Genomic DNA, 53,725 nt, shown 5'->3' with positions numbered 1-53,725 from the left:
GGCGCCAGCGCCGTGCAAATCGGCACGGCCTACCTGTTCTGCCCCCAAGCCAAGGTGGCTGCGGCCCATCGACGCGCGCTGGACAGTGCACCGGCCAGCGACACGGCCCTGACCAACCTGTTCACCGGGCGCCCGGCGCGCGGCATCAACAACCGCGTCATGCGCGAGCTGGGGCCGATGAGTGAACTGGCGCCACGCTTCCCCCTGGCAGGCGGCGCGCTGATGCCGTTGCGGGCAATCACCGACCCGCAAGGCAACAGCGACTTCAGCAACTTGTGGGCGGGGCAAGCGTTGCGGCTGGGCAAGGCAATGCCGGCTGAACAGTTGACCCGGGAGATTGCAGAGAGGGCGTTGGCGCTGGTTGGGCGTTAGGAATTTATCTGGGGTGCCGGCTTGCAGGGGCTGCGGGGCATGGCACCGGCTGTGCTGGTGATTACCGGCAAGCCGGCTCCTGCAAGGATTGCAAGCCAGACAGCACCTTCCGGCTTGGGGCCTATCGCTATATAGTTACCGCTATAACGATAACCTGCACTCCTAGGGAGCTGTTTTCATGCGTATCCGCCTGCCCCACCTCACCGCCACTGCCCTCGCCTGCCTGCTATCACTCAACAGCGCCTGGGCCGACGAGGTGCAGGTTGCGGTCGCGGCAAACTTCACCGCGCCGATCCAGGCCATCGCCAAGGACTTCGAGAAAGACACCGGCCACAAGCTGATCGCCGCCTATGGCGCCACGGGGCAGTTCTACGCACAGATCAAGAACGGCGCACCGTTCGAAGTGTTCCTCGCCGCCGATGACAGCACCCCGGCCAAGCTAGAGCTGGAAAAGGACATCGTCCCCGGCTCGCGCTTCACCTACGCCATCGGCACCCTTGCGCTGTGGTCGGCCAAGGAAGGCTATGTTGACGCCCAAGGTGAGGTACTGAAGAAAAACCAGTACAAGCACCTGTCCATCGCCAACCCGAAGACGGCACCCTACGGCCTGGCCGCCACTCAGGTGCTGGCCAAGCTTGGCCTGGCCGAAGCCACCCAGGGCAAGATCGTCGAAGGCCAGAACATCACCCAGGCCTTCCAGTTCGTCTCCACCGGCAATGCCGAGCTGGGCTTCGTCGCCCTGTCGCAGATCTACAAAGACGGCAAAGTCACCAGTGGTTCGGCCTGGGTCGTACCGCCCGAACTGCACGACCCTATCCGCCAGGACGCCGTCATTCTCAACAAGGGCAAAGACAACCCGGCGGCCAAGGCACTGGTTGAATACCTCAAAGGCCCAAAAGCTGCTGCGCTGATCAAATCCTATGGTTATGAACGCTGATGCCGCTGGACGCCAGTGACCTGGGTGCCATCTGGCTGACGGTGAAACTGGCCAGCCTGACCACCCTGATCTTGCTGCTCATCGGCACGCCCATAGCCTGGTGGCTGGCGCGCACGCGCTCTTGGCTGCGCGGGCCGGTGGGTGCGGTGGTGGCGCTACCACTGGTGCTGCCGCCGACGGTGATCGGTTTTTACCTGCTGATCGCCCTCGGCCCGCAGGGTTGGATAGGCCAGGCCACCGAGGCGCTGGGCCTGGGAAGCGTGGTGTTCAGTTTCACTGGCCTGGTGATCGGCTCGACGGTGTACTCCCTGCCGTTCGTGGTGCAACCGCTGCAGAACGCCTTCGCAGCAATCGGCCAGCGCCCGCTGGAAGTTGCCGCCACCTTGCGCGCCAGCCCGTGGGACACCTTCGTGCATGTGGTACTGCCACTGGCGCGGCCTGGCTTCATCACCGCCAGCATCCTTGGCTTTGCCCACACCGTAGGCGAGTTTGGCGTGGTGCTGATGATTGGCGGCAACATCCCCGACAAGACCCGCGTGGTCTCGGTGCAGATCTTCGATCACGTCGAAGCCATGGAGTATACGCAAGCCCACTGGCTGGCAGGTGCCATGCTGGTGTTCTCGTTCCTGGTGCTGCTCCTGCTGTACGCGGGGCGCCGTGGCAAGCCTGGCTGGAGCTGAAATGACCGGATCGATTGTGGCGCGCCTCAAGCTTGCGCGTGACGACTTCACCCTGGATGTCGACCTGCAACTGCCAGGGCGCGGCATCAGCGCGCTGTTCGGCCATTCCGGCTCGGGCAAAACCTCGTGCCTGCGCTGCCTGGCCGGGCTGGAACGGGCTGCGAGCGCGTACATCGAGGTCAACGGTGAAGTCTGGGAAGACAGCACACGTGGCCACTTCCTGGCGCCGCACCTGCGCCCGGTCGGCTACGTATTCCAGGAGGCCAGCCTGTTCCCGCACTTGTCGGTGCGCGGCAACCTGGAATTCGGCTGGCGGCGAATTGCACCAGGCCAGCGCAAGGTCAGCCTCGACCAGGCCTGCCAGCTGCTGGGCATCGGCCACCTGCTCGAGCGCAGGCCCGCGACCCTGTCCGGCGGCGAGGCCCAGCGTGTGGGTATCGCCCGGGCGCTGCTCAGCAGCCCGCGCCTGTTATTGATGGATGAGCCCCTGGCCGCACTGGACGGGCCGCGCAAGCGCGAGATCCTGCCCTACCTGGAGCGCCTGCACGAGGAACTGGACATCCCGCTGGTGTACGTCAGCCATGCCCAGGATGAAGTGGCGCGGTTGGCCGATCACCTGGTGCTGCTGGAGCAAGGCAAGGCCACGGCCAGTGGCCCGATTGGCCAGACGCTCGCGCGCCTGGACCTGTCGCTGGCCCAGGGCGACGATGCCGGCGTGGTGTTCGAGGGCCTTGTGGTTGGCCACGACCCGCAGTACGGCCTGCTGGACCTGCGCCTGGCTGGCCACGAAGCGCCTTTACTACGCATTGCCCACCCGGCACACAGCATGGGCAGCGCCTTGCGCGTGAAGGTTCAGGCCCGCGACGTCAGCCTCACGCTAACGGCAGATGGTACCTCCAGCATCCTCAACCGGCTGGCGGTGCGCGTACGCGAAGTGCACCCGGCGGATAACCCGGCGCATGTGCTGGTAAGCCTGGATGCCGGCGGCAATGCCCTGCTGGCGCGCATCACCCGCTTCTCGGCGGACCAGCTCGGCCTGCACCCGGGGCAGGCTTTGTTTGCGCAAATAAAGTCGGTAGCGCTATTGGGCTGAGCATCGCTCGCACGGCCGCTGTCCATTGATCAGTGACCTGAACGAGGCCTGCCGCCCATGCCTGACTGCAACTTGCCCGCCAGCCTGCATTACGTTGACGATAGCCAGCCCGGCCTGAGCCGGCGCCGCTGGCGTGACCGTTTCATCTATTTGGATGCCCAAGGCCAACGTGTGCGCGACAGTGAAACGCTGGCGCGCATCGCCGCCCTGGTGATCCCGCCGGCCTACACCGACGTGTGGATCTGCGCCGACCCGCAAGGCCACCTGCAAGCCACAGGGCGCGATGCGCGTGGCCGCAAGCAGTACCGCTACCACGCCCAGTGGCGCGAGCTGCGCGATCAACACAAATATGGGCGCATGCTGGCCTTTGCCCAGGCATTGCCCAAGCTTCGCGCACAGCTGGAGACACACCTGGCGCGCCCGGGGCTGGACCGGGAAAAGGTAATGGCACTGGTGGTCAGCCTGCTGGACCACACACTGATCCGCATCGGCAACGAGCGCTACCTGCGCGACAACAAATCCTACGGCCTGACCACGCTGCGCAACCGCCACGTCAAGGTCGAGGGCAGCACCATCCGCTTCCAGTTCCGCGGCAAGCGCGGCGTGGAACACAATGTCACCCTGCGCGACCGACGCCTGGCCAACCTGCTCAAACGCTGCATGGAGCTGCCGGGGCAGGCGCTGTTCCAGTATCTGGACGAAGAAGGCCAGCGGCACAGCATTGGGTCCAGTGAGATCAACCAGTTCCTGCAACAACTGACCGGGGCCGATTTCACTGCCAAGGATTACCGCACCTGGGCAGGTAGCAGCCTGGCGCTGAGCCTGCTCAGGCCGCTGGCCTGGGAGCCCGAGAGCGAGGCAAAGCGCCAGGTTGCGAGTATCGTCAAGCAGGTGGCCGCGCGCCTGGGCAATACCCCTGCCGTGTGCAGGCGCTGCTACATCCACCCTGCAGTGCTGGAGCATTACGCCTTGGGGCGCCTGGCAGAGCTGCCAGGCAGCCGTGTGCGCAAAGGCCTTGATCCCGAAGAGGTAGCGTTGCTGTTGTTTCTGCAGGCACTGGAGCAAGCGCAAGCCAATTGAGCGAACCTATGCCTGCAATCATGCAGAGAAATTTCCCATTAAGGCCGAAGCCCCCTATCCTTGCCACCGAGCACCTTCGCCGGGACGCTTACCGCGTTTTACAACGGCACCTGCAACTAAAGACACACAACAGAATTTGTCTGACGGGGAATTAATATCCGCCGAAAGCGTCTTTAATGAGAAGGAAGAGGGACAGGCTCCCACCACTGCGGCACTTGCCGGGTGGATTTTGATATCACCAAGGAGAACTACATGCTGATACTCACCCGTAAGGTTGGCGAAAGCATCGTCATCAACGATGACATCAAAGTCACCATTCTGGGCGTGAAGGGGATGCAGGTGAGGATTGGCATCGATGCACCAAAGGATGTCCAGGTGCACCGGGAAGAAATCTTCAAGCGTATCCAGGCCGGCAGCCCGGCCCCGGAAAAGCACGACGACCAACACTGATTGCGACACTTCAAGCCGCACGGACGCGCTTGATCGATTGGGTACACACACCGCAGCCCGAGCCTCAGGCGCCAAGCAGCTCGCGCACTTTGGCGATCAACTTGTCCACGTCGAACGGTTTGTCGAACGCCGCAGCGAACAGCTCCGGGCGTCCCTGGCTGGCCTGCGCGCCGCTCATGAGGATCACGGGCAGGTCGGGCAACTGCAACTCTTTGCGGATCGCCAGCACCAGCTCTTCGCCGTTGAGCACCGGCATCATGTAATCGGTGATCACCAGATCCACGCGTTTTTCCTGTAACGCTTCCAGGGCCTTGCGCCCATTGCTCGCCTTTTCCACCAAAAAGCCTTCGTCCTCCAGGGCAAAGCCCAGGATATCGGCGATCAGGTATTCGTCATCGACGATCAGGATAGTGTTCATCAGCAGGCCCTTCACCCGCTGCCTTGGGGCACCGGAGTACCCGAGAGCACACCGGATGAGCCCTCGAAAGTCTTGTCCAGGTGGATGCCCTGCGGCCCGATACGCAACTCATGCAGCGCGGGGTCGTGATGGCTGTCACGCACCTTGAGCACAGACAACATGCGCCGCAGTTGCGAATCCAGTTCGACAAAACGCATCAGCAAGAGGTTATCGACGATGCTCGACAGGTCGGGGGCCGGGGCGGTGATTTCCGAGCCGAAGAGGTCGCGCATCTCCCAGGTGAGCATGACGCTGATATCGCGTGCGCGCAGCTCGCCAGTCAAGGCGCGGAAGAACGCGTTGAGCCGTGCAGGATCAGTTGCCAGGCGGCTGAATGCGCCCAGGCTGTCTATCAGGACACGCTTGCTGCCCTGCTGCTGAACTTGTTCCAGCAGGCGCGCACCAACCTGGTCGAGCAAACCCTCGGTAGTCGGCTGCCAGCTCAGTTGCAAAGCACCTTGCCGTTCCAGCGCGGCGAAATCGTAACCCAAGGAGGTGGCCTTCAGGCGTAACCTTGCAGGTGTTTCATAGAAGCCAAAATGCAGCGCGGGGCTCTGGGCAGTTGCTGCGCCAAGAAAGGCCAGGCCCAGTGACGTCTTGCCAACGCCCGAGGGGCCCATCAACAAACTGACCGAGCCACTGGCCAGCCCGCCCCCCAGCATTTCATCCAGCGTGGATACGCCCGTGGTCACCTGGCTCAGCGTGGCCGAGCCCAGCTGGCTGGGGTGGCTGTACAGCGCCTCCAGGCGCGGATACACATGGATCCCGGCCTCGTCGATCAGGCATTCATGGCGCCCGGACAGCGCCCCACTACCCCGCGTTTTGCGCAGTTGCACATGGCGCACGGCGCGGCTGCCCAGCAGTTGTTCGCCCAGTTCGATCACGCCATCGACCATGGTGTGCTCGGGGCTGCCTTCATCGAGCCGGGCACTGGTCAGCAGCAGCACGGTACAGCCGGCAAAAGCGGCATGCCCCTGCAATTCGGAAACGAACTTCTTGGTGTCCAGTGCCGTTTCCGCGCGGACCCGGGCGTTGAGCACGCCGTCAACGATCAGCAGGCTGGCTTGCTGCCGGCCGATTTCCTGGCGGAGCAATTTGACCACCGCATCGAGCCCCTCTTGTTCAAGGGTATCGAAGGCGCTGACGAATTGGACCTGGTCACCGATCAGCGTCGAGTCGAAGAACCTCAAGGTCGCCAGGTACTGAAAAAGCCGTTCATGGGACTCGCTGAGCAAGGTGGCAACCAATACTCGGCCGCCGTTGCGCACATGACCACAGGCCAATTGGTTGGCGAGAATGGTCTTGCCGGCGCCAGGCGGCCCCTGAACGATATATGAGCCACCTGCGACCAGGCCGCCCTTGAGTAGGGCATCGAGCCCTTCGATCCCCGTCAACAGCCGCTTGAGTGCCTGAACCATGAGGATTACCTGTGGAGTTGAGGGGCCGCAGCGCGCTCCGACGTCGGCAGGTAAAGGCGTATGCAGGTGCCTTTGCCGACCGTGCTCTGCACAGTGATTGCGCCGTTGCTTTGCTTGGCAAAGCCGTAGGCCTGACTGAGCCCAAGGCCTGTACCCTTGCCAAAAGGCTTGGTGGTGAAAAATGGCTCGAAGATGCGTGGCAGCACTTGGGGGTCGATGCCAGCACCGGTGTCGCGCACTTCAAAGCACACGAACGGGCCGTGCAGCCCGTCCACTTCGCCCGTCAGCACCACAGCATCAAGCGCAATGCAGATCGCGCCCCGCTCGCCAATTGCATCGCGGGCATTGAACAGCAAATTGAGCAATACCATCTGTAACTGCCCGGCATCCACTTCGATCACGGGCAAGTCAGGTTGCAGGTGCTCCTGCAACTCGACATCGCTCGGCAAGGCGTGCTCCAGCAAACTGCGCGTCGAAGCCAGCACAGTGGCGGGTGCGACCATCGTGACATCCATCTGCCGATGCCGAGCGAACGTCAGCAGTTGCTGAGTCAGCTGGGTACCACGCCGGCCGGCATCCACGATGTGCTCCAGCATACGCTGCACACGCGCCGGGTCCTGGCTATTGAGTGCCAACTTGGCCGAACTCATGATGATAGTGAGCAGGTTGTTGAAATCATGCGCCAACCCACCGGTCAACTGGCCCAGCGCCTCGAGCTTTTGCGCCTGGAACAGTTGGGCGCGGATGGCGTCCAGTTGCAGTGCCGATTCGCGCCGGTCTGTAATATCGCGCGTGACCTTGGCCAGGCCAATGATGTGCCCCAGATCATCGCGGATCACATCGAGGGCGGCCAAGGCCCAGAATTGCGTACCGTCCTTGCGTACCCGCCAGCCCTCATCCTGCGCCACGCCAAGTTCAAGGGCTTGCTTGAGCAAATAGTCAGGACGCCCTTCGGCACAGTCCTGGGGGGTGAAGAACAGCGAGAAATGCCGGCCTATAACTTCGTCAGCACGGTAACCCTTGATCCGCTCGGCGCCTGCATTCCACGACACCACATTGCCAGAAGGGTCGAGCATGTAGATGGCATAGTCCACCACAGCCTGCACCAACTGCTCGTAGCGGTTGGCGGTCATAACAGGCGAGGCGATGCAGTCGGCTGAAACCATGCAAACTCCACAGGCACAGCGGTTGGGCGGCAATGAGTTCGGCCAGAGTAGCCCCCAAGCATGGGCGGACGATGCACCCGTCAGCACGGTGAGGACAGGCTTGGGGCATGGATGCAGCACTCATTGGATCCAGTCAGGAACGGCACAGTGGCCTAATGACAGTAAGGTGTCAATCGCCTGTGCCAAAGCCACCCCACTTCTTAGATCATAGGCGCTATAGTTGACTCAACTATAACAATGGGTTATAAAGCGCGCTTGATTGCCAGGGCCTTCTGCTTAGAAGCGTGCCGGCATCACGCGTGCGAGTGTGGTGGAATTGGTATACACAGCAGACTTAAAATCTGTCGGCGTGAGCCTTGCGGGTTCGAGTCCCGCCACTCGCACCATACTTCCAGGAAAGGCGCCCTTGCGGCGCCTTTTTGCTGCCCGGCGGAAATTCGCCATGCAACTGCTAAAGTGGAGCTTGTCTGCATCCACTGGAATGCCACCATGCGCTACTCCCTGTTCGCTGGCCAACGCGACGTGATCATCCTGATCGCCCGTGTGCTATTGATGATCCTCTTCGTCATTTCCGGCTGGGCGAAGCTGACCGGCTTCGATGGCACGGTCGGCTACATGACCTCACTGGGCGCCCCCGCGCCCATGGTTGCCGCAGCGATCGCCGTGATCATGGAGTTCTTCGTCGCCATCATCCTGATCCTCGGCTTCTACACCCGCCCGCTGGCCTTCCTGTTCGCCCTGTTCGTGCTGGGCACCGCGCTGATCGGACATCCATTCTGGAACATGGTTGACCCTGAACGGGCCACCAACATGACCCAGTTCCTAAAGAACCTGAGCATTGTTGGCGGCCTGCTGCTCCTGGCGGTGAGCGGCCCGGGGCGCTTCTCGCTGGACGGGCGCTGAGTCAGTCGTCTAGGTCGTCGTGCCAGGCTGGGTGGTCGCACTCGTCGTCATCGAGGTCACCCAGCAACGCATCATCCTGCTCGACTTCATCCTCGGCACCCTGAGCGTCCGCTTCGGGTTCGAAGCCGTCGTAGAGGAATTCGTGGTCGAGCAGGTGATCGTGTTCGGGCTCGTGCAGGTCGTCTTCGTCGCGCATGGTCGCTCCTGGGAAAGTGGCACGCCTATATAGGCGCATCAGTAGCCCTGGTCAATGGATGGGGGTTAATGCTGACTTAACCGGTAGCATTCATCCTGCAAGCTCTCCCTTCAAACGTGACTTGCCCGCCTTAATGGCGGGCTTTTTTTGCACTGCCCTTCATCAGTGACAGACTTCTTCGATGGAACTTCTCCCCCACCTGCCACGCTCGCAAACCTTGCAGGACCCGGAATTTTCAAGGAGAAATCTCATGGCAGTAAACATCGACAGTCTCATCATTACCACTCCGGTGCCGAAATCCGCCTCCAACCCGGTCGCCTTGGAAGTCACTGGCGCACAGGCATTGGCTAGCCTGACCCACGTTGTTGCACGCCAGAGTGACGGCTCGATACGCATGACCGCGCCGACCAAGGGTGCTTCCAGCAAAAGTACTCACCGAACACGCTGCGAATGGAAAGAAGCCGTGTATTGGTCACTGGGCAGCGCAGCGCGCCACCGCAATCACCAGACAATGACCCTGGAGAAGGTAAATCTGGCGCGAAAGGTGGTAATTGCCCAGTTGCATGTGAAAGACAATAACAGCCCGCCAATCAAGGTGTTCTGGAACAAAGGCAAAATCACTGTCGGCTTTCGTTCAGATTTTAACCAGGCCACGCCAGTCAACAGCACCGTGCTGGCCGAGGTGCCGCTGGGTACGCGTTTCGATGTGAGCATCGAGGTGAGCGAAAGTGGCGCTTGCATGGTCAGTGCAAGCAGCAATGGCCGCAGCGGCACCACGACCGCACTGCAACTAGCGCCATCCTGGGCGACGCAGACGCTGAATTTTCACGGCGGCGTCTACAACCAGGTGGACTACAGCGATGACACGCCGGCAGAGGATGCCTCGGTGTGCGTGATCAGCGCACTTGAACTGAGCCATGAGTGAGCCAGCCATGACAGGCTGCGAACAAGCTCTTCACGAATTTATGACAAGTGCATAGGCACACTGATATTGCTTCGTACGTTCTTTAGGCCCGCCACTTGTTGGCGGGTTTTCTTTTTCTGGTGCCTTGGGGGTCGCACGACTGGCCGGGCGTCGCGCGCCAAAAACTACTGACGGGCGCTCAGACCGGAGCGTCAAGAACAGTCACCCTCACACCCGTAGCCAAAACCTCGAACTCTGTTTCAGAAATCTTTTTCACATCCCCCCCAGCCTGCATTTCGAAATGCTTCAAGCCCTCATGCCGAACCATGCCGTGCGGCGAGCGCTCAACGGTTTCATCTTGATAAATGTTGATCACGTACCGCACGTTGTCCGTGCCGACACCGATGATTTTTCCGACATATTTATCTGCCATGTCCGCATCTCCTTCATTACCTCACCGTAGCGGGTGCTTGTTGATCAAGCCACCCTGCTGAGGGATGCAGCCGACTTTCAGACAATCGGGTGCCGCAGCGCCCAACAAGCTCACGCACGACCCTTGGTCAACTTTTTGTACTAATCAGTACATTCCATGGGTAAAATCCACTACGACTGGCAATTGCCCTACAAACCTACGATCTGGTCATGGAGTGTATTGAGACGATGCAAACGGATTCAAATCGCCTGATGACCGCTCTGGAGCACAAGATGCTGCTTGAGAATTTCAGCATCAGCGCTACCCGGATTGAGGAGCAACTGAAATACATCGTTTGCGGGCAATCCACATCAGGCGAACTAGAGGTGCTGCTTGGCCCATATGAGAATTGCGAGAGCCTGGGTGACCTGAGATTGCTCAGGTGGGTGTTTGTCTACACTGAGGGGGCCCTGGGCCTGAGCGACCCTCAGGTACTTACGGTGGCAATCGACGCAAAGGGCTGCGTAACTGATTTTGCCCTCGTCTAGCGTGCTGACCTGATCGGAGAATCCCTTTCCTCTTGGAATAACGCACTTACCCACTCGACAAATACGCGCACATTGGGGGACAGGCGCCGGCGATCCGGAAACAGCACGGAAACGGTCTTCGGCTCGACTGGAACATCCGGCAGAACCTCCACCAGGCCCCCGCTATCGATGTATCGCTGCAACGCCGGGCGCAACCCCTGCACCATCCCGACCCCCGCCAGCGCGCAGCAGAGTAACGCCCCGGCATTGTCGACGACGATGGCGCTGCGCATCTTTACACTGATCATTTTACCGTTGCCCCTGAATCGCCAAGGCATGATCTGGCGGCGCTGCTCAACCATGAAGTTGACTGCCAGGTGCGCCTGTAAATCATCCAGCGTGCCGGGTAACCCATGTTTCTTTACGTAGGCGGGAGCCGCGCAGGTCACCAAAGCAACCTCGCCGATACGTTTGGCAACCAGGCTCGAATCATCCAGATCACCGAGCCGCACGGAACAATCGATGCCTTGCGCGATAAGGTCGTTCAGATTGTCAGAGGTTGCCAGAGATATTTCCAGGCCAGGGTAGCGATCCATGAACTCGGGCAATCGCGGGATTATCACCGCCTGGCCGAGTACGGTCTGCATGTCGATCCTGAGCTTGCCTCGCGGCGGGCGGGTCGGCGAAAACCAGTCCAGCGTGTCCGCTAGCTCAGCGAGTAATTTCAGGCTTCGTTCATAGAACTCATCGCCAGCGGGCGTAGTGTTCACCCTGCGCGTGGTGCGGTGTAACAGCTGAACGCCCAATTCGTGCTCAAGATTCTGGATGAGCTTGGAGAGTGCCGGGCGATGCACATTGAGCGCCTCGGCCGCTTTGGTATAGCTGCCATGCTCAACAACTGCCACGAACATTTGCATGGCTTCGATCAGGTTCATCGCGATCTTCCAGTTACCTGTGCATTGGGCCAGACGTACTCTGCACTAAGGACGATAGCGAAGCCAGGCGCCTCTCTCATACACCAAAACAAAATATGCCATCACTGCTTGGTAGCAAGCAGCGATGGCATACCGCAGCCTGGCTGACGGCCGCAGGATGCTATTCAGTCAACCACGACGACGATCTTGCCGATCTGCGCATTCGACTCCATTCGGCGGTGTGCTGCCGCAATTTCATTGAGCGGGAAGACCTGGTCGATGACGGGCTTGAGCTGACCACCTGCCAAGCCTTTGCCAACGAATGCCTTGGCATTGGCCAGCTTTTGAATATCTGTGGTGATTTCGAACAGCTCGTACCCGCGCACGGTCAGGTGTTTGCCAAGAATGTCGAAGACCGGAACCGGGATATCGCGATGATCGAGAGCGCCGTACTGGAAGAAGATCCCGGTATTGGCCATGGATTTGATCAACTTGGTTGCCTCGGGGCCACCAACGGGGTCGAAAACAATACGCGCGCCTTCGCCCTCGGTGATCGCGGCCACCTCGGCAATCAAATCCGATTCCTGGGTGGCGATTACATATTTTGCACCAACATCCAGCAACGCCTGGCGCTTGGCACTTGTGCGAGTAAGGGCCACCGGGATGGCGCCTAGCGTGTTGGCGATCTGGATCGCTGCCAGGCCCACACTGCTCGACGCGGCCGGGATGAGCACGGTTTCGCCAGCCTTTAGATTGCCGTACTCAACCAGGGCGCCGTATGCAGTGACAAACATCATCCAGCTGGCCGCTGCCTCCACGAAGCTGAGGTTGGACGGATGCTTGACGACAGCATGCGCGGGCGCATTGACCACCTCGCCATACATGCCGTAATCAGCGAATGAGAACGACGGCACGACGCTAACTACGTCACCTGGAACAACGTCGCTGACGTCACTACCAACCGCGCGGACAACCCCGGCCGCTTCATAGCCGAGCTTCGCCGGGAACTGCGGATCAATCACGTACTGCCCAGTGCGGTACATGATTTCCGCACGGTTCAAGCCGATAGCTTTTACTTCGATCTGCACCTCGCCGCTTTTCGGCGCGGGTACAGCGACTTCATCGAGAATCAGAACATCAGCGTCACCGGTACGGTGAAAGTGAACGACCTTGGGCATGGCACACCTCATTAACGGCTAGGGATAACGGTTCCTTCTGGAAGTCGCGCCCATGCTACCCACCCGCTTGCCTGGGATAGAGAGCTGTTCGGCTCATAAATTGGTACTCAACAAGAACCAATCCCTGGCCGGTCGGCACATAGAAAGGGCACGCAGGGCGCCTTCGGCTGGTTCAGTTACACCACTTCCCGGGACACGATCCCGGCGAACTCTATCTTCAGCCACCCAGCAGGTGTTTGAGCCACGAGTTGTCGTACACTACTCAAACCCTTGGGCTACCTGTACATAAGGAAAAGAGAATTTCGTGACAACACTTCTTGAATGCTCAAATGAGGTTTTCAGTCGCGGAACCGTATTCAGAGCCAAGGGTTCATACCCCTATGAAGAGGTTGTGGATTTCATGGTTTTCGAAACACTGGACGAGGATCGTCGCTTTGGGCTGATGGTTACCACTGGCTATAAAGCCGGTCTGCCGCTGGTTTGGCTACCTAGGGAGAGCAATGCAGAAAGCCTCGGCCTCAGTAAGGATTGGGTTTTGGCCAACTGGGGCAAGTGGATCTATCCGGACTGTGAAGTCTCGCAAGTCCTTGTGATTGAAGGCTATAAACCTGGTTCGCACGTGGGAAAGTTTGACTAACCCTCCAGTTGCTGAACGGTTGGTGTCGCACTGAATCGACCTTGGATTTGCAGACACCTCCAACAGCTGCTCTGGGTCGAAAGTAGCCGGTCGCGACTGACCGCAATCGACCCATAGCAGACCCCCAAGGTAACGGACAGACGCCTTTGTGAACCGAAGGAGTTTTGCTATAACAGCCGACCATCTCAAAGGAATGAACCTATGACAATCAAATCTGTAATTTTTCTCACCGCTGCGCTTGCTTCAGGTTTCGCCATGGCGGTCGGCGAGGCTGATTATTCAGTGTCAGAAGAGCATTGCACTCCTGAGTACTGGGAGAAGCTACCAGATGGCAAAAAGACGGAACATCTAATCGAGAAGTGCGATGATCTGGAGCCATCCGAGAACGGCGGTTCTGGGCAAAAGGGGCGCCGAGCGCGATCCGAAGGATAAGGAGCCCGTAGGCTCCTTATTGGCCGAAGTGGCTTGTCAGGCTGGAGTCTCAGAAATTGTCTTCTGGGCTTTTCTTGAATTCCCATTTGGTCATCTTCTTCGCAGCGACGAAACTCTTGCAGTTTGCGATGAACTCGTTACGGTTAGACTCTTTCGATAAGCTCGCCAGATTCTTTTCGTACATCTCCGGAGCACAGTTGTCTGCTGTCGGCTCGGGCACTTTTTCCTCCGAGCAAGCTGCCAAAATCATGGCCAACCCCATGACTGCACCCAGCCGAGCCAATTTGATATCCATATTCTGATCCTTCGGTCATTGCGTTTAGCGTGGTAATGGGCTCCCTCGAGCCCGGCGGTAGCCTAAAGCGTGGGGGCGCGAAACGCCAGCTTTGACCATCTCCCTCGCCATACACCAACGGCCGTCGACTCCGCTGCGCCCTGATACATACCGTCCAGCTTTCACAATAAGATTGGCTGACCGCTAGCCTCAACAGCCTTCGCTTTGGTTCTACGCTTTTTCGGCTCAGGGTTAACACGAGCTCGATCCTGAGCTCGGCTCGGCGAGCCAAAATTGCGGATGCGATCTTCGGATCATTGGCCCAGCGTGAACCGGCTGCAGCAGCAGTCGAAGGCTTGCTGCCTGCGGCTTCCGCCGATTCTTTGTTGGGCGCACCACGGGCCTTAGCGTCAACAAACTGTCGCTGTTTGTCTATTAACACCATTAACAAAAACCTTCAGGGGGGAGAAAAATGTATACGTGGGGTCGGATGCGGTCTAGCTAGATGAGAATCCCTAGCTTTTTACCCCCCTACCTGTTTCGCGGCACGTCACTGGCGTGCTTTTTTATCGCTCCACCGGGTTTCGACGATCTGCTGACGCCTCAGCCACCCAGCCCCGCTGCCTCCTCGGCCTGCTTGACGGAGTCGTGGCAAGGCTTGCAGAGGCTCTGCCAGTTGGTCTGATCCCAGAAGAGAAGCAGGTCTCCACGGTGAGCAACGATGTGGTCGACAACCCTGGCGGCAGTTATGCGGCCGTTCCGCTCGCAGTAGATGCGCAGCGGGTTGTCACGCAGGTACTGCTCCCGTGCCTTCTGCCATCGGTAGTCGTAGCCACGTTGAGAGCTGGTCATTCCGCTTCGCCAACTGCCTGGCGTGACCACCTTGACCCGCGAGCCTGCGCTTTCCTTGATGCGCGGTGCCCAGCGTCTTGAGCCTGGCCATCAGCGCACCTCGACCCTTTATGCCGCGCTCTATCCACCGGAATACACGGCCAAGGTCCGGCTCGCGTCCTGTGATGTGGGGCATAGCAAGGACGCCGGCCAGGTAGTACTTAAGCCACCAGCTCTGCCGGCAGACGATCGTCGCGGTCATGCGGGCCATGGCTCACGCTCCCTATCTCTTGTACCAGGTCAGTTGGAAACACCGGGCATCCAACGGCACCTCGGCAATCGGCCAGCGCAGGCAGTGCATGTGCTTGCGCTCAGGCCTGGTGCGGCTTAATCGAAGCGCCTGTACCAGGTATGCAGATCCGGCTGCGGTGGTGATGAAGTCGCCGCCCGCGATGCCATCGGCACCGTCCACGTACAGGTTACAAGTCGTGTAAGGCGCCTTGGCCATCAGCTGGAAGGATCAGCGGGCTTGGCGATCAAGCGCACAAACCACATGAAGCCCTGCTGCAGGTTGGTCTTGGCCAAGGCCAACGTGCGCTGGTCTACCCCTTCGATCTGACCGATCTGCTTGAACAGCTCACGGGTATCTGCCTCCAGGGCTTTGATCGAGTTCATGCCATCGATCTCAGTCTGGGTGAGGTCACGGTAGCCGGTGATTCTCTTATGCTGGCTGTCCAAGATATTGCTCCTAGTTCCTAGAAGTGCCGGAAGTGGCACTTTCACTCGCTCAACATGAGGTATGATGCCGCCCCCGCCGCGCTCACTCAGGCATGGCGGTTCGGCTGCCCTATGCAGCCGCTGTAGATTCGCCCGGCCACCGGATCAGCATGGCGCTATCTGGCGGGGGTGGAGCTTGATATGAGACATACCTCAGGCCGAGGTGTTGACTGTCGAGTGCACAACAAGTGCTCGGCAGCCAAAGTTCAACTCTTCAAGGATGGGTTTCATGTTCAAAAAACTGATCTGTGCCACTGCTATCGCTGCTGCGATGAGCTCCCTTTCCGCGTGCGCCGAGGATGTCAAAGAGCCCAAGTGCTCCGACTTGAAGCGTAATGATCAGGAAATGCTGAAGAAGCAGGAAGCTAAGTACCCAGAGCTAATGCGCAAGTTGCGAGAAAAATGCCCCAACCAAGGCACCGGAGGCTTTGTGCCTAGCACTGCTACGAAAGGCATCATCAGGTAACTGCTAGCTCTTGCTGCGATTACGGCGACACCCGGGTTAGGGCCTCATCAGCCTTGCCCAGTCATGAGCCGCGGGGTAAACAAGGTCATCCTGGTTGGCACTTGCGGCCAGGACCAAGAGGTACGCTACCTGCCCAACGGCAACGCTGTGACCAACCTCAGCCTGGCCACCAGCGAGCAATGGACAGACAAGCGCTCAGGCGAGAAGGTCGAACCCACCGAGTGGCACCGCGTGTCGCTGTGCGGGAAGTTCGCCGAAATCGCCGACGAGTAACTGCCCAAGGGCTCCCAATGCTACATCGAGGGCAAGCTACAGACCCTCGAGTGGGAGAAAGACGACATCAAGCGCTACACCACGGAGATCGTCGTCGACATCAACGGCACAATGCAGTTGCTCGGTAGCCGGCCACAGGGCTAGCAGCCAGGGCAAATGCCAGATCGGCAGCCACGGCAACAGCGGCCTGCTCGCCCGCAACAGAACCCGCAGGCAGCTCCACCTGATCACGACAGCTTCGATGACGACATACCATTCGCCCCGCTCCACTATTTGGCCGGTGCGTAGCCATGAAGCGCCGGCAGCAGGTTCACCCCACCGCCTACTACCTCGGGCGCGCCTGCCGCGACAACAGCCAGTCCCGCGATGCCCAGCCCTATGGCTGGCTGACGGTGAACTGCGGCTGGTGGCTTGCCGGCTGGCATGACAGAGACATGGAGCTTTCCGCTTGATACGCATCACCGCCCGCGTCCGGCACTGCCGGCGCCAACAGCACATCAACTTGCCGCCCAGCGGCTTGGGAGGTATCAGCGATGGACGAGGAAAAGACCGGTGTCGCGAAGCACTCAGCGGATTACCGAACCCGGCAGACGGCCCAGGCGAAGAAGCTGGGCATCGAGAAGGTGTTCTTCCACATGCCGGAAGGAATCAAGGCTGCTATGGCTGCCGAGATCGAGCGTCACGGCTACAACCAGGTACAGGAACTCTGGCAGGACCTGGCCTTGTCGTGGATTGCGCAGGAGCCTGAAGAGCGGGCGCGTCGACTTGAACGACCTGACGCGCCAGCTTTTTACATCTCGCCAAAACTAGCGCGTCAGCTCAATGAAGCAAGCATGGCCGAGATAAAGCGCGAACCTGGTGACCAGATCCTGCCTTCTGACTGGCGTGAGATAGTCGCCCCTCAGTAAATATCAATGTAAGTGAAGGTGGGGTCAGGCCAGTTTTTAGTTACAACCTCGTAAATACGCTTAACCCAATCCTCATCTTCGGATGCGGCAGCCCCTACATATCCATTGCCACAGCACCAGGTCTCAAGGCGGAAGCTCAAATTGTCCGTATCCTGATTCCCAACGATGCCATGGGAGATGTAAGCGATACCGTCCTTGGTAACGCGCAGCTGGACATGATCGTCTTCATCCGATGCAGAACGGATAAGTGCTGCTATCGATTGAAGCGTCCAAGCACCAGGCTCATTCAAATCAATTTGCATTAAAAACTCCTCAGTCCGTCCCAAATGCCGGGAATCCCGTAATACCCCATCAAGCATCAAATTGCCATCATGCCGCATCCGGCCACATAGGGGGGCGCATGCAGGGAGAAAGCCATGAGCAACTACAACTGCGACTACGTTCGCTGCCATTACGACGTGCCGGCCGAGGTAGGTCGCCGGGTTATCGGCAACGGCGAGCCCGGCATCATCATGGCTGACTGTGGCCACTACATCGGCGTCATCCTCGACAGCGACCCGAAGCAGCGCATTCGCCCGCAAACGAAAACGCCACCTGATGAGGCGGCGCTGGATGACGAAGAACCGACGCTACCAGGTCTTCGGCTCTGACTTCTTGTACGAACCACCGGTCATGCACTTCTCGACCAGGTCTTCGCGGGCCTTGTTGTCCGGAAGAGTTTTCAGGTAGTCGGGCTGGCAGTGTTCTGCAGTGGGCTCGTAGGCGGCAGTGTCGACGGCGTCTTCTTTACAGCCGACCAAGCCAATGGCGAGCGCGGCAGCGAACATTGGGGCAAAGTAGTGCTTCATGGCTTGAAACCTTTGTCCTGGCTTTCATCAGGCGGAGTGATGTTCCAGAAGTTCTCGCTCGCTTCCTGTTGTTCCTTGGCCTTCTTGTCTGCCTCGGACTCCCAGCAGCCGCTGAGGGACATAACAGCAATGGCGATGATGGATGCGCCAATGATTGTGCGTTTCATGAGGTTCCTTCCTGTGAAATGGCCGGGCGTTATACCAAAAATCGATTCCGTCCGCAAAACCTGACACCACCCGCTGCCCGCCAGCGCCTTCCCCTCCCCCGGGATTAACCTGTATCAAACCTCATTCCTGCTTAGCTTTTTGCATATCTTCCGGGGGACTGTACGCCAAACGATTCTCGCTTAATCGGTGAAAAGGCGACCGCTTCATCCAAGGGAGCGCGCCATAGAAAGCAACCAGCAGTAAAGCCCAGCAGACAAGGCAAAAGATCGATCCTTCGCTCTTGCTCAAAGGAAGTTCAAAAGCCATTGCCACCACCGCGAACATCATGCTGGCAAAAAATAAGCAGGTGGTCATGGCATTGACGAAGAAATTTAGCCTGTACCAATGACCTGGAATTAGTTCTAGTGGTCCCATGGCAAATAGTGCAATTCCGAGCGGCATGGAAAGCGTGACCAATGACGTAGATGGCTCTCCGTACCGCAGGAAAACTATCCAAATCGCGAGCCCTGCGAATGATGCAGTTCGTGTTTTCGTCGCCGCTAATCGTGAGCCAAACGCTCTGACTGGTTCCCACAGCCCCATCACAGCTCTCCCTGCCTAGTAAGCGTCAAAGCATAACACTCCTATTCAACGAATCACGCCACCCCGGCGAGGACCGCCCATGTCTTCATTCCAGAAAAAGAACCATCTCGACTTCAAAACCCAGTACGGCCTTGGCTTCGATCCGCAAGACGACGAGATCGTGGTGGACTTCGTCTGCGGTGGCGGCGGTGCCGGTACCGGGTTGGAAATGGGCCTGGGCCGCCCGGTGACGGTTGCCAAGAACCACAGCTCTGCGGCCATCAGCATGCACACCGCCAACCACCCGGCTGCGCGCCACTTCACCACCGACGTCTTCGACGGCGACCCGGATGAGGAATGCCAGGGCCGCCCGGTTGGCTGGTTCCACATAAGTCCGGACTGCACGCACTACAACCAGGCTGCCGGCGGGCAGCCGCGCAAGCGTGAGATCCGCAACCTGTCGTGGATCGGCCTGAAGTGGGCAGGCAAGAAGAAGCCCCGGGTCATCAGCCTCGAGAATGTGAAGCAGATTTTGCAGTGGGGCCCGCTGATGGCGAAGCGCGACAAGGCCACTGGCCGGGTGATGAAGCTGGACGGCACCGTGGCTGCCGTTGGCGAGCGTGTACCGGTGCAGCAGCAGTTCCTGGTGCCAGACCCGAAACGCTGCGGCATCACCTGGCGCCGTTTCGTGCATCTGCTCGAAGGCATGGGCTACCAGGTGGAGTGGCGCATCATCAAGGCCTGCGACTTCGGCGCGCCGACCAGCCGCGAGCGCCTCTTCATGATCGCCCGCTGCGATGGCCAGCCTATCGTGTGGCCAGAGCCGACCCACGCCAAGAACCCCGCCAAGGGTCAGCAGAAGTGGCGCACCGCCGCCGACTGCATTGACTGGAACGTACCGAGCAAGAGCATCTTCGGCCGCAAGAAGGAATTGGCTGCAGCAACTCTGCGTCGGGTGGCCAAGAGCATGAAGAAGTTCGTGTTGGACAACCCGCAGCCCTTCATCGTCCCGATCTCGAACTGGTCGGGCGAGCTGGCCCAGTCGGCGCACGAGCCACTTCGCACGATGACCTCCTGGCCGCGCGGCGGATCCTTCGCCATGGCGAGCCCGGTGATTCTTCCAGCAACACATCAGGGCACAGACCGAGTGAATAACCCGGGCGATCCCCTGCCAACAGTAACTGCTGCCAACCGTGGCGAGCTGATGATAGCCAGCCCTGTGATGGTCGGGGCCGGCGGCCCGATGTATGCCGGTAAGCCAGTAGCAGCTGACCAGCTAATGGGTACCCTGATGACCCAGAGCCACCGTGCGCTGGCATCGGGGCATCTGGTCAAGTTCAGGTTCAATAGCGAGGGAGCAGCTATCACCGGTCCGGTACCGACCATCACGAGCGGCGGCAACTACAAGAGGCCTGCGGGTGCAGCCCATGCCATTGGCGTGCGCACAGCCTTCATTGAACAAGCCACGGCGGATTCAACACCACACCAGCCAAGGGCGCAGACGAGCCGTCTGACCACGGTCACCAACACAGGCAGCCAGCAGCGACTGGTAACTGCCAGCCTCGCCACACTGCGTCGAAATTGCGTGGGCAGGGCCGTGGATGAACCAGTACCGATGATGACCGCCGCCACGCCCTACTCGAGTACAAGCTATCGCCGGAGCACGAGGAAGGCGCCCTGCGCGTCGCCGCGTTCCTGATCAGCTACTACGGCACGGAGAACATCAGCGCCTGCGACTCACCAGCGCCGACAGTCACCACCAAGGATCGCCTGGGCCTGGTCACCGTGTTCGTGAAGGGCACCCCCTATGTGATCGTCGACATCTGCCTGCGCATGCTGCAGCCGCACGAGCTCTATCGCGCGCAGGGCTTCCCGTCCAGCTACATCATCGACAAGGGCGCCGACGGCAAGTCGTTCACCAAGACCGAGCAGGTGCACATGTGCGGCAACAGCGTCAGCCCGCCGCCGATGGCCGCCCTGGCCCGCGCGAATGACCTCTGGCGTGCCACTGAGCGACGAGCGGTAGCAGCCTAATCTTCGATCAGCCGGAACTGCATTTCCACTGGGCCGCCGGGTGCACGGGCCTCATTCACCGAAACATGCTTAGCCCCACAGTGCTGGCAGTAGAAAGCCTGACTGTCTAACTCCCCATCGTAATCCAGCTCGGCGTCCGTTTCTTTCTCACATTTCTGGCAGATGAAATTTGTAGTCATCTCCAACCCTCCTCAACCCGCGACAATTTTAGCGTAGCCCGGCTTTGCCAGGCTCCGAGGTATCCCCATGCCCGCAGAAAACCGATCCAGCAACACAGAGATGGTCAGCGTGCCGCGTAGCCTTATCCAGTCAGCATCCCGCGAGCCGAGCGGTGAAGTCATTAACGTATCCCGCCGTCACGCGCTCGAAACGCTGCGCGAACTTCTGTCCAAGCCAGCCCCGCAGCCCCCCGAGCCAATAGCCTGGATGGTTGGTACTGCCATCTGGTGGACCAAAGAAGAGGCAGAGAGGGATCCGGCGGCGACCGGGTTGCCAATGATTCCGTTCGGACCACTCACGGGCGCAGTCGAACAGTACCCGGGCGAGCCCGTGGTGCTGCCGGCCTGCAAGGCCAAGCTGAGCATGGGCCATGACTGGGATCAGGGCTACGCAGATGGATGGCGCGCAGGCCTCGACGAAATCGCCAAGCTCGGTCCGCTCTACACTCACGCCGCTCTTGGCTAGGTTGAGCGGCTGCGGAAAGAGGTTAAGCGACTGCGAGCTGAGCTGATCGGTCGTAATGCTCAGCGGCCGTCGGATGTGCTGTCCATGCGGAAGGACGATATGGAAGGAATCTACCTACTGGTCAGCCAAGACAAGACTGGCAAGCGACTGAGGATCGTCCTGGAAGCGAATGGCGTGAGGAACAGCCTGGGCCTGCTGCTGGACCGAATAATCCGATACACGAGCCAGCGCCTCTCACCGTTCTTCATCGTCAACGAGCACGGCAAGCGCATGAGCTGGCCCATGCTGCGCAACCGGTGGGCGGAAGCTCGCGAGGCTGCCAGGGTGAAAGCTGAAATGGAAAAGAAGCCGGACTTGGCTAATCGAATTTCCCAGTTCCAGTTCCGCGATATCCGACCGAAAGCGGCATCGGAAATCAACGATCTGAGCGATGCAAGCGTGCTGCTGGGCCACTCGAAAGAAGGGATCACCGAGCGCGTTTACCGCCGCGTCGGCGCCATTGCCAAGCCCTCGAAAGGCTGAAGTTTCGGAACTCCATGCCTTTTGTTTCGGAACTCTTGGCTTTTTTGACCCATAAAGAAAAACCCCGCAGACGTTAATCTGCGGGGCTTTCGAATGTGGAGGCCGAGGTCGGAATCGAACCGGCGTAGACGGATTTGCAATCCGGAGCATAACCACTTTGCTACTCGGCCTCAAAGTTCGGATCTAGTTGCTTGCGCTTCTATCTCCTTGAAACGTAGAACCTTTTTCAAAGTTTGCTGCGTTTCGATGGGCGCCATTATGTCTGCATTCCGCCAACCTTGCAACCCCCTGAACAGAAAAAATATTCAAGGGGTTCAAGGTGTTAGCGCAAGCGGCCAAGTTTGCTCCACAGCCCCACCACGGCGTTCTCCACCGCACCGCTCGCCGCCATGCCGATTCGCTCCTGCAAGCTTTTGCGTTCGGCATAGTGCACATGGAACAGGTTGGCGTTGCGAGCACGCTCGCTGAGGTACTCGTCGCTGGTCTGCAACTGGTCCACCAGCTTGCGGTTTAGCGCGGCAACACCCAGCCAGACTTCGCCGGTGGCTACTTCGTCGATGTGCAACTGCGGGCGGTAGCGGGCGACGAAGTCCTTGAACAGCTGGTGGGTGATGTCCAGGTCTTCCTGGAACTTCTCGCGCCCCTTCTCGGTGTTCTCGCCGAACACGGTCAGGGTGCGCTTGTACTCGCCGGCAGTCAGCACTTCGAAATCGATATTGTGCTTTTTCAGCAGACGGTTGACGTTCGGCAACTGCGCTACCACGCCGATCGAACCGAGCACGGCAAACGGCGCGCTGACGATTTTCTCGCCGATACAAGCCATCATGTAACCACCGCTGGCGGCCACCTTGTCGATGCACACGGTCAGCGGGATGCCGGCCTGGCGGATACGCGCCAGTTGCGAGGCCGCAAGGCCGTAGCTGTGCACCAGGCCACCACCGCTTTCCAGGCGCAGCACCACTTCGTCATGTGGCGTGGCGAGGGTCAGCAGTGCCGTGATTTCGTTGCGCAGGCTTTCGGTGGCGGACGCCTTGATGTCGCCATCGAAGTCGAGCACGAACACCCGGCCCTTCTCTTCGGCCTTACCTTTTTTCTGCTGTTTTTCCGCTTTGGCCTGCTGCTTGCGCAGGGCTTTGAGCTGGGCCTTGTCGAGCAGGCCGGATTCCAGCCGCTCGCGCAGCTCTTTATAGAACTCGTTGAGACGGGTGACCTGCAACTGCCCGCCAGCCTTGCGCCGCCCCTTGCCGCGCAAGCCGGCGATGGCAGACAGCACCACCAGGATGGCAATCACCAGGGTGGCGGTTTTAGCGAGAAAGCTTGCGTATTCGGCAAGAAACTCCACGTTGACTCCTTATGAACCTGCGCCTGTACGGCGCGAAACTGTAGCAAGCATACCGGTGCGCCCGTGGCGCTGCCAGCTGCGGTAAACGCTGGCAACACAGTTCAAACGACCTTTTCAAACGCTTGTATGTTTTTTCGTTGACAGCCCGTGTGGCGCATCCTAACCTCGCAGCAACCTTCAAGCGGCCGGATACCTTCGTGGGCAATCTCTACCTCATCCGACATGGCCAAGCCTCATTCGGTGCCGACGACTATGACGTCCTGTCGCCGGTGGGTGTGCGGCAAAGCCAGGCACTGGGTGAACACCTCGCCCGGCTGGACCTGCGCCTGGACCGATGCGTGGCGGGTGACCTGCGCCGCCAGCAAGACACTGCGCGGCTGGCACTGCAGGCACTGCAGGGTAATGGCTGCGCAGTGCCCGCCATTGAGACCGACCCTGCGTTCAATGAGTTCGATGCCGACGGTGTTATCCGTGCCCTGCTGCCCGGCCTGCTGACCGAAGAGCCGCAGGCCCTGCACATCCTGCGCAATGGCGCGCAGAACCGCAGCGAATTCCAGCGTCTGTTCGCCCTGATGGTACAGCGCTGGCACGCCGGCGAACATGCCGACGACGGCCTGGAAACCTGGCAGGCGTTCACCACGCGAGTCCAGGGTGGTTTGCAACGTGTGCTGGACAGCGCTGGCAGCGGCGACAATATCGCGGTGTTCACCTCGGGCGGCACCATTGCCGCCCTGCTTCACCTGACTACCGGAATTACCCCCAGCCAGGCCTTCGCGCTGAACTGGCAGATCATCAACACGTCGCTCAGCCAGCTGAAGTTCCGCGGCCGTGACGTGGCACTGGCTTCCTTCAACAACCAGGCCCATGTGCAGTTGTTGAAGGTGCCGGAGCTCATTACCTATAGGTGAGCCCGGCCTGTTGTGTCCCTGTTAGGGACGTGAAATCACTCAATAAGGAATGCGCCATGACCTCCGTAGCTGATGCCGTGAAAAAGATGCAAGAGAAGTTCAATCCGTCTGCAGCCGAAGGCCTTGACCTGGTGTTCGGCTTCGACATCACCGACGAAGGCAAGAAATACGCCCTGATCGTCAAGGACGGTACCTGCGACCTGCAGGAAGGCGAGAACCCGGACGCCAACTGCACCCTGGTCATGGACAGCGAAACCCTCAAAGGCATCGTCAGTGGCGAGACCGACGGCATGCAGGCGTTCATGGGCGGCAAGCTGCGCGTTGAAGGCGACATGATGCTGTCGATGAAGCTCAGCGAGCTGTTCCCTTCCTGAGTGATGGGCGCACCGCGCGAGACGAAAACCGAAGCCTGACCGGCTTCGGTTTTTTTTTGCCCGCCAGTGTGCATTCGGTGCAGTGATCGGCCGGCAACACCCAAACCTATATGGCATCTGGCACGCTTGTACCAGCGCATCGAGGCCATTAGATTAGCCAATAATCCTTGCGATCGATAATAAGGTAAACGCATGACGCTCACCGACCAGTCCACCCAGGTACGCCCCGGCGAAGAACTCGACGCGGCCGTCATCGACCCTTACCTCAAGGCCAATATCGCGGGCCTTGAAGGCGCACCGCACATCAGCCAGTTCCCCGGGGGGGCCTCCAACCTGACCTACCTGGTCGCTTACCCAGACCGTGAGTTCGTGCTGCGGCGCCCGCCTTTTGGCCAGAAAGCCAAGTCGGCCCACGACATGGGCCGTGAGTTCCGCATCCTCAACCAGCTCAACAGCGGCTTCCCTTACTGCCCCAAGGCCTACACCCACTGCACCGATGAAACCCTGATCGGCGGCGAGTTCTATGTAATGGAGCGGGTAAACGGCATCATCCTGCGTTCGGACATTCCCGCCGAACTGAACCTGGATGCCACCCGTACCGAGGCCCTGTGCAAAAGCTTCATCGACCGCCTGGTAGAGCTGCACCAGGTCGACTACCAAAGCTGCGGCCTCGCCGACCTGGGCAAGCCTGAAGGCTACGTGCAGCGCCAGATCGAAGGCTGGACCGGCCGCTACGAAAAGGCCCTGACACCCGATGCGCCGCGCTGGGAGCAGGTCATTGCCTGGCTGCGTGAAAAGATGCCGGCCGACCACCCTCGCCCAGGCATCGTGCACAACGACTACCGCTTCGATAACGTGATCCTCGATGCTGAAAACCCCATGCGCATCATTGGCGTGCTGGACTGGGAGATGGCCACGATCGGCGACCCACTGATGGACCTGGGCAACAGCCTGGCCTACTGGATCGAGGCAGGCGACCCGGCGCCGGTGCAATTGATGCGACGCCAGCCGAGCAATGCCCCCGGCATGCTGACCCGCCGCCAGTTCGTCGATTACTACGCCGAGCGTGCGGGCATACGCCTGGACAACTTCGATTACTACTATTGCTATGGGCTGTTCCGCCTGGCGGGCATCGTGCAGCAGATCTACTACCGCTTCTACCACGGCCAGACCCAGGACAAGCGCTTCGCCCAGTTCATCCACATGAACCGGCTGCTGGAGCAGATGAGCTTGCAGGTAATGGCCAAGTCCACGCTCTGACGACAGACAACAAGGAAAACAGCATGTCCAAGACCCACCTGTTCGACCTCGATGGCAAGATCGCTTTCGTCTCCGGCGCCAGCCGTGGCATTGGCGAAGCCATCGCGCACCTGCTGGCCCAGCAAGGCGCCCATGTGATCGTTTCCAGCCGCAAGCTGGAGGGCTGTCAGCAGGTGGCCGATGCGATCATCGCCGCAGGCGGCAAGGCCACTGCAGTGGCCTGCCACATCGGTGAACTGGAACAGATCCAGCAGGTGTTCGCCAGTATCCGCGAACAGTTCGGGCGCCTGGACGTGCTGGTCAACAACGCCGCCACCAACCCGCAGTTCTGCAATGTGCTGGATACCGACGCAGGTGCGTTCCAGAAGACCGTCGACGTCAATATCCGCGGCTATTTCTTCATGTCGGTCGAAGCCGGCAAGCTGATGCGTGAAAACGGCGCTGGCAGCATCATCAACGTGGCGTCGATCAATGGGGTTTCACCGGGCCACTTCCAAGGTATCTACTCGGTGACCAAGGCAGCGGTGATCAACATGACCAAGGTCTTCGCCAAGGAATGCGCGCAATTCGGCATCCGCTGCAATGCCTTGCTGCCGGGCCTGACCGACACCAAATTCGCGTCGGCGCTGGTGAAAAACGATGCAATCCTCAACGCCGCACTGCAGCGGATCCCACTCAAACGCGTGGCCGACCCCAAGGAAATGGCCGGCGCCGTGCTGTACCTGGCCAGCGATGCCTCCAGCTACACCACCGGCACCGCACTCAATGTCGACGGTGGTTACCTGTCCTGATCAGGCCTTGATCGCCTGCAGGGTGTAACTCAGCGGCAAGCGCTCGGGCGCCAGGCGCAGGCGCCATTCGCCGTCGGCGCCTTTGTCCATCTGCCCGGGTAACGCCTCCCAGGGGATGCTCTGGTGCTCGACCAAGGCCGCCAGTTGCAGCCCTTGCGCCAGCAAGGCACTGATGACTTCGCCCAGGCCGTGGTTCCACTCATGGGTTTCGGTCTGGGTGAGGCGTTGATCGCTGTCGACGTAGGTCTGGTCGCTGTGCCAAACCGTCGGTGCTTCTTGTTCGAAGTAGGGATACTCCAGTTGCAGCCGGTCCTGGTGGTCTTCATTGACGGCCATCAGCATCGGGTGCCCATCGCGCAGAAACAGCCGTCCGCCAGGTTTGAGCAAGGCCGCCACTGCACGGGCCCAAGGCTCGATGCGCGGTAGCCAGCACAATGCACCGATACCGGTGTAGACCAGGTCGAAGGTGCTTGCCTGCAGTGCCTGATCGGCCTGATAGACATCGGCTTCTACGTAGTCGATGGCCGTATTGCAACGCCCGGCAAGGCGCCGCGCCTGCATCAGCGAAGCTGCCGAATAGTCCAGGCCGCAGACCAGCGCGCCCAACCGCGCCAGCGACAAGGTGTCGGTGCCGATATGGCATTGCAGATGAGCTGTGCGCAGGCCTCGAATATCGCCAAGGCGTGGCAAGTCGAAGCGTACGGTCTCGGAAAGGTGCGCGGGCTGCTGGACCAGCAGCTCGACCTCGTAGTCCTTCGAGGCGGCATGCAGCGGCGCGCGCTCATCCCAGCTGGCGCGGTTGAGTTGATGCGATCGGTCCATGATTGTACGTCCTTGTTATTTGAGTTGCGGTCCCCGGCCCCTTGGCGGACTTGCCAGCGAGGCGCCGGCAAAGCCCCCAATAGCTCCAAGCGTTACAGGCAGGTGGCCGCCGCCGCCCGCCGCTGCAAGGCCACGCCGTCGTTCTTCTGCGCGTAGTAATCCACCCGCGTGCCACCCGCCTGCGGGTAGACATCCACGAACGACTCCGCTTCGCGGGTATACACCGTCAGCCCACCTTGCTTGCGCGGCTCCAGGTAGCCACTGGCGTCGTCCCCGAACACATCCTCCTTCTGCCAACTGAACTGGATGCATTGGGCCACCCGCTCCGGCGCCTTGTGCGAATCGAGCTGTGCAGTCGGCTTGCCGCCACGGGCCGTATCCATGGCTGCAGAAGCGCAACCGACCAATACCAGCGCCGCAGCCATCGGCAGAATTGCTCGCATGTTCCATCCTCGGGGCAAAAAAGAAAGCGACTCTAGCACTGCGCAGCATTGCGAGTGAATTGTCACACGGGGGCTGTTGTCGCAGATAAGGCATGCCGCCAACAGGAGATTGTCATGAAAGTACCTCGTCTTTTGCCTTCACTGCTACTCGCCGCCCTGCCCTGCCTGCCAATGATGGCGTCAGCCGCACCCTCGGCTGAAGAGAGCGTTACCGCACCAGAAACTCACAACCGCGAACTCAAAGTGGGCGACAAGGCCCCCGACCAGTACAAACGCGACGACGAAGCCTTGACCGACTGGAAGGCCAAGGGCCTGCCAGCACCGGAGAAAGAAAGCCACTGGGTACGCATGGGCGACCACTATGTACTGGTGCAGATCACCAATGGCGTTGTGCTGGCCATCCACCCGGCGTCCTGACTCAACCGGCAGCGGTCAACGCCGCCATGTGCACCGTGTTGCGCCCGGCTGCCTTGGCCTGATACAGCGCCGCGTCAGCCTGGGCGAGCAGGCTCGCGGTAGTGTCGTGCGGGCCAGGCACGCCGCACCACAGCCCCACGCTGAAGCGCAGCGTGATCTGGCCACCGGCAAAGTGCGCCGGGCTGAGGGCAATGGCCTCCCTCAGGCCCTGCAAGGCTGCCATCGCGCCGTCACGATCGGTGCGTGGCAACAGCAGCAGAAACTCCTCCCCCCCATAGCGGCCAAGACTGTCGCCGTTGCGCAGGCGCTGCTCCAACTGACGCACGCAATGGCACAACACCTCGTCACCGGCCAAGTGCCCATACAGGTCATTGATACGCTTGAAATGGTCGAGGTCGATCATCGCCACGGCCAAGCTGCTGCGTTCGCCACGGGCGCGGTCCAGCTCGCAGGCAAAGCGCTCCAGAATCGCCCGCCGGTTGTAGGTACCCGTCAGCACATCGCGCAAGGCCAGGTGCTGCAGGCGTGATTCGCTGCGCTCCTTGGCCATCAGCACCAGGCCGATGGAGTACATCATCACCGTTACCGTACCGATGGCGACGGAAATGCTCTGCTTGAGGTTGCTGGTGTCGTAGCGCATTTCCACGGCCGTGCCATTGACCACTGCAAGCGCACGCATGCCCAGCCCGACCAGGCTGACAAGGGCGCCAATCTGCAGCAACAGGTGCGCCCTGCCCGGCCGTTCGACGTGGCGCCGCACCCAGTACAGGATCAACGTGCACTGCAGCATCAGCACCAGCGTCGCCAGCAGCATGCGCGGCTCCACGGTGTCGAGCAGCAGCATCAGGCCCACCAGCATGCAGGCGGGAATGATGAAGACCTGCCGCCACGGCACAGCCTGCTCGCGCACGCGAAACAGGCTGGCCGAATAGAAGGCCAGGGCCAGTGAAAGCAGGCTGTTGCCCACCCCGTAGCTGAACCACAGCGGGGCGTGCCCATAAACGGTGTAGCAAACGTAGGCCAACGCGTGGGCGAGCAAACCGCAAGCGGTAAGCCAGAGGTTGTCTTGGCGATTGGACTGGCCGACCAGCAACAGGCAGAACGCCAGGATGGTCGCGACCAGTGCAACGGCGGCGAACAGCGTGGGTGTATGGGCGATCATCATGATTCACCGTGTGGCAGATGGCCGTCTTCGTTGCGGCCTGTGCCAAGTCTAAGCGCCCAGCCGCAGTCGAGCCATGACCGAGCGGGACAGAACAGCAGCCGGCAGGCACGCCACTCGTCGTCACCGCGGCAAAAAATTGCCCGCCCAGGAAACCAAACGGATCGATCACAGTCTCAGCAAGTGTCCCGTAAACCTATGCGGATCAAGGACCTATATCGTGATGACCCGCCTTGCAAGCCTTTCTCTGATCGCCGCTTTTCTGTTGGTTGCCGGCTGCCACCATCATCGCTACCACGATGACGATGGCGGATGGCGCGATGGCGACCGTGATCACCGCCACCATCACCGGCATGACCGCGACGATGACGATCGCCGCTACCGTGACCGCGGCTATCGCTGACACGTCTTTGCAATCCACTCTTAACCTGATGATTCTTCGAGGCTCCCTATCATGCGTCTGACTTTGCCTTCCCTTGCCCTTGGCCTGCTGCTGTGCCAAGGCGCTTTCGCCGGTGACGGTACCGCCGCCATCGGCGGTGGCCTGGGTGGCGTCCTGGGTAATGTTGTCGGCCAACAGCTCGGCGGCAGCACTGGTGCAGCTGTCGGCGCAGGCCTTGGCGGTGCCGCCGGCAGCGCGGTGGCTGCGCGCAAGGGCAACCGCACCGAAGCCGCCATCGGTGGTGGCCTGGGCTCGGCAGGCGGTTCGCTGTTGGGCGGCAAGGTCGGCGGCTCGACCGGCTCGACCATCGGCGCCGGCCTGGGCGGCGCGGCAGGTGGTGCGATTGGCAACCACCTGGGTGACAACAACGGCAAGAAGCACCGCCGCCACCGTCACTGATTCAGCGCAGCCTCTGCAGGGGCCGGCTTGCCGGCTCCTGCATCGATCACCCAGTCTCCCGCCGCCTTAACAAGGCAAACCCTCTCCCCGCTGACCCTCATCAACACCCTCTTCACCACAAGCTGCCACACTGACTGCTACTGTCTTTCGTGCCCCCTTGAGTGAAGGAACACCCCCGCCCCATGAACCAGGAACTGCTCTGGGTCCTCGGCCTGCTGGCTGTCGTCATCATGCTCTTTGTCATCAACCGACCACGCATGGACGTCGTCGCGCTGCTGGTGATTCTCGCCCTGCCACTGTCGGGCATCCTCACCGTGGAGCAGGCCCTGGCCGGCTTCAGCGACCCCAACGTGGTATTGATCGCTGCCTTGTTCGTGATCGGCGAAGGGCTGGTGCGTACCGGCATCGCTTATCGCATCGGCGAATGGATGAGCGACCGGGCAGGCAACAGCGAGGCGCGCCTGCTGGTGTTGCTGATGGTTTCAGTGGCCGGGCTGGGTTCGGTGATGAGTTCGACGGGCGTGGTCGCGATCTTCATCCCGGTGGTGCTGAGCATCGCTGCACGTCTGCAGATTTCGCCAAGCCGCCTGATGATGCCGCTGAGCTTCGCCGGCCTGATCAGTGGCATGCTCAGCCTGGTGGCCACACCACCCAACGTGGTGGTGCACAGCGAACTGGTACGCCAAGGCGAGCAAGGTTTCAGCTTCTTCAGTTTCACGCCGTTCGGCCTGGTGGTGCTGGTGCTGGGGATTGGCTACATGCTACTGACACGCCACTGGCTCAACGGCGAAGTACGCAAGGACGGCCGGGTGGAGAGCCGCCGCACCCTGCTCGACCTGGTACTGGACTACAAGCTCAACGGCCGGGAGCGGCGGCTACGTATTCGGGCGCAATCGCCGTTGATCGGCCATACCCTCGGGGAGCTTGAGCTGCGCACCCGGCATGGCGCCAACGTGATCGGTATCGAGCGCCAGCACAAGTTCACCACGCGGGTGATCGCCGCCGATTCGAGCACCGTCCTGCAGCAGGGTGACGTGCTGCTGCTCGACCTGTTCGCCAATCGCGATGACCTGCGCAGCCTGTGTCAAACCATGCAACTGGAACCTCTTCATTTCAAGGCCGCTTATTTCATCGACCAGTCCCAGGAGTTGGGCATGGCCGAAGTGTCCCTGCCCCACGGCTCGCAACTGATCGGCAAAAGAATCCTGGACCTTGCCTTTCGTACCCGCTACGGCCTCAACGTGGTTGGCTTGCGCCGTGAGCAGGCGGCGATCGACGAGCGACTGGTGGAAGAACCGCTGCGCCTTGGCGACACGCTGCTGGTCGTCGGCCCCTGGAAGGCGGTACGCCAGCTGCAAAGCCAGCCAAAGGACTTCCTGGTACTGAGCTTGCCTGCCGAGATCGACCAAGTGGCACCGGCCCGTACCCGGGCACCCTATGCCCTGATCAGCCTGGCGGTGATGGTCGGGCTGATGGTCAGCGGCGTGGTACCCAATGTGATCGCCGCGTTGATCGGCTGCCTGCTGATGGGGGCCGGGCGCTGCATCGACATGAACAGCGCTTACCGCGCCGTTCACTGGCCAAGCCTGATATTGATCGTCGGTATGCTGCCCTTCGCCCAGGCGCTGCAGCAGACCGGGGGTATCGACCTGGCAGTGGGCGGGCTGGTCAGCCTGCTGGGCGGCGCCGGGCCGATCGCCATGCTCGCCTGCCTGTTCACGGTCACAGCGGTGATCGGCCTGTTCATCTCCAACACCGCCACCGCCGTACTGATGGCGCCCGTTGCCATCAGCACGGCAACACAGTTGGGCCTTTCGCCCTATCCGTTCGCCATGACTGTGGCCTTGGCGGCATCCGCGGCGTTCATGACCCCGGTTTCCTCACCGGTGAATACCTTGGTGCTCGGCCCGGGCCAGTACCGCTTTGCCGACTTCGTCAAGGTGGGCGTGCCCTTCACAGTGCTGGTGATGCTGGTGACGGTACTGATGGTGCCATGGTTCCACGGTTTATGACGCCAGAGGATATTGGCCATTATCCTGCGCGATCTCGGCAGATTGACATTGAGTGGCCTGCGCAAACAAACTGGGGTGTTATTGCCCCAGGTGCCCACAGCCGTTGTCCTGGATTTCGTCTCCGCTTGTCGGTCGAGCCTATGGTTTTTCCAGCCCAGTCGCGCTTGTTGCCCTATTTCGCCGTGTTCGGCCTGACCTTCGCCCTGACCCTGGGCGGCATCCTGGCACGGCCAATCGAATCCTTGTCCCTGTTCTGGCCCGTCAATGCAGTGCTGGCCGGTGTGCTGTTGCGCTACCCGCGCCACGCCACCCCGGTGAGTTTCACCCTGGCCTGGCTGGCCATGATCGCCGCCGACCTGGCTTGCGGCAGCGCCTGGCTCTCGGCGCTGTGGCTCAACCTGTGCAACCTGAGCGTAGTGGTGACGGTGTGGCTCTTGCTGTCACGCTTACCGCGCCTGCACCGGCGCATGCGCAGCCCGCAGGGAGTGCTCAGCGTATTCGGTGCCTGCGCGGCCGGTGCCATGGTGGCGGCTTGCATGGCCTGCGTGGTGGCTGCCCCGTGGTTCGAGCAATCGCTGCGCACCACCTGGCTGGCGTGGTTCAGCGAGCAGTTCTCGACCGCAGTGCTGGTGCTGCCGGTGCTGCTGACGGCGCCATCGGCGCGCGCGCTGGTCCGCAGTGGAGCCCAGGCCGTAAGCCTGCCCCCCTTGCTGGTGCTGCTGGCCTCGCTGGTCTTCAGTATCGCCTTCGGCGGACCGGGGGCCATTGCCTTCCCGATCGCAGCACTGCTGTGGTGCGCATGGACCTACTCACCGTTTCTGGTTTCATTGCTGACACTGACTACCGGCAGTACGCTGATCGTTGCGGTGGCGCAGAACCTGATGCATTTCAGCGCGCCGCAAAGCGAGCTTGGGGTCACCACATTGATGTCGGCCCGTCTGGGCATCGCCATGCTGGTGCTCGGGCCGCTGGTGGTTTCTTGCGTCAGCCAGGCCAACCGTAGCCTGCTGGCGCGCCTGGCGCATCAGGCCACCATCGATCACCTGACCGGAGCACTGACCCGCAGCGCCTTCACCCGCCGCGCCAATGCCCTGCTCGACAGCCGCCAGCAACATGCCCAGGCATTGCCGCTGACCTTGATGATGCTCGACATCGACCATTTCAAGTCGATCAACGATCGCCATGGCCACGCCGTAGGCGACCAGGTGCTGCGCCAGTTCGCCCACACCCTGCAAGACCAGTTGCATGAAGGCGAGCTGGTGGCGCGCATGGGCGGTGAAGAGTTTGTAATCCTGCTGCCGGGCCTCGCGCCAGACCGGGCCAACTTCACCGCTGAGCGCTTGCGCAGAGCGGTCCAGGACCTACACCTGGCGCAGGGCGACGAGCGCCTGCAGATCACCGTCAGCATCGGCCTGGACGGCTGCGCCGGGCATGAACCGGCGCCGGGTCTGGACGAGCTGTTGGCCCGTGCGGACCAGGCGCTGTACCGCGCCAAGGCCCACGGCCGCAACCGTGTCGAACTGGCAGAGGCACAGGGCGCCGGGTAATTTGACTCACCCCATCAGCAAATCCCAGGACAACTTGGCGATCAGCACGCACAGCAAGACCAGGAACAGCCCGCGCACAAAGGCTGCGCCCTTGCGCACGGCCAGCCAGGTCCCGGTCAGCGCCCCAAGCACGTTGCATGCGGCCATGGGCAAGGCAATGGCATAAAGCACATTGCCCGATGGCACGAAGAACACCAGCGCCGCGAGGTTGGTGGCGATGTTGACCACCTTGGCAGAGGCCGAGGCGTGCAGGAAGTCCAACGCGAAAAAGCGAATGAACAGGAAGATCAGGAAGCTGCCGGTTCCTGGCCCGAACAGGCCGTCGTAGAAGCCAATGGCGCCACCGATCAGTACCGCCAGGCATTGCTCCTTGCGGCCGATCTTCGCCGGCGCGTGCAAGGTGCCGAAATCCTTCTTGCAAAAGGTGTAGATCGCCATCAGCACGATCAGCACCAGCACTGCCGGGCGCATCACGCTGGGCGGCACCAGCGACACCGTGGCCGCCCCTGCAAACGACATGATGAACGCACTGAGCGCCGCCGGCACGATCAACCCCCAGTCCAGGGTGACCTTGCGAATGAACGAGCGCGCCGCGAAAGCCGTACCGCACACCGATGCCAGTTTGTTGCTGCCAAGCAAGGCCGCAGGTTGCGCCGTGGGCAATACGTTGAACAGCGCCGGGATCTGAATGAGCCCACCACCTCCTACCGCAGCATCGATCAGGCCGGCGGCAAAAGCGAACAGGGAGAGTACGGCGATATCCATCATGGCGCGGTTCCAGGCAGTGAAAGCAGACCGCAAGGCTAATCAAATCGGCGCGCCTGTGTTGAAATGCCATATTGCAAAAACTGCAACCAGGAGACCTTCATGGCATTGGACATGCTGCGCGAAATCCAGGCCTTCGTCAGCGTCGCGCACAAACGCAGCTTCGTCGCCGCCGCCCGCGCCCTGGGCCGCTCGCCCAGCGCCGTGACGCGGGCAGTACAGGCTTTGGAAGACAACAGCGGGTGCAAGCTGCTCAACCGCAATGCCAATGCGGTGACTCTCACCGAAGCCGGCGAGCGGTTATTGCCCCACGCCGAACGCTTGCTCGATGTGCAACGTGATGCCGCCGATGAATTGGCCGCACTCAGTGGCAGCGCACAGGGCTGGATCCGCTTCGGCGTGCCGCAATTGCTTGGCGAACATGTGCTGCCCGGTGTGCTGGCGGCGTTTTCCCGCCGCCACCCCCAGGTAACGCTGGACGTCCACTACCGTGACGAGGCGCTTGACCCTTTGCTGGGCAAGCTCGATTTCGTGGTCCGCGGTGCGTTTCCACAATCAAGCGAGCTGATCGGTTACCCACTGTGGCGCTACCAGCGCCATCTGTACGCCAGCCCGGACTACCTGGCGCGCCATGGCATACCCAAGCGGCCAGAGGACCTGGCTGACCATTCGCTGATCCTGCATACCGCCCCGCGCATACTCAAGGCCTGGCACTTTTGCCAAGGTGGCCGAATCACCAGCCTGCGCCCCCATCCAAGGCTGCGACTGAGCTCAGGCGATGCGGTCTACCACAGTACACTGGCCGGTGCCGGCATTGCCCGCCTGGCCGACTGGGTGGGCGAGGCACAAGTCGGTGCCGGCCGGCTGGTGCGTGTTTGCGCAGATTACCGGCTGACATCCAGTACCGGCCAAGACCCGCAAATGCACGCTGTGTATCCTGCCGGCGAGTTGCCAGCGCGGGTCCGTGAGCTGCTGCTGGCCCTGCGCCAGGCGGGCAATGGGGGCAACCGGCAGGCTCGCTGACATCTGTTCAAATTCTGCTCAATTCAACAGAAGCCGCAAACGGCTTGGCTTACAGCATTTTATCCACAGACCTACCCACGTTTTTTGTGGACAGATTTCCCCGCGTAAAGAAGGACTTATCGCACGCGCAGTAGCGCTGCATTCGCCGCCTTGACCAGCTCGATCCACTCAACCGCACTGATCACGCCTGATTGCTCAAGCGCATCGGCACTGCGCAACGCCTGGTCGTATTCATTTTCTTCGAGAATGCCTGCGGTCAGGAAGCGGCTACGCCACTCCAGCAGCGCTGAAGGGTCCTTCTTGCATTCCATCTATATGTCGACTCCAAGGTAAAAGGCCGGCCCACTGCCGCGACTCATTATGACGCGAGCGGGAGAGTACACGAGGCCTTTTCACTTGAGAACGACTTGCAGCTACCGCCAGTCTAACGGTATACCAAGGACCATTGCCGCAACGGCCCGACGCTGGCTCCCCTGGCAAAAGGGCGGGCCGGAGGGGGGAGTTTTGTCAGCCAGGAGGGATGGTGCCCAGTAGGCCTACCAAAAGGGTGAGCAGAAGAAAACCACCCAGAAATAGCGCGAGCTTGCCCATCAGAACCTCTTCAATGTGATAGCAGGGATGAAAAGCATTATCGGCGCAGCGCTGATACGGATACAGATTCAGGTTTGATGAAAAAAGGCGTATCAGATGCGATCGGCCACGCATCCAGCCAAGCGTGCTCACCATGTGGCAGTGGTCGTGGGAGGTCACAAGAGCGCGTTTGACTTGTCGACACCGGCATACAATTGCAACTTTAAGTTTCAGTGCATAGCTGGCCAGCCTGCCAGCAGCATGATGCCTCTTTCAACGGTCAGGTCATCACAGGCTCAGCAATTACGGGCATCAGACGCAAGCCTGATCTACACGAATAGAAACAGCCTCTAAATTAATTTGTAGGAAGTTTTCCCCCTTACTGTAGGCCGCATCTTGGTGCCGAGTACCTGCTGTATGAAACCTCAGTTTCCGCAGCAATATCGAACTGCTAGGGTCCATTTTTCCTACAACGGCACGGAAGCCTTCAGCATGAGGGAAACATGGACCAGTTCAATACTTCTGGCCTGGGTCTGCAAAAATGCCTGCTCGCATTACGCAAAGAGCGGGATCTTCTGAAAGCACAGGGCAAAGATGAGGAGGCGCAACGGCTTACGCGAAAAATTGCGGGGATGGAGGCTACGCTGGCAGGGATGCCCCTGGAGATGAAGCCGCCGACGCTGCAGTAGCACTGCCCTTCCCTGTGCCGATGTTCGCTCGTCAACCACTGCGGGCTGAATATCGATTTGGGGCCGCTTTGCGGCCCATCGCCGGCAAGCCAGCTCCCACAGGCACAGTGCAGACCTCAAGAACTGCATGGTATCTGTGTGGCCGGCTTGCCGGCGATTGGCTGCGTAGCAGCCCTGATAACGCTAACTGACAGGCATTACCCCTAGCGCTGCCTGCATCCAGAAATGCACTGCAATCGATCCTGATAATTAATTTGTGGCGTGTGCGGATCCTGCCTACCGTGTGTCATCACTCAAGCCTGGGAAAAAGGCCCGACCATGAATGACCGCGAGTTCATCAATGCCATCGACGCCGATGGCCTGCCCCTGCACATTGCCGTAAAGAACGGGCGCATCACCCATATCGGCCCGCAGCGCGCCAGTGAGCCGGCCCGCGAAACCATCGACCTTGAAGGGCTGCTGGCGTTGCCTGGGTTCGTCGATGGCCACATTCACCTGGACAAGAGTTTCGTCGGCGACCGTTGGCGCCCGCACCAGAGCGTGGCCTCCCTGCGTGAACGGCTGGCGGTGGAAAAGCGCGAGCTCGCCAGCGCCCCGCCTATTGTCGAACGCGCCGATGCCCTGATTCGTCAGGCCGCCGCCTTCGGCACCCTGGCCATGCGCTGCCATGTGGATGTGGACGCCACCACCGGCCTTGCCAATCTGCGCGCCATCCTCGAAGCCCGCGAGAAGTGGAAAGACCTGATCGACATCGAGCTGGTGGCTTTCCCCCAGGCCGGCGTGGTGACCTGCCCCGGCACTGCCGAAGTAATGGAGGCTGCCGTACGCGAAGGTGTGCAGGTGGTGGGCGGTATCGACCCGACCACCCTGGACGGTGACGCCGAAGCGCAGCTGGACATTGTTTTCGGCATCGCCGACCGGCACGGGGTGAAGGTAGATATCCACCTGCACGAGCCAGGTGACATCTGCATAGCCCAGCTCGAACGCATCGCCGCGCGTACCCAGGCACTGGGCATGCAAGGTTTGGTGGTGGTGAGCCATGCCTATGGCCTGGGTGATGTTGTCGACAGCGTGGTGGACCGCACCGCCGAAGTGCTGGCCGGTGCAGGCGTGTCGATCATGACCAACGCCCCGGGCGAGCACGCTTTCCCGCCCGTGCTGCGCCTGCGCGCAGGCGGTGTGCGAGTGTTCACCGGCAACGACAACATCCAGGACGCCTGGTGGCCCTACGGCAATGGCGACATGCTGCAACGGGCCATGTTGGTCAGCTATCGCTCGGGCTTCAACACTGACGAGGAACTGCGGGTAGCGCTGCACATGGCGACCGAAGCCAGTGCCGGGGTGATGGGTAAAAAGGGCTATGGGCTGAAGGTAGGCAACGAAGCGAGTTTTGTGCTGTTCAAAGCCCCGAATGCTGCCGCTGCGGTGGCGGCAGCGCTGCATGAACGGGTGATCGTGCGCCACGGCGCGTTCTGGGGCGGGCCTGCGCAGTTGCAACTCAAGGCGTCGCAGTTTGCTGCAGAACTTCGCCGCAGGTGATGTAGGTGATCCCAGGACTAGAACTCCACCTTGCCCCGACCCGCCTTGACATTGCTCCGCCTGGCTTTGCCTTCCAGGCGGCGGGTCTTCGAGCCGAGGGTCGGCTTGGTGGGGCGGCGTTTCTTCTCGGTCTTGCCGGCTGTGGTTATCAACTCGGCAAGACGCGCCAGTGCGTCAGCACGGTTCTGCTCCTGGGTGCGGTACTGCTGGCCCTTGATGATCAACACGCCCTCGCCGGTGATGCGACTGTCGCGCAGCGCCAGTAGCCGCTCTTTATAGAACTCGGGCAACGATGAGGCAGGGATGTCGAAGCGCAGGTGCACGGCGCTGGACACCTTGTTGACATTCTGCCCACCCGCGCCCTGCGCGCGGATGTATGTCAGTTCGATTTCGGCATCCGGTAGATGCACGTTATTGGAGATGGTCAGCATGACATGGCCCTTGTAATTGCGCCCATTATCACAGGGTTCTCCGTTCTCCCATAGAAAACCCCGGTTTCTGGATAGGTGTCGGCCGTGCCGGCTTTCCGGCGATGTGGCCCATACTGATTACAGAGCATTGGATTGCTGCCCGCCATAGGCTGACATAGACCGATCAAAACACCCACATCTTGAGCGCTGGAAACACCAGGAAATCAGATTTTCCCTCGTCCTTGTAGCCCATTTCCCAAACATACTCGCACTGCGCTTTTTTCCGTCGCGGCCACTGTAGCTGCGCTCCAGTCTCGGCATGTCGTTGCTCATCAACGATACAGCTTTGACAGGCTGTGACGGTAAATCCCACAGACAGTCTCAGTTTTATGGTGGCTGTGCGTGTGGGCACGCTTGCGTGCGCCGGAGTTTTTCGTGATTTTACCGCCGGTCTGTCAACCCACGTACAGCTGCCCCCCCCCCCGCGACGCAGATGCCCTCAGGAGAAGCGTGAAGATCTCCCGCAGCGTGCGAACCGCTTCGAGGCGCCTCAACCTAAGTAAGTGGTTGTTGAAGAACAGCGGCTTGCCCTTAGCCTTACGCTTCTTGTTCAGCAGACTCGGGGCAGCGATGTCAGCAATGCTGCACATTGGCGCAGTTCAGCATTACATCGCCTTGCAGGTACGCCATCACGCAGCCTCTCTTCCCCGAAACGAACGCCCTACGGCCTCCAGCTCGCCACATGCATCTCCCTGAGGTACCAATCGAATGTCCACCCGACGATTTTCTGCGCGACCATTCACGGTGTCGTTGCTGCTGACCGGTTGACTGGCGGCAACACCTTGGACAGCAAAGCAACTGTCCGGGATATCGCCCATACGCTGCATCCAGTCGCGAACAGCGGAAGCGCGGGCACGAGAAAGATCGAGATTCTTGGCTGCATCGCCTCGCGCATCCGCATGCCCGGAGATAACGATCAACCAGCCAGGCTGGGCCTTGATTCCAACCAGTGCATTGACCAGCAGCTTGGTTGAACCCGGCTTGAGTTCGGCACTGCCAGGATCGAACAGGTTCAAGCTGTCGAGTTGGATTGGATCGGACGTAGGGGGTTCTTTGGCTTGCCTGGATGACCACTCTTGCCAACCTAACCACCCCAAGCATGCAATAGTGACCATCAGCAGCAGCAACCACGGCAACACGACACGCTTCTGCGCCGGAGGCTCGACTACAAATGTGTAGGTCGAAGGGGCAGAAACGGCAGCAGCCATTTGAGGCGTGATGGATGGCTCAGCAATCGTCGCCCAGGATTGCAGAGGAAGCGGCATCGCCGCCACCCGGCCTCCTGGCATACGCTGCAGGAGGCTGGCCAGTTGGTTTCGGAAGACCTGCAGCGCAACCAAAGGTGCATGGCCAAGGCGTTCCAAGCGGTGCTCCAGGCGGTTCAACTCGACAATCAGTTCGCTCAACCCCGCCGAACTCGACCTGCCCCACGCCACCATGCGAACCAAGGGATGCAACTGAGTAAACAGCCATGCAATGAGATCGATGCGAGCTGACGCCTGCACTGGCCATACGCGCGGCCACTCATCGCTCAGTGTAGCGAGCAGCGCCACACCCTCGGTCAAGCCCGTCACACCCGTGCGGTAGCTACGCGCCAGTACGAACGCCACCGCCGTCTGCAGCTCAATCCCGTTCAGCTCGAAGAGTCGCAAAGACAACCCCTCAACTTTTGCCCAGTCCACATCGGGACAGGCGGGGTGCGTGAGCTTGGCCAGCTCACCGTGCAACACCTTGAACTCATCGAAGTTGCCTGGATCCCCACCCAAGCGAACACGCATCCCAAAAAGTGCCGTCATCTGGCCCCCTGTCAGTTCCATTGCACGGGAAGGTAGCCTTCCTGCTTGAGGTGACGCACCACAACCCTGCCTTCGGCGCCGAGTGTGGTCCCAAAGGACGCCCTGCCGCCGCCCTTGATGACCACGTCAAGGGCATAGTCAAGATGGCCAGGGCGAGACTGAGGTATCAGCTGAACGCTCACCTGCGCCAGCCGGGGCTCATAGCGGCGCAACGTGCGGGCGATGTCGTTCATCAAGCCATGTGCTGAAGCCGGTAGCCCTTGCAGCACTGTGCCCATGTCCGGCAAGCCATAGTCGGGCAGATGCGAGAGTGATCCTGCACGGCTGTTGAGAATGCGCTGAATGTTGTCCAGCACCGAGAGGGTCAGCTGGTCATCTTCATTCACCTGGTCCAGCGCTAGCTCACCGCAAAAGTTCTGCAACAGGATTTCGTAAAGAGAAGGACTGGTCTCAGGCATGCAGTCAGCCCTCCGCACGATGTTGAAGCGTCAGTCGGTTATCGCCCAATTCCAGCACTCTGGCCTGATCCGGTTCGAGGTCGTCACGCTGCAAGACAACGCGCCACGTATTTTCGATAACGTCTGGACTTCGGAACAGCGCAACCACAGCAACATACCGAGCGTCGCCTTGTAGAGGTGTACTCAGCTGCGCCGCCTCGCCGGGCTTTATCACCACCACGCGCTCATCGAGCAGATCATCGCGAAGCACTCGCTCACCTTGACTTACCAGTTCGTCATAGGTGGCGTTCTCCAACGCCTTGCTGTCCTTCAACTGGTAGACCCGCACCAGCACCGGCACCGACAATCCGCTCATCTCTTCGACATCGGTATTTATCGCTGACCGGCCGTTGAGATCCAGATGCAGCGTCTTTACTTGCTTGTAGAAGATCGCTTGGGCAGTAGACGCCGTACCGTCTGCAACCTTTTGTGCAAAGCCACACCCACTCAGTACTGCAACAAGTGTCGATGCCGTGAAGCATTTAAAAACGGTACGCCACATGCTGTACCTCCTTCCTGCAAGGGTTCGGCTGCAGACCTTGATATCGGCCCAGGTTAATCGTGATCGTGTCGTCTTGAGCCGATGCGAGTACGCCCTCTGCCCGCTTCAATACAGCGGTCATGCCAAGCATCGACCGAGTGCGTCCTAGTACAGGAGCCGGCACCATCTCGCGTGGAATTGAGAGCTGTAGCAGCGCTGTGCAACGCCATCCCAGGTACACCTCAAGCAACACCCACAAATCGGCTATCAGCCGGCCACCAGGAAGCCACTCACGCGCTTCATCCTGGTCCTCGGTATACAGCCGCAGGCGCAGCTGGCTGTTCGCGTCGTGCCCGACAGCGCCCAACGGCATGCCCTGGCCCAAAGTCACCGGACGCTCTGGTGCAAGGCTGGCGGGCTGCTCAAGCACAACACTCTGCGGCCAATGCCCGGTCACGTGCGTATCCGTGTGTGGCGCCAGCAACTTCACCAACGCACCAATCCCCTCCACGTTGCGCGTGGGAAGACGCATGACGCTAAGCAGGGCCAGAAAACGTGACATCGGTGTGGCGATACGCTCTGCCGTACCGGGAATGCCCAACCCGATCAAGCCCAATAAACACTGTGAAGTGGCATCGCGCCCACCCGGTTCGAACGTTGCCGGGTAGGAGTACTTGCGCCAGATCCGATAGAACTGGGTGAATATTCGATGGTTGAAGATATCGAGGAAGTGCTCCACCGCCTCATGGCCTTCGCGTCGCAGGGCGATATCGTCCAGATAGGCCGTGGGCAAAGGAGAGTCGACGCCATACAAACCCAGCAGCCGGGTTCGCACGGTCAGCGGTCGGTGTGGAGCAGACTCGTCGATTTCAATGGCCTTCAACTCGCCTGCTGGAAATCCCATTCCAGGATCTGGCCGGAACCTGATTAGGTCATCGCCGGGATGTGCAGTGCTGCCCAACGGTGGTTGTTCAGCCAACACCTGCTCCAGCACCTGGCAGAAGCGGTAGACGTTAGCCGTCGACACCTGTTCAGCCAACACATGCACAATGCCCTCGGCCTTCAACCGGGAATACGCTGACTGTGATGTTCGCTCCATCGCAGGCACCTCCCCGTCGGCTGCAAAATCATCGTCAGTTGAGTGCACAAATGAATGTCCGCATACAGAGCGAAGAACCGGCTGAGCATTTCACCAAACAGGCAGATATCCCCCTCGCCTGAAAAGCCATTGCTATCGACCGTCACTTCGATATCCACACCTCGCAGCAAGAAGCCTTTCTCGAAGCGCTGGATCAGGTGATGCTTGACGTCGACAATGGCCTCCAGACGGCGGCGGTTGGTTTCGCTACCCGTCCACTCATACAAGGCCAACGTGCCACGCAGTACTTCTGCACTGTTGAGCATCGGTAGAAAATTCGACCCCAGGTGACTGAGTACCCGCCAGTGAAAACGGTCGCGATTCGGCGGGTAGTACGGTAGGGTCGGCGCGGTCAGGTTGCGCACTCGCAAGCCTGCCTGTGTGGACTGCGCCGCAGCGTCGAGCAACGTACTGCGCAATGCTTTTCGCGGCAGCTGGCCATTGGTACCGGTCAGGCGCAACGACAGGCTTTTGCGATTGAGCAATACATCTTTGTCAAAGCCCTCCCCGCCAAGAATCAGCCAAGTGTCATGAAGACCATTGGCGCCGCGTCTCAGGCGGGTATGAAAATAGCGCTCGGGGGCCTCATCGCGAAGCATCCCCCCTTTGTGACGAAAGCTGCTGAACGGCACGTAATCCTGACGAACGCTGTCTTTCGCTCCAGAAACCTTGTCTACCGAGTAGATCTCTGTATGACCGTCCTGCAAGCGCATTGGGCGAAGCAAGTATTCATTCTGCAACGGGTCCAAGATGAGTGGATCAGCCTCTAGTGCAAATAAGTTGATCACGGGGACCGCGTGCAAACGAATGTGCTCTTGCGTCGGCGTAAACGTATGCGACCAGTTCTCACTGAGTACTACTTCAAGTTCGAACCACGGCGCGTGCGCAGGCAGCACGAGCGATTCCAGGCCGCAGAGCGTCACGAACATGAACTTCTCGCGGAACGTAAAGTACTCCAGCAACAACTGATAACCGCTGAATGCGCTATCGCCTTTAGGCCAAAGGCGATCATCGTCCGCAAACCCCTTTGGCTTGAATTGCCCCGCAAATGCCTTGCGCTGCGCCTCGCCTGGCAAGCGCACATGCAGCGCCTGCACGTTCAATGTCAGCGCCTGGTGCAGTACACTGGCAAGCGCCGCGTCGCCATTCAGATACAAGGGGATATGCGCGAGGTCGAGTTGATCCCAGCTGGCCAGTGCTCCACGCGCGAAGCGTAGACGTAGAACTGCACGTCCATCGGGCTCATGGTCAAGTCGCACGGTTTCCAGATTGAGCGGTCGTAGCGTCAAATCCTGCGTGGTGGAGTAGCTGCAGCGGGTACGGTGCTGACCCACCGGTTGTGATAGCACCTGAAAGCCTCTTGCGACCGCCTCGCTGCCCTTCATCTGATTGACATCTGGCATAAGCTCGACGATGGCCAGCGATGGGATGGTACGCAGGTAATGCGGCCACAGCAGGCTGACCAGCCCCTCCGTCAGCTCAGGCAGGTCATCGTCCAATTTCTCACGCAGACGCCCCATCAAGAACGCAAAGCCTTCGAACAAGCGCTCCACATAGGGATCTTCAGCGCCGGGTTTATCCAGGTTGAGCTGCGCCGCCCGATCCGGGAAAGCTTGGGCAAACTCCTTACCTGCTTCCCGCAAGTAGCGCATTTCAGCGTCGAAGTAACGCAGGGTTAGGTTGTCCGTAGTCAAAACAGATTCCTGATCAAAGTGAATTAACTGCACAGGATTGCAGCGCGTACCGGGTCAATGGATACGAGTGCTGCCAACTGGTGTTCCATTTGCCGCGCCAACGCAGGCCGGTCAGCATCGTTGCGCTGGTTTTTCAAACGCAGCAGCTTGAGTAAACGCGCCTTGACCTCGAAGAGCAGGTCGGGCTCCCAGTCGGCAAATGTGTGGCGTTGCGCGGCAGCGTCCAGCTCAGTGAACAAATGAATGGCCAGCTCGGCCTTGCCGCACTGTTCGGCCACTCGCGCCATCAGCAAACGCAGTAACCAACGTTGCCGCCCGGTCTGCACGTCTGGACGGCTCGCCAGCCACGCCAGCGCGTGCTCCACGCCATCAGCATCCGCTTGCGCCAGTGCCTCGGGCTCCAAGGCGAATATTTCGCATGCAGCCGCCGACGATGCGGGGGCCGCTGTGGGCAGCCATTGTTCTGGGCGATTACCGCTGACCTGCTGGTTGATCCACTCACGCGTGGCTTCATCGGCGAATGGCGAGCCATCGCTCCAACACAGTAACTCCACGCCCGGCAGGCGTTGCAGCAGCATGCCCAGATCGTGTTTGACCACATCCGCCCAGCTCTTGGAGGGTTCAGCTGATTTGCTCAGGGCCTGATGGAGATACCATTGCAAATCCAACCAGAAGTGGTTGACGCCTTCGGCATACATTTGCTCGACCTGATCAATCAGCTCGTTCCAGCTTTGCTGCAAGTGCAAGCGCTTGAGCTGAGCGCGATACTCGCCGCGAGGCGGTGCCAGACGGGTAACCCCCTGCGCAGTTTGCGGCGGCAGTTGATGCACGGTGTCCCAACGCAAACTCTTCATCAGCCGATGCGCCGCCAACCACCCTTCTGGTTGATCACGTAGATAGCTGGCTAGCCCTCTACCACTGTCCAGCAGATCTCGGCCCGACTTTATGGGTGTTGGGCTCGGGCCTGCCGCCCTACTGTCTACGGGTGAATCACTGCCAGTCTGAGGGACGATTGCATCAACACCTCCCGACACAGCGAGTCGGGCAGTGAGGGCACCGTACAACGCGTCCAGTCCTGGCAGTTGGTCTTCAGGCCAATGGCTGAAGCAGTGCTCCAACCATACCAAAGCAGCCACCGTTCGCTCGGTTTCAGCCTTGACCACCTGTGGGTACAGCGACAAGCTTGCCAGGACCCTGCTGCCGGCAAGCCACTCCAAGGCCATCTTGCGGCTGTTGCCACGCACAGGCAGGATGCCGTCGGCATAACGTTCCATTAACGCTGCCAACAAGTTCAAGCCATCCGCCAAGCCTGCCTCTCCGTCCCGGTGCAAGCGTGCCCAGAGGTAGTAAGTGGCAACGCGAAGGTCTTTACACGAGTGCTGGAGCAGCTTCTGCCCCAGCTGCGCCACCAGCTCCACATCCGCCCCGGAAAGCTTGTTGACCTCCTCGCGCATATGCTGGAAGTCGTCGTCATAAACCGGATCCTCGCCTACGGGCGCGTCATCACGGATGGGGGTCAACCAGGTTTTCCAGCACTCGCTGTGCTCGCGCGCCACGGCCAGTGGCTCGCAACCGGGTAAACAGCTTTCGATCAGGCTTTTCAGACTCATTCGATGCCCCCATTCTGCGCGTACTGCGGTGTGTCACGGCCATCGACCAGAAAGATCTCTCGCGGCAAGCTGAACCCTCGCAATTTGAGCAGCGCAAGCGGGCCTTCCCGCAACTCGGTGCGCAAGTGCCAAGTGAGGCGCAAACCATCTGGCGCATCCAACACGACCCGGAAGCGGCTATCGCCGTCGTCCAACGCCGTGACATTGGCCTGCTCCAGCAGACGAATCAGTCCCCAGGTGCCCTGGTAGTCCGCAAAGAGACGTTCGCCGGTGTAGACACTGCTCCACGTAAGGCTGATGCCGGGGTGGTCACCCTGCCCGGGCCAGTGAAAGCGTTGCCAGCTTTCTCGCTGGTTGAAGTAATGGTGCTTTTCACCATTGAGCACGAACGTGGTCTGCACCACATCACGCACAGGTTTGCCTTGCAGCTCGAAGCTCAAGCCCATACCGCCATCGGTGTACAACACATCGGCCAGACGACTGAGCTGATTGATCGCTGTCAGAAAGTCCGGGTTGAAACGCAGCCCCTGGCTTTGCCGCGGGTCTGCCACCCAGCGGCTACCTTCTTTTCGTAGAAGCCCCGTGAGCTGCTGGGCCAGAAACTGTTCGATCCGCCCGGAGTCGGCGCGGATCATCTGCCCCAGCATGGGCAACGAGGCGCCACTGCTGGTGGCCGCGAAGGGATACCGGCCGCTGAAAGCACCCTGCCACTCGTCGACGATCGAGCGCTGCCACGCCCTGTTGAGGCCTGCCGACGACGGCTGCAGAATCTGTTGCCAGGCCTGATCCAGCGGCTGCACGAAGAGCGTATTGGCAGCCGCGCCCCAGTCGGCGCCCAGGCTGGCGGCGATCAGGTTGCCATAGGCCTGGGTATCGGTCAGGTCCACGCTTTTACCTTGGAATACCGTCTGCGCCAAGGCCTGGATCATTGCTTCAGGATCGGGCGCATTGACCACCTGCTGCAGCTTCAAGCGCACGCCGGTGACCCGCGTGAGGAAGGTTTGCAGGCTCAAACGGTCATCGCCCGATCGCCCTTCCGCCTCCTTTCCCAGCAACGCCATCAAGGGGCCAAAGGTGCTGTCGAGCGGGCCGTTTGGTGTTTGGGGAAGTTGATCGACTATCGGCGCTGCTTTTTGCCCCACCAACTTCTGTGCGGATTCAATCAGGGAATCGGCCAAGGCCTGGCCACGAACGCCTGCCTGGCCCTGGTAACTCAACGTGTTCATCAGGGCGATAAATGGCGACTGACGCACATCGCTCATCAGCGTCAACTGTGCAATCACATCGCTCAGGCCATGGCTCTGCTGCCAGCGCAGGCTGTTGAGGAAGCCCAGCCAGGCACTGCTGTAATCCTGGAAGTAGCGCGTGGTCAACCGCTCGCTGAGTTCGTCGGGGCTCAGCTCCTTGGCAATGTCGTTGGGGTTGTCGCTGAGCACCCAGTCGATCTCTTCGCGGCGCGCCTGCGCCGCCTCTTCAATGGCTGCACGTACCCGCCCTTCCCACGCTTGGCGGGTGAACACACCGGGGACCTGTTCAGCACTGGCGAACAAGGCGGTTGCATCGGTGTCGCCGACCATCTGCTGCAAGCCCAACGCCGGGTAGTGGTTCGCCGCGGTGTCGAGGACCTGCTGATACAGGCTGCTTTCGGCGTTTCGCTGGCCCAGTTCGCGCAGCAGCACGTGACGCGTTTGGGCGATCAACCTGGGGTCGGCCTTGATCGCCCAATCCGGGTGATCGGGCAGATGCTGGCCGTAGAACGTCCACAGTGCCGGTTCGGCAGCGCCCAAGGTCTCGGCCAAGAAAGCCGCATCGGCTTTTTCCGGGCGCGCCAGCATCAGATAGGCTTTGAGGTAGTTGTACGTCAGCTGGGCCCGCTTGGCGCGCTGGGGACTCGCCGGAGGTAAGTTGACCAACGCCTTGAGCCGTTTTTCCAGTTCAGAGACGGCGGGGTCACGGAGCAGTTGGTTATTGGCTTGCGTATAGAGCGGCCACACCGCTTCGCGCAGGTCGTGGGACCGGTTCAGGCCAAAACGCTGGTACCACGGTGCGCCGTGTTCTGATCGATAGTCCAGGCGGGAGAGTTCGCGTACAAGCTCGCCCAGTGCCTGTTGAGTGTCGGTGCCTGTTACAGGTTGCTGCAAAGCGCTGTACGCCGCCGCTATTTGAACGACCTCGGCACGGTTGCTGGCAAACGACAACAGCAAGCCGATGCCCCAGATGGAAGCCAGGCCAAGCGCAGAAACGTAGGCGACTCTGCCTGGGTGCCAACCCAGTCGTCGGGCTCGGGCAGAGCGATCGCTGAGGATCCCTGACCATGCAGGGTCTTCAGGCCAGTGATGATCCACGCGAAGGTTGTTCTGGAGTCGCAGCGGTAAGCTGAACCACACTCCACGCAACCAAACGTCGCGTCGCCGGAACAGCGCGGACAATGCAGCGCTCCATCCGGAGACACCCTCGGTCGCAACATCGCGTGACAACCGAAGCAAGAAATCATGATCAGAGTCTTTTTGAAGCTGCGATAGACCCTGCTCACGTAAGGGTTGTGCGAGCATGCCTAAGTGGTCGGCGAGCCGCACTGGCGTTAATGGTACCGGGAGCATGCAGCCTACCGCCCCGATTTCGCGCGCGTGCTGCGGCCACATACTGTCGCAGACCTGCCACACATGCAGCAGCAATTGGCAGCGAAGGGTTTTGGCCAGATTCTGCAAACGACGAACGCTATCGTTCATCGCGCTCACGTTATTGCTTTGGTCTTTGTTCAACACCCAGACCACCCCATTGAGCGCACGGCTGCGACATAGGCCGCGCCACTGCAAAAGCAACGCGTCTTGCGGTTCACCTTGGATGCTGCCGGCCCACAGCAGCACGGTGTTTTGCCCTTCCAGCCAACGCTGCTCGCTCAACCCAGGGGCAATCGCCTCGATCTGCTCAGACTCACCGACCACCAACAACAGTCGAATTTTGCGCCGCCAGAAGAAGCCGTAGCGTCCATTCAAATGCGCCCTCAACTCGGGTACGCCGAATGGATCCTCAGCATTAGAAACCACGTTACTGCCAGTCGAACGAGTCCAGTTGACTCCGAGCTTTTGTCCCATCAGAGCAATAAAATCTCTCGCGCCCAACATTCGGATAGCCAATTCGCCGACGCCATCGAGAAAGAGAAATATCAAACAGCCGATCAACAACACTGCTGACCATTGCAAGCGTGCAGTCTCACTCCTCACCTGCACTACGGGATTATCGACCCAGATCAATACCCCACCCGCAACGAGCAAACACAGGATCACTATCCAGACGCTGATTCTCTTCTTTTTCACGATCAATCCCTATTTCAAGATCTCATGCAGGCCGGACAATAAAAATTTGAGCAGAGGCATCCTGTAGCAGGACCACCTGAGGACCGTCTTCTGCCTTGGCACACTCACTAGCAACGATTAATGCGACATTACCTACTGCACATCCCGGCAAACCAAACGAATCATCCAATCGATGACACCTGGCCACGTTAAAAGGGAAACGTGCTGCATTCACAGCGATACTTGTCTCACGTAAAACGTCACCAGGCACCTGAGCCTGCCAACTGAAGTACGTTTCTTCTCCGGCACGCAGTTGCCCCCAAAGAAATGCATCGGTAACTGCATCCTTGATCGAGCGACCAGGGCATTCAAGTTGGACAGGACGATGAACCAGAGCGATCGAATCAATTTTTTGCGTGTTACACCACTGCGAAGAGCCCAACAACACAGCTGTCACGGCCTCAGCCTGTTCAGCAACGGGGTTTAGAAAAAGATTAATCTCGACGGACACTAACAATGGATGTCGTTCCGGCGCATCCAACCAAGCGTCCAGCCACATTATGCCATCATCGTCCATCGCAAAGACCACGCTATCAGTTAAACGGTGGTTGGTGGTAACTGCAGACCAAATGGACAGAAGCTCTTCATTGCAAAGTACTTTGTTATGCCTGATACGAACATCCACAGCAAGACTGCGCGCCCCCATCTCTAAATCAGACTCCAACCCACGTACAACTTGCTGTAAAAATCCACGTAAACGCTTAGCGTATTCGGACTTTGAGTGATTTTGTACCGGCGGTTTTAATTGGCTCAACCGCATTGTCAAGGCCTGTCCTTCCAGATAAATAGGTTGGAGAGGCTTACTACCCAAACGCAGGGCCTGAGCAAGTTTATTATTACCCGCCCCCGAACAATAGGACACGGCCAATACGGCAACCGTACGCTGGCCGCGCCGAATGAGTGACTGCTCCAACTCATCGCGACTCTCATTCCAACTCCCTATATAATCTCGATGTTTCTCGTACGCCAACAAACGCAGTGCGTAGAACACTAACCCGGTAATCAAACCCCCTAATAAAGCGCAGATCCAAAACCAAAATGATGTATGCCAACTGTCCACCCGCCAAAGCAGGACCATCAACCCGCCAACTACGAGCGAACAAAGCAAGATGACCACACCCCATCGCCAGTGCCGAGGTTGCCGGGGTAGCATTCGCCTCTCGGGTAATGAGCTCAGGTCAACTGCCATCTCACAGCCTACCTGCTTGAGGAAGCGACGTGATTAACTCACAACCACAGGAACAGCAATGACCGTCTAAAGCAATGGGCCGACCTTTAACTTTCGAACCTGTATCCCCCTCTGCTATTTCATTCACGCCGTGCCCAGGTATTGGACAAAAAACAGCATCACCTACGCAAGCGACATCAAGCTGCATAAATTTCAATCCACTGGTGCCGGCAAGTACCTTGCCTCCCGAAGACAGTTTGTCGCCAACACGAATAACTCCGCGCATATAATTAATCACCAAATAATAAAATCATCACCCGCCTTTCAGGCAGCCTACATTTAAATGCTCTCTCTGAAATATAGAACTCACTACTACTCAATCCGCTTGTAACTATTAACAACACATCTAGCCGTTTTATCTTCCAACACAATCAATTTATTTTCAGACCCATATCCATGTGGCTCGGCAGAGGTTCTATGCACATTTACGCCCCCTCCCCAGGTTGGATTAGCCCTTGCCTGACCACGCAAAACTTTTGTATCACGGCCAAAAAAGTCTTTAGTAATAGGCGTCTCAGGTCCCTGAGGGTCTACCTCAGGAGAGTACTGATAATAATTTTCATCATACCAATCCTTGACCCACTCCAGCCCATTATCTGACATTGCATAAAGGCCCAACGGATTGGGAGGAAACCCGTCTACCGGCAAGGGCGTAAAAACGCCCGTTCTCCACCCCATTTTTCTAGCAAACTCTTTACGATCTCGAGAAGTAGAAATGTTAATTCCTTTTGGCCCTCCGCCATCTTTAGTAAAATCATCATTTGTCTGCCTATAAGTACCGTCATCAGTGGCCACCATCAAGAACTTACCACGGCTGCGTGCCGCGTACTCCCACTGGGCCTCAGTGGGTAATGAGAAAGGAAGATCGGACACTTTAGCCAGCCAGTTGCAATAGCGGTCGGCCTCATACCAGTCCAAATGCGCTGGCAAACTAGGTAAAGAATGAATATTCTTCCAATCTTCCTGTTCATCCCCCTCCCCAAAAGAACGCAAATTAAGACCATTGCTTCTAAGATACATCTCACGCTCTTTATTTGAGATCTTAAATCTCGCAATAGAAAAGGCGCTCAACTTTACCTTATGTACTGGCCGACTGTCTTCATCACCATCATAAGGCAGTTGCTCCGCACCATACTGTAAGCCATAATCCCCCATCAAATATTCACCACCCTCAACAAACACCAAGTCCCTTTTTATTTCCTCGACAAAATTCTTCATCTCTATCGGAGTTACCCTGACCTCCTTATAATCGACGCCACTCGCCAACTGGTCACAGCCTGACAGACTAAAAAAAATCAAAAAAAATATAGGCGCCTTAAAAATCTTCACGACCACTCCAATTAGATTCCCTCAAAAAACATCCGCACCACAAGGACCAAACTTGCAACGTCGCGGACAATTCGGATCACGACCAAAATTTAGCTTATAATAAACCGTATCATTCATAGCGAGCGCATAACCAGAAGAACTAAACTCCTTCAACCGATCATAAATTATGGCCAGTTCGCCTCGCTCATATTTTATTTTATATAATCCTCTATCTCGATCCTTCCCTAACTTAAGAAAGTCTACCAAGCTTCGCTCATGCCGCTCGACGGCCTCCAACTCAAAGTAACCTTATACCCTTAGCTTCAGGTGTGTAGCGCAACAGATCCGTTTCTCGCTCTATAATGTTTTTAGCTAACAGATTCCTTCGCTTTGAAGCGTCAACATTCGTCTTCGCCTCATCAGCCGGCTCACGAACTTATTCAAATCCCCCTGAGGCACAGCCCTCATTACTGTTAAATTTGATCAGAACTATTAACAACACATCTAGCCGCTTTATCGTCCAATACAATCATGTCATGTTCAAATGCATAACCATGCGGATTCGCAGAGGTTCTGTGCACATTCACTCCTCCTCCCCAGCTTGGATTGGCATTTGCCTGACCACGTACAACTTTTGTATCCCGGCCAAAGTAGTCCTTGGTAACTGGTGTCTCCGGCCCCTGGGGGTCAATTTCAGGGGAGTACTGATAATAATTTTCGTCATACCAATCCTTAACCCACTCCAGCCCATTATCCGACATGGCATAAAGGCCCAACGGATTGGGAGGAAACCTGTCTACCGGCAAGGGCGTAAGCACGCCCGTTCTCCACCCCATTTTTCTAGCAAACTCCTTACGATCTCGAGAAGTAGAAATGTTAATTCCTTTTGGCCCTCCCCCATCTTTAGTAAAACCATCATTTGTCTGCCTATAAGTACCGTCATCAGTGGCCACCATCAAAAACTGACCGCGGCTGCGTGCCGCGTACTCCCACTGAGCCTCAGTGGGTAATGAGAAAGGAAGATTGGTCACTTTAGCCAGCCAGTTGCAATAGCGGTCGGCCTCATACCAGTCCATATGCGCTGGCAAATTAGGTAAAGAATGAATGTTCTTCCAATCCTCCTGTCTATCCCCCTCCTCAAAAGAACGCAAATCAAGACCATTGCTTTTAAGATACATCTCAAATTCTTTATTAGAGACCTTAAATCTTGCAATAGAAAAGGTGCTCAACTTGACCTTATGTACTGGCCGACTATCTCCATCACCATCATAAGACATTTGCTCCGCCCCATACTGCAAGCCATAATCCCCCATCAAATATTCACCACCCTCAACAAACACCAAATCCCTTTTTACTTCTTCGACAAAATGCTTCATTTCTATCGGAGTTATCCTGACCTCCTTATAACCAACACCACTCGCCAACTGGTCACAGCCTGACAGACTAAAAAAAATCAAAAAAAATATAGGCGCCTTAAAAATCTTCACGACCACTCCAATTAGATTCCCTCAAAAAACATCCGCACCACAAGGACCAAACT

Annotated in this window: 63 protein-coding genes, 2 tRNA genes and 3 pseudogenes (1 of these 68 cut by a window edge); 32 read left to right on the top strand and 36 right to left on the bottom strand. The window is 59.2% G+C overall.

Going from position 1 to position 53,725, the window contains the following annotated elements:
* From NGJ21_RS24935 to csrA, 6 genes are all read left to right on the top strand, one after another.
* On the top strand, positions 1 to 372 hold the 3' end of the coding sequence (locus tag NGJ21_RS24935; RefSeq protein ID WP_115274399.1) for an NAD(P)H-dependent flavin oxidoreductase. 705 nt of this gene lie to the left of the window's left edge; the window shows 372 of its 1,077 coding nt (coding positions 706-1,077); its start codon lies beyond the left edge, outside the window; it ends in the stop codon at positions 370 to 372.
* 178 nt (positions 373 to 550) lie between these two features.
* Positions 551 to 1,309 carry a molybdate ABC transporter substrate-binding protein gene (modA, locus tag NGJ21_RS24930; RefSeq protein ID WP_115274398.1) on the top strand — a complete coding sequence of 253 codons (759 nt, stop codon included), beginning with the start codon at positions 551 to 553 and terminating at the stop codon, positions 1,307 to 1,309.
* Complete coding sequence (modB, locus tag NGJ21_RS24925) at positions 1,309 to 1,989, top strand: molybdate ABC transporter permease subunit (protein ID WP_119687344.1); 681 nt, start codon at positions 1,309 to 1,311, stop codon at positions 1,987 to 1,989. The genes modA and modB overlap by 1 nt, the downstream gene beginning before the upstream one ends.
* A gap of 1 nt (position 1,990) precedes the next feature.
* Positions 1,991 to 3,082: a molybdenum ABC transporter ATP-binding protein gene (gene modC, locus NGJ21_RS24920; RefSeq protein WP_046785732.1), complete on the top strand. Its 1,092-nt coding sequence runs from the start codon at positions 1,991 to 1,993 to the stop codon at positions 3,080 to 3,082.
* A 57-nt stretch (positions 3,083 to 3,139) separates the two neighbouring features.
* Complete coding sequence (locus tag NGJ21_RS24915; RefSeq protein ID WP_046785731.1) at positions 3,140 to 4,162, top strand: DNA topoisomerase IB; 1,023 nt, start codon at positions 3,140 to 3,142, stop codon at positions 4,160 to 4,162.
* A gap of 252 nt (positions 4,163 to 4,414) precedes the next feature.
* Positions 4,415 to 4,612 (top strand): carbon storage regulator CsrA, encoded by a 198-nt coding sequence (gene csrA, locus NGJ21_RS24910; RefSeq protein WP_012315047.1) that lies wholly within the window; start codon positions 4,415 to 4,417, stop codon positions 4,610 to 4,612.
* Positions 4,613 to 4,676: 64 nt separating this feature from the next.
* Here the strand turns inward: csrA and NGJ21_RS24905 are convergent, their stop codons facing one another.
* The 3 genes from NGJ21_RS24905 to NGJ21_RS24895 are packed head-to-tail and all read right to left on the bottom strand — an operon-like array spanning position 4,677 to position 7,653.
* Positions 4,677 to 5,030 carry a response regulator gene (locus NGJ21_RS24905; RefSeq protein ID WP_012315048.1) on the bottom strand — a complete coding sequence of 118 codons (354 nt, stop codon included), beginning with the start codon at positions 5,028 to 5,030 and terminating at the stop codon, positions 4,677 to 4,679.
* A gap of 11 nt (positions 5,031 to 5,041) precedes the next feature.
* Positions 5,042 to 6,487, bottom strand: coding sequence for an ATPase domain-containing protein (locus tag NGJ21_RS24900; protein ID WP_115274396.1), 1,446 nt, complete (start codon positions 6,485 to 6,487; stop codon positions 5,042 to 5,044).
* A 5-nt stretch (positions 6,488 to 6,492) separates the two neighbouring features.
* Positions 6,493 to 7,653, bottom strand: a complete 1,161-nt coding sequence (locus NGJ21_RS24895) for a two-component system sensor histidine kinase NtrB (protein ID WP_046785729.1) — start codon at positions 7,651 to 7,653, stop codon at positions 6,493 to 6,495.
* A 301-nt stretch (positions 7,654 to 7,954) separates the two neighbouring features.
* Here NGJ21_RS24895 and NGJ21_RS24890 point away from each other — a divergent pair.
* A tRNA-Leu gene (locus NGJ21_RS24890) sits at positions 7,955 to 8,039 on the top strand.
* 103 nt (positions 8,040 to 8,142) lie between these two features.
* Positions 8,143 to 8,556 (top strand): DoxX family protein, encoded by a 414-nt coding sequence (locus NGJ21_RS24885; RefSeq protein ID WP_196996603.1) that lies wholly within the window; start codon positions 8,143 to 8,145, stop codon positions 8,554 to 8,556.
* A gap of 1 nt (position 8,557) precedes the next feature.
* Here NGJ21_RS24885 and NGJ21_RS24880 read toward each other — a convergent pair whose 3' ends face one another.
* Complete coding sequence (locus tag NGJ21_RS24880) at positions 8,558 to 8,752, bottom strand: hypothetical protein (RefSeq protein WP_237858803.1); 195 nt, start codon at positions 8,750 to 8,752, stop codon at positions 8,558 to 8,560.
* 250 nt (positions 8,753 to 9,002) lie between these two features.
* On the opposite strand from NGJ21_RS24880, the gene NGJ21_RS24875 reads away from it, so the two are divergent.
* Entirely contained in the window at positions 9,003 to 9,677 is a 675-nt protein-coding gene (locus NGJ21_RS24875; protein WP_119687347.1) for a polysaccharide lyase family 7 protein, read from the top strand.
* Positions 9,678 to 9,855: 178 nt separating this feature from the next.
* Here the strand turns inward: NGJ21_RS24875 and NGJ21_RS24870 are convergent, their stop codons facing one another.
* Positions 9,856 to 10,089 (bottom strand): hypothetical protein, encoded by a 234-nt coding sequence (locus tag NGJ21_RS24870; protein ID WP_196996605.1) that lies wholly within the window; start codon positions 10,087 to 10,089, stop codon positions 9,856 to 9,858.
* Positions 10,090 to 10,298: 209 nt separating this feature from the next.
* Here NGJ21_RS24870 and NGJ21_RS24865 point away from each other — a divergent pair, with 209 nt between their 5' ends.
* Positions 10,299 to 10,616, top strand: coding sequence for a hypothetical protein (locus NGJ21_RS24865; RefSeq protein WP_144415451.1), 318 nt, complete (start codon positions 10,299 to 10,301; stop codon positions 10,614 to 10,616).
* On the opposite strand, the gene NGJ21_RS24860 is transcribed toward NGJ21_RS24865, so the two are convergent.
* Entirely contained in the window at positions 10,613 to 11,530 is a 918-nt protein-coding gene (locus NGJ21_RS24860; RefSeq protein WP_115274391.1) for a LysR family transcriptional regulator, read from the bottom strand. The genes NGJ21_RS24865 and NGJ21_RS24860 overlap by 4 nt on opposite strands.
* 164 nt (positions 11,531 to 11,694) lie before the next feature.
* Positions 11,695 to 12,687, bottom strand: a complete 993-nt coding sequence (locus tag NGJ21_RS24855; protein WP_115274390.1) for a zinc-dependent alcohol dehydrogenase family protein — start codon at positions 12,685 to 12,687, stop codon at positions 11,695 to 11,697.
* A 304-nt stretch (positions 12,688 to 12,991) separates the two neighbouring features.
* Here NGJ21_RS24855 and imm45 point away from each other — a divergent pair, with 304 nt between their 5' ends.
* Entirely contained in the window at positions 12,992 to 13,324 is a 333-nt protein-coding gene (gene imm45 / locus NGJ21_RS24850) for an Imm45 family immunity protein (protein ID WP_237858809.1), read from the top strand.
* 201 nt (positions 13,325 to 13,525) lie between these two features.
* The gene (locus NGJ21_RS24845) at positions 13,526 to 13,756 is read left to right on the top strand and encodes an entry exclusion lipoprotein TrbK (RefSeq protein WP_251962831.1); all 231 of its coding nucleotides are present in this window, start codon (positions 13,526 to 13,528) and stop codon (positions 13,754 to 13,756) included.
* A gap of 49 nt (positions 13,757 to 13,805) precedes the next feature.
* Here the strand turns inward: NGJ21_RS24845 and trbK (NGJ21_RS24840) are convergent, their stop codons facing one another.
* The 4 genes and pseudogenes from trbK (NGJ21_RS24840) to NGJ21_RS24825 all read right to left on the bottom strand — a co-directional run bounded on the left by trbK (NGJ21_RS24840) (position 13,806) and on the right by NGJ21_RS24825 (position 15,599).
* Positions 13,806 to 14,051, bottom strand: a complete 246-nt coding sequence (gene trbK, locus NGJ21_RS24840) for an entry exclusion lipoprotein TrbK (protein ID WP_237858813.1) — start codon at positions 14,049 to 14,051, stop codon at positions 13,806 to 13,808.
* Positions 14,052 to 14,633: 582 nt separating this feature from the next.
* A pseudogene (locus NGJ21_RS24835) lies at positions 14,634 to 14,973 on the bottom strand (HNH endonuclease).
* Between the two features lie 171 nt (positions 14,974 to 15,144).
* Positions 15,145 to 15,369, bottom strand: a complete 225-nt coding sequence (locus NGJ21_RS24830; protein WP_237858815.1) for a hypothetical protein — start codon at positions 15,367 to 15,369, stop codon at positions 15,145 to 15,147.
* Entirely contained in the window at positions 15,369 to 15,599 is a 231-nt protein-coding gene (locus tag NGJ21_RS24825) for an Acb2/Tad1 domain-containing protein (protein WP_237858818.1), read from the bottom strand. Before NGJ21_RS24825 ends, NGJ21_RS24830 begins: the two co-directional genes overlap by 1 nt.
* Positions 15,600 to 15,867: 268 nt before the next feature.
* Here NGJ21_RS24825 and NGJ21_RS24820 point away from each other — a divergent pair, with 268 nt between their 5' ends.
* From NGJ21_RS24820 to NGJ21_RS24805, 4 genes and pseudogenes are all read left to right on the top strand, one after another.
* A complete protein-coding gene (locus tag NGJ21_RS24820) occupies positions 15,868 to 16,104 on the top strand; it encodes a hypothetical protein (protein ID WP_196997875.1) in 237 nt (78 codons plus the stop codon).
* Positions 16,105 to 16,167: 63 nt separating this feature from the next.
* Positions 16,168 to 16,665: pseudogene (gene ssb, locus NGJ21_RS24815) on the top strand (single-stranded DNA-binding protein).
* Positions 16,666 to 16,667: 2 nt separating this feature from the next.
* Positions 16,668 to 16,829 carry a hypothetical protein gene (locus NGJ21_RS24810; protein ID WP_237858821.1) on the top strand — a complete coding sequence of 54 codons (162 nt, stop codon included), beginning with the start codon at positions 16,668 to 16,670 and terminating at the stop codon, positions 16,827 to 16,829.
* An 81-nt stretch (positions 16,830 to 16,910) separates the two neighbouring features.
* Positions 16,911 to 17,285 carry a hypothetical protein gene (locus tag NGJ21_RS24805; RefSeq protein WP_251962830.1) on the top strand — a complete coding sequence of 125 codons (375 nt, stop codon included), beginning with the start codon at positions 16,911 to 16,913 and terminating at the stop codon, positions 17,283 to 17,285.
* On the opposite strand, the gene NGJ21_RS24800 is transcribed toward NGJ21_RS24805, so the two are convergent.
* Positions 17,279 to 17,587: a hypothetical protein gene (locus NGJ21_RS24800; RefSeq protein WP_251962829.1), complete on the bottom strand. Its 309-nt coding sequence runs from the start codon at positions 17,585 to 17,587 to the stop codon at positions 17,279 to 17,281. The genes NGJ21_RS24805 and NGJ21_RS24800 overlap by 7 nt on opposite strands.
* Before the next feature lie 114 nt (positions 17,588 to 17,701).
* On the opposite strand from NGJ21_RS24800, the gene NGJ21_RS24795 reads away from it, so the two are divergent.
* Positions 17,702 to 17,935, top strand: a complete 234-nt coding sequence (locus tag NGJ21_RS24795; protein WP_237859040.1) for a hypothetical protein — start codon at positions 17,702 to 17,704, stop codon at positions 17,933 to 17,935.
* On the opposite strand, the gene trbK (NGJ21_RS24790) is transcribed toward NGJ21_RS24795, so the two are convergent.
* The 3 genes from trbK (NGJ21_RS24790) to NGJ21_RS24780 form a co-directional block, all read right to left on the bottom strand.
* A complete protein-coding gene (gene trbK, locus NGJ21_RS24790) occupies positions 17,915 to 18,133 on the bottom strand; it encodes an entry exclusion lipoprotein TrbK (protein WP_237858838.1) in 219 nt (72 codons plus the stop codon). The genes NGJ21_RS24795 and trbK (NGJ21_RS24790) overlap by 21 nt on opposite strands.
* Positions 18,130 to 18,300, bottom strand: a complete 171-nt coding sequence (locus NGJ21_RS24785; protein ID WP_237858840.1) for a hypothetical protein — start codon at positions 18,298 to 18,300, stop codon at positions 18,130 to 18,132. Before NGJ21_RS24785 ends, trbK (NGJ21_RS24790) begins: the two co-directional genes overlap by 4 nt.
* A 121-nt stretch (positions 18,301 to 18,421) precedes the next feature.
* Positions 18,422 to 18,883 carry a hypothetical protein gene (locus NGJ21_RS24780; protein WP_237858842.1) on the bottom strand — a complete coding sequence of 154 codons (462 nt, stop codon included), beginning with the start codon at positions 18,881 to 18,883 and terminating at the stop codon, positions 18,422 to 18,424.
* A gap of 79 nt (positions 18,884 to 18,962) precedes the next feature.
* Between NGJ21_RS24780 and NGJ21_RS24775 the strand changes: the two are divergent.
* A pseudogene (locus NGJ21_RS24775) lies at positions 18,963 to 20,896 on the top strand (DNA cytosine methyltransferase).
* On the opposite strand, the gene NGJ21_RS24770 reads toward NGJ21_RS24775, so the two are convergent.
* On the bottom strand, positions 20,893 to 21,075 hold the full coding sequence (locus NGJ21_RS24770; protein WP_237858844.1) for a hypothetical protein: 183 nt from the start codon (positions 21,073 to 21,075) through the stop codon (positions 20,893 to 20,895). The pseudogene NGJ21_RS24775 and the gene NGJ21_RS24770 overlap by 4 nt on opposite strands.
* Before the next feature lie 67 nt (positions 21,076 to 21,142).
* On the opposite strand from NGJ21_RS24770, the gene NGJ21_RS24765 reads away from it, so the two are divergent.
* Positions 21,143 to 21,580 (top strand): hypothetical protein, encoded by a 438-nt coding sequence (locus tag NGJ21_RS24765; protein WP_237858846.1) that lies wholly within the window; start codon positions 21,143 to 21,145, stop codon positions 21,578 to 21,580.
* A 99-nt stretch (positions 21,581 to 21,679) separates the two neighbouring features.
* The gene (locus NGJ21_RS24760) at positions 21,680 to 22,102 is read left to right on the top strand and encodes a site-specific integrase (protein ID WP_237858848.1); all 423 of its coding nucleotides are present in this window, start codon (positions 21,680 to 21,682) and stop codon (positions 22,100 to 22,102) included.
* 96 nt (positions 22,103 to 22,198) lie between these two features.
* On the opposite strand, the gene NGJ21_RS24755 is transcribed toward NGJ21_RS24760, so the two are convergent.
* Both NGJ21_RS24755 and sohB read right to left on the bottom strand, forming a co-directional pair.
* Positions 22,199 to 22,272: transfer RNA gene (locus tag NGJ21_RS24755), tRNA-Cys, on the bottom strand.
* Positions 22,273 to 22,424: 152 nt separating this feature from the next.
* Positions 22,425 to 23,444 carry a protease SohB gene (gene sohB, locus NGJ21_RS24750; RefSeq protein WP_251962828.1) on the bottom strand — a complete coding sequence of 340 codons (1,020 nt, stop codon included), beginning with the start codon at positions 23,442 to 23,444 and terminating at the stop codon, positions 22,425 to 22,427.
* Positions 23,445 to 23,641: 197 nt separating this feature from the next.
* On the opposite strand from sohB, the gene NGJ21_RS24745 reads away from it, so the two are divergent.
* The 4 genes from NGJ21_RS24745 to NGJ21_RS24730 all read left to right on the top strand — a co-directional run bounded on the left by NGJ21_RS24745 (position 23,642) and on the right by NGJ21_RS24730 (position 26,777).
* Positions 23,642 to 24,352 carry a histidine phosphatase family protein gene (locus tag NGJ21_RS24745; protein WP_125923970.1) on the top strand — a complete coding sequence of 237 codons (711 nt, stop codon included), beginning with the start codon at positions 23,642 to 23,644 and terminating at the stop codon, positions 24,350 to 24,352.
* A 56-nt stretch (positions 24,353 to 24,408) separates the two neighbouring features.
* A complete protein-coding gene (locus tag NGJ21_RS24740; protein WP_039601984.1) occupies positions 24,409 to 24,726 on the top strand; it encodes an SCP2 sterol-binding domain-containing protein in 318 nt (105 codons plus the stop codon).
* A gap of 192 nt (positions 24,727 to 24,918) precedes the next feature.
* Positions 24,919 to 25,986: a phosphotransferase family protein gene (locus NGJ21_RS24735; RefSeq protein ID WP_251962827.1), complete on the top strand. Its 1,068-nt coding sequence runs from the start codon at positions 24,919 to 24,921 to the stop codon at positions 25,984 to 25,986.
* Between the two features lie 23 nt (positions 25,987 to 26,009).
* Positions 26,010 to 26,777, top strand: a complete 768-nt coding sequence (locus tag NGJ21_RS24730) for an SDR family oxidoreductase (RefSeq protein WP_251962826.1) — start codon at positions 26,010 to 26,012, stop codon at positions 26,775 to 26,777.
* On the opposite strand, the gene NGJ21_RS24725 is transcribed toward NGJ21_RS24730, so the two are convergent.
* On the bottom strand, positions 26,778 to 27,599 hold the full coding sequence (locus tag NGJ21_RS24725) for a class I SAM-dependent methyltransferase (RefSeq protein ID WP_115274387.1): 822 nt from the start codon (positions 27,597 to 27,599) through the stop codon (positions 26,778 to 26,780).
* A gap of 92 nt (positions 27,600 to 27,691) precedes the next feature.
* Positions 27,692 to 28,042: a hypothetical protein gene (locus NGJ21_RS24720; protein WP_115274386.1), complete on the bottom strand. Its 351-nt coding sequence runs from the start codon at positions 28,040 to 28,042 to the stop codon at positions 27,692 to 27,694.
* 114 nt (positions 28,043 to 28,156) lie between these two features.
* Between NGJ21_RS24720 and NGJ21_RS24715 the strand changes: the two genes are divergently transcribed.
* A complete protein-coding gene (locus NGJ21_RS24715) occupies positions 28,157 to 28,459 on the top strand; it encodes an RcnB family protein (RefSeq protein WP_115274385.1) in 303 nt (100 codons plus the stop codon).
* 1 nt (position 28,460) lies between these two features.
* Here the strand turns inward: NGJ21_RS24715 and NGJ21_RS24710 are convergent, their stop codons facing one another.
* Positions 28,461 to 29,621 carry a GGDEF domain-containing protein gene (locus NGJ21_RS24710; RefSeq protein ID WP_119687428.1) on the bottom strand — a complete coding sequence of 387 codons (1,161 nt, stop codon included), beginning with the start codon at positions 29,619 to 29,621 and terminating at the stop codon, positions 28,461 to 28,463.
* A gap of 223 nt (positions 29,622 to 29,844) precedes the next feature.
* Here NGJ21_RS24710 and NGJ21_RS24705 point away from each other — a divergent pair, with 223 nt between their 5' ends.
* The 4 genes from NGJ21_RS24705 (at position 29,845) to NGJ21_RS24690 (ending at position 34,021) form a co-directional block, all read left to right on the top strand.
* Entirely contained in the window at positions 29,845 to 30,024 is a 180-nt protein-coding gene (locus tag NGJ21_RS24705) for a hypothetical protein (RefSeq protein ID WP_046785716.1), read from the top strand.
* 51 nt (positions 30,025 to 30,075) lie between these two features.
* Positions 30,076 to 30,462, top strand: coding sequence for a glycine zipper domain-containing protein (locus tag NGJ21_RS24700; protein WP_039604046.1), 387 nt, complete (start codon positions 30,076 to 30,078; stop codon positions 30,460 to 30,462).
* A 182-nt stretch (positions 30,463 to 30,644) separates the two neighbouring features.
* Positions 30,645 to 32,474 (top strand): SLC13 family permease, encoded by a 1,830-nt coding sequence (locus NGJ21_RS24695; RefSeq protein WP_251962825.1) that lies wholly within the window; start codon positions 30,645 to 30,647, stop codon positions 32,472 to 32,474.
* Between the two features lie 125 nt (positions 32,475 to 32,599).
* Positions 32,600 to 34,021, top strand: a complete 1,422-nt coding sequence (locus tag NGJ21_RS24690) for a GGDEF domain-containing protein (protein WP_174142216.1) — start codon at positions 32,600 to 32,602, stop codon at positions 34,019 to 34,021.
* 6 nt (positions 34,022 to 34,027) lie between these two features.
* Here NGJ21_RS24690 and NGJ21_RS24685 read toward each other — a convergent pair whose 3' ends face one another.
* Positions 34,028 to 34,789, bottom strand: coding sequence for a sulfite exporter TauE/SafE family protein (locus NGJ21_RS24685; protein WP_115274382.1), 762 nt, complete (start codon positions 34,787 to 34,789; stop codon positions 34,028 to 34,030).
* A gap of 99 nt (positions 34,790 to 34,888) precedes the next feature.
* Here NGJ21_RS24685 and NGJ21_RS24680 point away from each other — a divergent pair, with 99 nt between their 5' ends.
* Complete coding sequence (locus NGJ21_RS24680; protein ID WP_115274381.1) at positions 34,889 to 35,809, top strand: LysR family transcriptional regulator; 921 nt, start codon at positions 34,889 to 34,891, stop codon at positions 35,807 to 35,809.
* Between the two features lie 116 nt (positions 35,810 to 35,925).
* Here NGJ21_RS24680 and NGJ21_RS24675 read toward each other — a convergent pair whose 3' ends face one another.
* Both NGJ21_RS24675 and NGJ21_RS24670 read right to left on the bottom strand, forming a co-directional pair.
* The gene (locus NGJ21_RS24675; protein WP_115274380.1) at positions 35,926 to 36,120 is read right to left on the bottom strand and encodes a hypothetical protein; all 195 of its coding nucleotides are present in this window, start codon (positions 36,118 to 36,120) and stop codon (positions 35,926 to 35,928) included.
* 196 nt (positions 36,121 to 36,316) lie between these two features.
* Positions 36,317 to 36,535, bottom strand: coding sequence for a hypothetical protein (locus NGJ21_RS24670; RefSeq protein WP_174142157.1), 219 nt, complete (start codon positions 36,533 to 36,535; stop codon positions 36,317 to 36,319).
* 347 nt (positions 36,536 to 36,882) lie between these two features.
* On the opposite strand from NGJ21_RS24670, the gene NGJ21_RS24665 reads away from it, so the two are divergent.
* Complete coding sequence (locus NGJ21_RS24665) at positions 36,883 to 37,068, top strand: hypothetical protein (protein ID WP_046785709.1); 186 nt, start codon at positions 36,883 to 36,885, stop codon at positions 37,066 to 37,068.
* 318 nt (positions 37,069 to 37,386) lie between these two features.
* Positions 37,387 to 38,607 carry an amidohydrolase family protein gene (locus tag NGJ21_RS24660; protein WP_119687431.1) on the top strand — a complete coding sequence of 407 codons (1,221 nt, stop codon included), beginning with the start codon at positions 37,387 to 37,389 and terminating at the stop codon, positions 38,605 to 38,607.
* Positions 38,608 to 38,624: 17 nt separating this feature from the next.
* On the opposite strand, the gene arfB is transcribed toward NGJ21_RS24660, so the two are convergent.
* The 12 genes from arfB to NGJ21_RS24600 all read right to left on the bottom strand — a co-directional run bounded on the left by arfB (position 38,625) and on the right by NGJ21_RS24600 (position 53,672).
* Positions 38,625 to 39,038: an alternative ribosome rescue aminoacyl-tRNA hydrolase ArfB gene (gene arfB / locus NGJ21_RS24655; protein WP_046785705.1), complete on the bottom strand. Its 414-nt coding sequence runs from the start codon at positions 39,036 to 39,038 to the stop codon at positions 38,625 to 38,627.
* 668 nt (positions 39,039 to 39,706) lie between these two features.
* Positions 39,707 to 40,873 (bottom strand): OmpA family protein, encoded by a 1,167-nt coding sequence (locus NGJ21_RS24650; RefSeq protein WP_115275510.1) that lies wholly within the window; start codon positions 40,871 to 40,873, stop codon positions 39,707 to 39,709.
* Between the two features lie 11 nt (positions 40,874 to 40,884).
* Positions 40,885 to 41,331, bottom strand: coding sequence for a type VI secretion system baseplate subunit TssE (gene tssE / locus NGJ21_RS24645; RefSeq protein WP_174142220.1), 447 nt, complete (start codon positions 41,329 to 41,331; stop codon positions 40,885 to 40,887).
* A 4-nt stretch (positions 41,332 to 41,335) separates the two neighbouring features.
* On the bottom strand, positions 41,336 to 41,872 hold the full coding sequence (gene tssJ / locus NGJ21_RS24640) for a type VI secretion system lipoprotein TssJ (protein WP_174142221.1): 537 nt from the start codon (positions 41,870 to 41,872) through the stop codon (positions 41,336 to 41,338).
* The gene (gene tssG, locus NGJ21_RS24635) at positions 41,853 to 42,950 is read right to left on the bottom strand and encodes a type VI secretion system baseplate subunit TssG (RefSeq protein ID WP_174142222.1); all 1,098 of its coding nucleotides are present in this window, start codon (positions 42,948 to 42,950) and stop codon (positions 41,853 to 41,855) included. The genes tssJ and tssG overlap by 20 nt, the downstream gene beginning before the upstream one ends.
* Complete coding sequence (gene tssF, locus NGJ21_RS24630) at positions 42,914 to 44,683, bottom strand: type VI secretion system baseplate subunit TssF (RefSeq protein WP_174142223.1); 1,770 nt, start codon at positions 44,681 to 44,683, stop codon at positions 42,914 to 42,916. Before tssF ends, tssG begins: the two co-directional genes overlap by 37 nt.
* Positions 44,684 to 44,706: 23 nt before the next feature.
* Positions 44,707 to 46,293 carry a type VI secretion system protein TssA gene (gene tssA / locus NGJ21_RS24625; protein WP_174142224.1) on the bottom strand — a complete coding sequence of 529 codons (1,587 nt, stop codon included), beginning with the start codon at positions 46,291 to 46,293 and terminating at the stop codon, positions 44,707 to 44,709.
* Positions 46,290 to 49,613, bottom strand: coding sequence for an ImcF-related family protein (locus tag NGJ21_RS24620; RefSeq protein WP_439130059.1), 3,324 nt, complete (start codon positions 49,611 to 49,613; stop codon positions 46,290 to 46,292). Before NGJ21_RS24620 ends, tssA begins: the two co-directional genes overlap by 4 nt.
* A 19-nt stretch (positions 49,614 to 49,632) precedes the next feature.
* A complete protein-coding gene (locus NGJ21_RS24615) occupies positions 49,633 to 50,838 on the bottom strand; it encodes a KPHS_23130 family T6SS system protein (protein WP_502943664.1) in 1,206 nt (401 codons plus the stop codon).
* A 1-nt stretch (position 50,839) separates the two neighbouring features.
* Entirely contained in the window at positions 50,840 to 51,103 is a 264-nt protein-coding gene (locus NGJ21_RS24610; protein ID WP_115274372.1) for a PAAR domain-containing protein, read from the bottom strand.
* Between the two features lie 86 nt (positions 51,104 to 51,189).
* Positions 51,190 to 52,206, bottom strand: a complete 1,017-nt coding sequence (locus tag NGJ21_RS24605) for a formylglycine-generating enzyme family protein (RefSeq protein ID WP_196914337.1) — start codon at positions 52,204 to 52,206, stop codon at positions 51,190 to 51,192.
* Positions 52,207 to 52,658: 452 nt separating this feature from the next.
* The gene (locus NGJ21_RS24600; protein ID WP_196914336.1) at positions 52,659 to 53,672 is read right to left on the bottom strand and encodes a formylglycine-generating enzyme family protein; all 1,014 of its coding nucleotides are present in this window, start codon (positions 53,670 to 53,672) and stop codon (positions 52,659 to 52,661) included.
* Positions 53,673 to 53,725: the final 53 nt, after the last annotated feature.

This window comes from Pseudomonas sp. Marseille-Q5299 (genome assembly GCF_943737035.1).
Lineage (GTDB): Bacteria > Pseudomonadota > Gammaproteobacteria > Pseudomonadales > Pseudomonadaceae > Aquipseudomonas > Aquipseudomonas putida_E.
Note: the sequence above shows the minus strand (reverse complement) of the source record. Positions and strands in the feature narration are given on the sequence as shown.

Coding starts and splice junctions, on each gene's coding strand:
- modA (WP_115274398.1), top strand. CDS start 551: ATGCGTATCCGCCTGCCCCACCTCACCGCCACTGCCCTCGCCTGCCTG.
- modB (WP_119687344.1), top strand. CDS start 1,309: ATGCCGCTGGACGCCAGTGACCTGGGTGCCATCTGGCTGACGGTGAAA.
- modC (WP_046785732.1), top strand. CDS start 1,991: ATGACCGGATCGATTGTGGCGCGCCTCAAGCTTGCGCGTGACGACTTC.
- NGJ21_RS24915 (WP_046785731.1), top strand. CDS start 3,140: ATGCCTGACTGCAACTTGCCCGCCAGCCTGCATTACGTTGACGATAGC.
- csrA (WP_012315047.1), top strand. CDS start 4,415: ATGCTGATACTCACCCGTAAGGTTGGCGAAAGCATCGTCATCAACGAT.
- NGJ21_RS24905 (WP_012315048.1), bottom strand. CDS start 5,030: ATGAACACTATCCTGATCGTCGATGACGAATACCTGATCGCCGATATC.
- NGJ21_RS24900 (WP_115274396.1), bottom strand. CDS start 6,487: ATGGTTCAGGCACTCAAGCGGCTGTTGACGGGGATCGAAGGGCTCGAT.
- NGJ21_RS24895 (WP_046785729.1), bottom strand. CDS start 7,653: ATGGTTTCAGCCGACTGCATCGCCTCGCCTGTTATGACCGCCAACCGC.
- NGJ21_RS24885 (WP_196996603.1), top strand. CDS start 8,143: ATGCGCTACTCCCTGTTCGCTGGCCAACGCGACGTGATCATCCTGATC.
- NGJ21_RS24880 (WP_237858803.1), bottom strand. CDS start 8,752: ATGCGCGACGAAGACGACCTGCACGAGCCCGAACACGATCACCTGCTC.
- NGJ21_RS24875 (WP_119687347.1), top strand. CDS start 9,003: ATGGCAGTAAACATCGACAGTCTCATCATTACCACTCCGGTGCCGAAA.
- NGJ21_RS24870 (WP_196996605.1), bottom strand. CDS start 10,089: ATGGCAGATAAATATGTCGGAAAAATCATCGGTGTCGGCACGGACAAC.
- NGJ21_RS24865 (WP_144415451.1), top strand. CDS start 10,299: ATGGAGTGTATTGAGACGATGCAAACGGATTCAAATCGCCTGATGACC.
- NGJ21_RS24860 (WP_115274391.1), bottom strand. CDS start 11,530: ATGAACCTGATCGAAGCCATGCAAATGTTCGTGGCAGTTGTTGAGCAT.
- NGJ21_RS24855 (WP_115274390.1), bottom strand. CDS start 12,687: ATGCCCAAGGTCGTTCACTTTCACCGTACCGGTGACGCTGATGTTCTG.
- NGJ21_RS24845 (WP_251962831.1), top strand. CDS start 13,526: ATGACAATCAAATCTGTAATTTTTCTCACCGCTGCGCTTGCTTCAGGT.
- trbK (WP_237858813.1), bottom strand. CDS start 14,051: ATGGATATCAAATTGGCTCGGCTGGGTGCAGTCATGGGGTTGGCCATG.
- NGJ21_RS24830 (WP_237858815.1), bottom strand. CDS start 15,369: ATGGCCAAGGCGCCTTACACGACTTGTAACCTGTACGTGGACGGTGCC.
- NGJ21_RS24820 (WP_196997875.1), top strand. CDS start 15,868: ATGTTCAAAAAACTGATCTGTGCCACTGCTATCGCTGCTGCGATGAGC.
- NGJ21_RS24810 (WP_237858821.1), top strand. CDS start 16,668: ATGAAGCGCCGGCAGCAGGTTCACCCCACCGCCTACTACCTCGGGCGC.
- NGJ21_RS24805 (WP_251962830.1), top strand. CDS start 16,911: ATGGACGAGGAAAAGACCGGTGTCGCGAAGCACTCAGCGGATTACCGA.
- NGJ21_RS24800 (WP_251962829.1), bottom strand. CDS start 17,587: ATGCAAATTGATTTGAATGAGCCTGGTGCTTGGACGCTTCAATCGATA.
- NGJ21_RS24795 (WP_237859040.1), top strand. CDS start 17,702: ATGAGCAACTACAACTGCGACTACGTTCGCTGCCATTACGACGTGCCG.
- trbK (WP_237858838.1), bottom strand. CDS start 18,133: ATGAAGCACTACTTTGCCCCAATGTTCGCTGCCGCGCTCGCCATTGGC.
- NGJ21_RS24785 (WP_237858840.1), bottom strand. CDS start 18,300: ATGAAACGCACAATCATTGGCGCATCCATCATCGCCATTGCTGTTATG.
- NGJ21_RS24780 (WP_237858842.1), bottom strand. CDS start 18,883: ATGGGGCTGTGGGAACCAGTCAGAGCGTTTGGCTCACGATTAGCGGCG.
- NGJ21_RS24770 (WP_237858844.1), bottom strand. CDS start 21,075: ATGACTACAAATTTCATCTGCCAGAAATGTGAGAAAGAAACGGACGCC.
- NGJ21_RS24765 (WP_237858846.1), top strand. CDS start 21,143: ATGCCCGCAGAAAACCGATCCAGCAACACAGAGATGGTCAGCGTGCCG.
- NGJ21_RS24760 (WP_237858848.1), top strand. CDS start 21,680: ATGGAAGGAATCTACCTACTGGTCAGCCAAGACAAGACTGGCAAGCGA.
- NGJ21_RS24740 (WP_039601984.1), top strand. CDS start 24,409: ATGACCTCCGTAGCTGATGCCGTGAAAAAGATGCAAGAGAAGTTCAAT.
- NGJ21_RS24735 (WP_251962827.1), top strand. CDS start 24,919: ATGACGCTCACCGACCAGTCCACCCAGGTACGCCCCGGCGAAGAACTC.
- NGJ21_RS24730 (WP_251962826.1), top strand. CDS start 26,010: ATGTCCAAGACCCACCTGTTCGACCTCGATGGCAAGATCGCTTTCGTC.
- NGJ21_RS24725 (WP_115274387.1), bottom strand. CDS start 27,599: ATGGACCGATCGCATCAACTCAACCGCGCCAGCTGGGATGAGCGCGCG.
- NGJ21_RS24720 (WP_115274386.1), bottom strand. CDS start 28,042: ATGCGAGCAATTCTGCCGATGGCTGCGGCGCTGGTATTGGTCGGTTGC.
- NGJ21_RS24715 (WP_115274385.1), top strand. CDS start 28,157: ATGAAAGTACCTCGTCTTTTGCCTTCACTGCTACTCGCCGCCCTGCCC.
- NGJ21_RS24710 (WP_119687428.1), bottom strand. CDS start 29,621: ATGATCGCCCATACACCCACGCTGTTCGCCGCCGTTGCACTGGTCGCG.
- NGJ21_RS24705 (WP_046785716.1), top strand. CDS start 29,845: ATGACCCGCCTTGCAAGCCTTTCTCTGATCGCCGCTTTTCTGTTGGTT.
- NGJ21_RS24700 (WP_039604046.1), top strand. CDS start 30,076: ATGCGTCTGACTTTGCCTTCCCTTGCCCTTGGCCTGCTGCTGTGCCAA.
- NGJ21_RS24695 (WP_251962825.1), top strand. CDS start 30,645: ATGAACCAGGAACTGCTCTGGGTCCTCGGCCTGCTGGCTGTCGTCATC.
- NGJ21_RS24685 (WP_115274382.1), bottom strand. CDS start 34,789: ATGATGGATATCGCCGTACTCTCCCTGTTCGCTTTTGCCGCCGGCCTG.
- NGJ21_RS24680 (WP_115274381.1), top strand. CDS start 34,889: ATGGCATTGGACATGCTGCGCGAAATCCAGGCCTTCGTCAGCGTCGCG.
- NGJ21_RS24675 (WP_115274380.1), bottom strand. CDS start 36,120: ATGGAATGCAAGAAGGACCCTTCAGCGCTGCTGGAGTGGCGTAGCCGC.
- NGJ21_RS24670 (WP_174142157.1), bottom strand. CDS start 36,535: ATGGTGAGCACGCTTGGCTGGATGCGTGGCCGATCGCATCTGATACGC.
- NGJ21_RS24665 (WP_046785709.1), top strand. CDS start 36,883: ATGGACCAGTTCAATACTTCTGGCCTGGGTCTGCAAAAATGCCTGCTC.
- NGJ21_RS24660 (WP_119687431.1), top strand. CDS start 37,387: ATGAATGACCGCGAGTTCATCAATGCCATCGACGCCGATGGCCTGCCC.
- arfB (WP_046785705.1), bottom strand. CDS start 39,038: ATGCTGACCATCTCCAATAACGTGCATCTACCGGATGCCGAAATCGAA.
- NGJ21_RS24650 (WP_115275510.1), bottom strand. CDS start 40,873: ATGACGGCACTTTTTGGGATGCGTGTTCGCTTGGGTGGGGATCCAGGC.
- tssE (WP_174142220.1), bottom strand. CDS start 41,331: ATGCCTGAGACCAGTCCTTCTCTTTACGAAATCCTGTTGCAGAACTTT.
- tssJ (WP_174142221.1), bottom strand. CDS start 41,872: ATGTGGCGTACCGTTTTTAAATGCTTCACGGCATCGACACTTGTTGCA.
- tssG (WP_174142222.1), bottom strand. CDS start 42,950: ATGGAGCGAACATCACAGTCAGCGTATTCCCGGTTGAAGGCCGAGGGC.
- tssA (WP_174142224.1), bottom strand. CDS start 46,293: ATGAGTCTGAAAAGCCTGATCGAAAGCTGTTTACCCGGTTGCGAGCCA.
- NGJ21_RS24615 (WP_502943664.1), bottom strand. CDS start 50,838: ATGGCAGTTGACCTGAGCTCATTACCCGAGAGGCGAATGCTACCCCGG.
- NGJ21_RS24610 (WP_115274372.1), bottom strand. CDS start 51,103: ATGCGCGGAGTTATTCGTGTTGGCGACAAACTGTCTTCGGGAGGCAAG.